The following is a 56,957-nucleotide window of genomic DNA, read 5'->3' on the forward strand; positions in this document are numbered from 1 at the left end:
CCTTTGGGCGACTCGATCTCCCGTTTCGCGGCGGGAAGCGGCTCCACCGCAACCAAACCCAAACGGAGCCTGAAATGAGATCACCGCTATCCACGCCATACCCTGAATCCACGCCAGTTACGCCAGACAGTTCTCCACCCATTCCCGCACCAACCAGCAACCACCTTCCAGACCGGCTTTTAACCGTCGGCGTCTGCCCGGAGGGTAAGCTCAGAACCCCCTGGATCCGGCTGCGTGGCAAGTGGTTGTTAGCGGCCGGCTTCACGCCCCAGACCCGGATCCGGGTGCAGGTGAGAAGAGGCTGCTTGTTCATTACCCGAGAGTAAAAAGTAGGGCGGATGAGCGCAGCGTTATCCGCCGCTGGATGTGCCATATGTGTGTGATGCATCCATCACGGCGGAAGACGCTGCGCTTTTCCGCCCTACTTTCCGAATGGCCTGTTCTGATGCATGGCTGTTGAACAATTGAACAGCGGGGAGGGCTACATTACATGCGGCCCAAGCTAGCGTGCTGCCTGGCGACGCAATATAGGGTTTTCCGCATTGCAGGCATTGCTTTTATGAAATATGCTCACGCCCCCATGTACGGGCTGGCGCGCAACATCGCGCGACGCCTTAAATCGATTAGAGCAAGTCACAGGAGCAGTGCAATGAAAGGACGACAGTTTTTCGTCAGCGGGTTACGGAGATTATTTTTGAGCAGATTCTTGTCATGGACCTTGATGAGTTTCGCGGCAATTTTTACGCATCAAACTGCCTCGGCAGGAATGGTGCAGATTGTTCCGCAAAAAATGTATGCAGTAAATAATGTTGGTATGTTTTTTAGTCTGGAGCAGGCTGCAAATGCGGGTGTTGCGGCATATTGCGTGAATGCGTTCACCCAAAACTGTCGAGATCTTGTTAATGCAGAGGGCTTCAGGGCGGATATAGGTTGGTTTTGGTCCTCCACATATACTTGGACTCGGGACGGTATTGACCATATTGGTGACATTCATTCCATTCCAGGGAGCACGGCAGGATCCATTGAGTGGGAATGCCCCGACGGTTCCAGGACAGGCTATCCAATCCCATTTTGCTCAAGTAATCCGGCGCTCCCCATCCCATCTAAAAATACGGGAGGACACGCTTCTGACAACTGTCCTTGCAAGGATAAGATTCCGATGGCGGGCAATCCCATCAACGTCGGCACCGGCAATAAATTTCAGCAAGAGACGGATTACAGCGGCGCTGGTCCATTTCCACTTATCTTTAAACGCTCGTACAACAGCGTCAATTACACAATTGCTGTATTGCTGGCACAGAACATAGGGATGCGCTGGCGCCATTCTTATGATCGCGCTGTTTATGTCACGTCAAACGGTACAAACTCAACCGCGACGATTACCCGGCCTGAAGGGAATGCCAATTTTTTTGCGCTCGTGAATGGCGTGTGGACCCCCGATTCTGACATTTCGGACAAACTTGTTTCGTTGACGGACACCGCTGGAAAAACGACTGGCTGGCAATACACAACAGCGGATGGCGACAATGTCGAGACCTACAACGCCGCCGGGCTATTGATCGCTATCGCCAATCGCAATGGCATGACACAGACGCTGAGCTACAGTGGGAATCTGTTGACACGTGTGACGGATAACGGCGGACGTCAACTCAATTTCACCTATGACGCCAAAGGGCGGATTCATACGGTGACGGATCCCGCAGGCGGCGCCATTACCTATACCTACGACACTTACTACGATCAGTTCCTCAGTACCGTCACGTACCAGGATGGCAAGGTAAGGCGCTATGTCTATAACGAAACCGGATATCACGGAAGTTTGACTGGCATTGTCGATGAAAATGGCGCGCGGTTTGCCACCTTCGGCTATGACGGCAATGGCAAAGCGGTCTCGACCGAGCATGCGGGTGGGGTGGAGAAATATAGCGTCATCACAGATACAGGTAACAAATTGGGCACGGTGACAGATCCGCTCGGCGCCATCCATACCTACAACTTCCAAGTCATCTTGGGTGTGCTGAAAAGCACAGGTCAAACACGATCTGCCGGTTCAGGCAGTACTGCTGCGACTACCGTGTTGACTTACGACGCCAATGGCAATGTCGCGAGTTACACGGACTTCAATGGCGCCGTCACGACCTTCAGCTACGACCTGATCCGCAACCTGGAAACCAGCCGGGTCGAAGCGTCCGGCACCCCGCAAGCGCGCACCATCAGCACCCAATGGCACCCGAGCTTCAGCCTGCCGCTCAAGCTCGCCGAGCCGAAGCGCGTGACCAGCTACAGCTACGATGCGTCCGGCAATCTGCTGAGCAAGACCGAGCAAGCGACCAGCGATGCGACCGGTGCCCAAGGTTTGGCGCCGACCGTGACCGGCAGCGCCCGCAGCTGGAGCTATAGCTACAACAATGTCGGCCAGCTATTGACCGCCATCGGCCCGCGCACCGATGTCGCCGACAAGACAACCTATGCGTATGACAGCAACGGCAACCTGAGCACGATCAGCAACGCCGTCGGCCAAGTGACGAGCTTGTCGAACTACGACGCCAATGGCCGGGTAGGGCTGATTGCGGATGCGAATGGCGTCACCACCACATTGACGTACAGTCCGCGCGGCTGGCTGACCGGCAAGACCGTCACCGCCAACGGCATGACCGAGAGCACCAGCTATAGCTACGACGGCGTCGGCCAGCTGACCCAGGTCACGCTGCCGAATGCTTCTACGGTCAGCTACAGCTACGACCCGGCGCACCGCTTGATCAAGATCGCCGACAGCGTCGGCAACAGCATCGTCTACACGCTCGACAACATGGGCAACCGCCTCAGCGAACAAGTGAAAGATCCGAGCGGCGCACTGGCGCGGCAGACCAGTCGCGTCATCGACGCGTTGAATCGCTTGCAACAAATTACCGGAGCAGTGCAATGAGAAGGCGTTTCACTTTGAATCAACAGCGGATCAAGACCATCGTCGGTGCCGTGTTGTTCACGCTGGCTGGCACGACAGTCGCACAGCAAAACACGACTTTCAGTTATGAATACGACGCGATGGGTAATCGGACCAAGATTACCGATCCGCTCGGTCACGTGACGACGCAAAGCTATGACAGCCTGGGCCGGCTGATGCAGCAAACGCAACCGGCGCCGACCGCTGGCGGCAGCAGCCCAACCATCAGCTACAGCTACGACGGACTGGCTCAACTGAGCACGGTCACTGACCCAAGAAATTTGGTCACCAGCTACAGCATCGACGGCCTCGGTAACCAGACCGCGCTGACCAGCCCCGATACCGGCAGCACGACCAAGACGTACGACGTCGCCGGCAATCTGAAAGCCAGCACCGACGCCCGCGGCAAGACAACCAACTACAGCTACGACGCGCTGAATCGGCTGACCCGGATCGACTACGCCAGCGGTGCCGCGACCCAGTTCGAATACGACGGCGGCGCGACCGGTGCGCCGAATGCGATCGGTCACCTGACGCGGATGATCGATGGCTCGGGGCAAACCACGTATGCGTATGACGGCTTCGGGCATTTACTCACCAAAGTGCAAACCATAGTCAGCGGCACCACGGCCACCAGCCGTACTACCAGCTATACCTACGGCAGCAGCGGCAACACGGTCGGTATGCTCGCCAGCATGACCTACCCGAGTGGCAACCGGATCAACTTCAGCTATGACGCCGCCGGTCGCGTCAACAGCCTGAGTTTGAACCCGACCAATGCCAGCGGCGGAACTAACAGCGGCAGCAACATTGCGCTATTGACCGGCATCGGCTACCAAGCGTTCGGCGCGGTCAATGCCTGGACTTGGGGCAACAGCAATGCATTGAGCAGCAGCACCTACGCCCGTGGCATCGACCTCGATGGCCGCATCACCAGCTATCCGCTCGGTGACCTGCTGAACAACGGCACCAACCGCAGCGTCAGTTACGACGCTGCCGGCCGGATTGTCAGCAGTAGCCACATCGGCAGCGGCACCGGCAACAATGCCCCGGCCAATTACAACCAAGGCTACGGCTATGACAACCTGGACCGCCTGACCAGCGTCACCGGCAGCAGCGGCGCCAACAACCAAAGCTTCCAGTACGACGCCAATGGCAACCGCACCCAGGCCACATTCGGCGGCAGCACTTATGCCAATACCATCGCCGCGACCCGCAACCGGCTGAACGCGACCAGCGGACCGGCACCGGCGAAGAGCAACAGCTACGATGCCGCCGGCAACCTGCTCAGCGACGGCAGCATCAGCTACACCTACAGCGACCGCGGCCGCATGGTCAGCGCGACCAACGCTGGCAATACCGTCACGTACAGCCATAACGGCCTCGAACAGCGGGTGCAAAAGCAAGGTCCGGCAGCGATCGTTGCGACCGGCAGCAACAGCTATGTGTATGACGAAGCCGATCACCTGATCGGCGAATACGACGCCAATGGGCAAGTGATCGAAGAGACAGTGTATCTGGGCGACTTGCCGGTCGCGGTGCTGAAACAGGCCGGCATCGGTGCGAATCAAACCACAGCGACCAATGTCTATTACGTCTACGCCGATCATGTCGACACGCCACGAGTCATCACGCAAGCGACCGATAACCAAATGGTGTGGCGCTGGGACAATGCCGATCCGTTCGGCATGCTGCCGCCGGATGAAAATCCAAGCGGACTGGGTGTCTTCACGTACAACCAGCGTTTCCCCGGGCAGTTGTATGACAAGGAGACCAATAATTTTTACAATATCAACCGGGATTATGATCCGCAGTTGGGGCGCTATCTAGAAAGCGATCCGATCGGTTTGGGTGGCGGGATTAACACTTATACGTATGGGTTGAATCAACCGACGCGGTATACAGACCCCGAAGGACTCAACGTTGCAGCAGCTGCAAGACCTGCCATCAAATGCCTGTTAAATCCTGTCTGTCGTGCTGCCGCAGCGGCGGCAGCGACTGCCGCTACGGCTGCTGTTGCAAAGATTTGCAGCGACGGCATTGATAAGTTTCTCCGCTGGTGGTATTCACAAGATAATGCGGAAGGCGCAAACAGCGGCAATGGAAAGTCAGGTGCGAAACCACCTAAGGACACGCAGCCGATCTCAAATCCGCCGCAGGCACCGGTAATTCCCCCTGATTGGGAAAGTAAACCGGGACGGAATGGTGGCGAGGTGTACTACCCACCTGGCACCAATCCAGCTGATGGTGAACACATTAGGGTGATGCCGCCGGGCTCCTCACCTGTACCAGGGTATGAGGATGGGTATTGGCGTTGGGTTAATGGAAATAAGCAACCAATGGACCCATCGACAGGGAAGCCCGGTAGAGGTCAGGGTGATACACACGTGCCGCTTCCTCCGGACTCGCTGCCTCCGCCGCGTCGCTAACGAAAAACCCCGTCGCAGCGTCTCTGTGGCGGCTTAGGAGTTCTTATGTACATACTGCCAGACGATTTTGATGTTCAATTGCTTTCAGGTTGCTATCTGGAAATGATTTGTTTTGGACCGAGCGTCACGAAGCTCGATTTCTCCCGCCCGCAAACTACTCCGGGTTTGGCTCCTTATAAGGTTTCATTCTGTGTCGAGGCCGGGCTGTCATACCAACTTGGAGGGACTTCTGGTAGGCGTGAATTTTCCGATCCTGCGACATGTGCATCACTGATCAGCTTCTTGTTGAAAGACGTGATGTCAGTTACGCGTGTCGGGAGCGCATCGCTCGAACTCTCATTCGGTGATGTGGGCAACATCATGATTGAAGCAGATTGCGATGCTGAGTTTGAGTCCTATTCGATCTATCTGAATTCCGGTGACGTGATATTCGTTTAACGCGGTAAGTTTAGCGGTAGGTTGGCGCTGAGCTTGCGAAGCCCAACATGAGCTGACAGCATCCCCCGTATTTCGCATAGAAAAGCCACCCTCTCCAATATCCCCGGATTGGGTGGCTTTCCTTTCAGGCGTGGGTTTGTGTCATTGCCTATTTTTCCGCACTTCTCCACCGAGCTTTCCCCTGTAAGCCGTGAAAATGAGGGATGGGCTGCTTGAGGCGCGCGCGCATGGAATGTCGGGCTTCATTTCATTCTGCCCAATCTACCGAACTACCTTTGGAACGGCTTGCCGGCAGATGTTTCAGTGTGTATCAGACGCGTGCAAAACCCGGGCATGCTGCAGCTTTTTGAAACATAAAACCGTCCGCCGGCCGATTTCTATCGCCTATATTTAAAGTGCAATATGCGCGTTATTGATGGAGGTGTTGAATGAAAGTCAAGGCCGCTTTATTCGCCAGTTTGCTGGCATTAGGTGCTGGATTGATGACGTCGCCGACCCCGGTTCTGGCGCGCACCTATGTTGATGTCCAAATCGGCCCACCGCCGCCGCCGCGCTATGAGCGCCTGCCGCCGCGACGCTACGGTTATGTCTGGTCGCCGGGTTACTGGGCCTGGGATGGCTATCAATATGTCTGGGTGCGCGGGGGCTGGGTCAGGGTGCGGCCAGGTTACCGCTATTACGCGCCGCACTGGGAGCGCGGTGAGCGCGATCGGTGGGAGTTCCGGGAGCGTCGCTGGGAACGGTAAAGGCGTTGTAGGTTGGGCTCCAAAGCCCAACGTTTGGTAGCGACGAAAGAAATGTTGGGCTTGCCAGCCCAACCGACTGGTCGCTCTTAATCAAGTCAATTGCCGCCGCGACGTCGCGTCTTCAGCAGGAAGCGCGCCGGATCGAGCGCCGCCGCCAGCTCGTTCTCGATCGGCAGCGGCTCGCCGTTCAACTGCGAGGCTAGCAGTTCCGCCGCCAGCGGCGCCCAGATCAAGCCGCGCGAGGCATACGCCAGCAAGCCGTACAGGCCCGGCAAACGCGGCATGTCTTTCAGTTGCGGTTCCCGCTTGCTGCAATGCGCCGTTTGATCCGGCAACGCGCCGACCAGCGGCAGGCGGTCGGCGGCGACGCAGCGAAAGCCGACCCGGCCGGCCAGCGGCAGCGTAGTCATATCGGTTTTTGCATCCGGCCAATCGGGCAGCATATGTGCCAGCCGTGTCAAATTTTCGTCTTGACTGGTTTGTCGCAGAGCTTGCTCGCCATCCTCGTCGTAGGACGCGCCGACGCTGCAAATCCCGTTGTATGCGGGCGTCAGGTAAGCCTCGCCGCAAATCACCGGCGCCGGCTCGTCTGCAATTTTGGGTGCAACGTTGGCGTCCAGATAAGTGACCTGGCCGCGGATCGCGGTCAACGGCAATCCGTCGGCCTCGGCCAATGTCAGCGCGCCGCAGCCGTTTGCCAGGATCACCACCGGCGCGCTGGCGATCTCCGCGCCGTTGGCGTCGCGCACGGTCCAGCCGTCGCCGATTCTTTCCAGCGCCGTCGCGTGTTGGCCGAAATGGCTTTGCAAGCGGTCGCCGCAGGCGCGCAGCATGGCTTGGCACAGGCTGTGCGGATGGAGCCAACCGCCGGCGGGAAAGTGCCAGCTGCCGGCGCTGACGGCTGTGCCGGCGACAGTGCTGGCGGCAGCCTGGTCCAGCCATTGCGCATAGGCGGCCGGGGTGTGCGCTTGCTGCGCCAGTTGTTGTTGGGCGATCGCGTGTTCCGCATCGCGCGCCACTTGCAGCACGCCGCAGGTGGCGCCGCTGATGGCGTTGCCGATGCCGCCCAGTTCGCGCCATAGCTGCAGAGCAAACAGGTAGGCGCTGCGGCTCAGGCGCGAGGTCGGATTGTCGTCTTTGGACAGCACCGGCATGAAGATGCCGGCCGCATTGCCGGATGCTTCCTGCGCCACTTGCGCATGGCGTTCGATCAGGCTCACTTGCCAGCCGCGCATCGTCAGACGCTGGCAAGCCGCCGTGCCGGCCAGTCCGGCGCCGATCACAATTGCGCTGCGCTGGTCGGTTTTTGCGGCGGCAGTGACGGATTGCCAGCGCGGAGAAAAGCGCGCATGCGGCGTCTTGCCGCTGTCATTTTCAAACACGAATCCGGCCTGCTGTAGCGCCTTTTGCGCCGTATCGACCAGCGCGGCGCTGCTGAGGATCGCTTGCGTCGCCGCCAATCTTCCCAGCCGCGTCAGCAGTGGCGGCGGCCATTGTTGCAACGCCGACCCATGCAGATAAAAAGAGTCCACGCTGGCCTCCAACTGCCGCAGGCAGGCTGCGCTGTCGCCTATCATCAGCGTCAGTACGATTCGGCCTTGTTCCAGAAAGATGCGATGGAAGCCCGGCACCGCTGGCGGCCATGCGGCGCCAAGCTCGACGGCCAGCGCGTGCCACTGCGCGCTGGTGTCGTACAAGGGCAGCGGCGACAGCGCCAGGTAATGCAATTGCTGCGGCCGTTGAGGGTCGTCGCGCCATGCCTGCCAGGTGGCGAAAAAATGCAGGCCGGCGTCAAACGCGGTGTCGAGCACAACAAAGCGCGACCGTTGCTGCCATGCGTGACGGCTGGCGGCAACGGCTGCGTCGGGAGGCAGTGGCGGGGCTGACATTGGCGTACTTATTGATTTACTTAATAAATCCGTTCCACGCTGTAACCGCGTTGCCGCAGCAGCGCCGGTACGCTGTTGCTGCCCACCAGATGCAGGATGCCGATGCCGGCAAACGCGGTCGGCGTCGATTTCAGCAGCTTGCCGATGCCGTCCGCCAGCCCCGGATTGCGGCCGTCGAGCAGGGCGCGTTGCACGAATTTGCTGGAAAACGTCGCGTCATTGGTCAGCTCTTGCAGCATCGCCGCCAGCCCATCAAGATCGCCACCGCGCCACAATGCAACCAGCTGTAATGCCTTTTTCGCATTGGCCGGGTCGCTCATTCCGGTGACGGTATCTTGCAAGAAAAGGACTTGATCTGAGATGGATAGATTGCCCATCAGCGACAGCTGCTGTTCAGCGCTCTCCAGTTCCACCAGCGGCTTGTGCTGGCTGTGTGCAAAGTCGGCCAGTACCGTGTCGACGCCGTATTGCGGTTGATAGCCGCTGCCGGTGTATTCGCTCAAAGCCAGCATCGTCGCCAGCAACCACGGTTTCATGACCGCCAAATTGGCTGTCGGCATGCCGTTTTTCTCCAGCAGCGCGCTGACGCTCTGTTGCAGTGCCGGCGGCAGGTCTTGCGTATTGGTGTTGCCGTCGGCGTACATGCCATATTTTTGCAATGACGGCATCATTGCCTGTGCGTTGCCCGGATCAAGTTCCAGCGCGATGCGGGACGATTGTTTTAGCGCCTGCCTGACCTTGGGATCGAGCGGATAAAAATCGGCGCGACCGATGTGGATGGTGCCGAACAAATAGACCGTATGTCCGGCACGCTGGATCTTGAACAGCGCGCCGCCCTGGCGACTGACCTGAGTTTGCGCTTCGACGTCGGTCGCAACATCCTTGGCCGGCACTGCGGTCGGCAGCAGCAACAGCGCACCGAGAGTCAGCGGCAGGAGCAGGTGGTGCGGCCGCAAATGCGCCACGCGGCTGGGGCTCAGGCGATTAAGCAGGGCGCTCAATGTCACTATAATCTGGCTAAACACTTGTTCTCCTGGATAAAATTCGTGGCCAATATTACACCGCTCTGGTTGTTCGATCTGGACAATACCTTGCACAACGCATCGCATGCTATTTTCCCGGCGATTCACGACAACATGAACGCGTTCATGGCGCGCACCCTGGGCGCGGGCGGCGCCGATGCCGATGCGGCCACCGTCGATGCGACCCGGGCCGAGTACTGGCGGCGTTACGGCGCGACTTTGCTGGGGCTGGTCAAGCATCATCAGGTGCGGCCGGAGGATTTTTTGCGCGAGGCGCATCGCTTCGACGATTTGCTGGGCATGATCCGGGCCGAGCGCGGCTTGATCAATTTGCTCAAGCGTCTGCCTGGACGCAAGATCTTGCTGACCAATGCGCCCTATCGTTATTCGCGCGACGTGATGCGCCATCTGCGCTTGCAGCGTCATTTCGGCAAGCATATTTCGATTGAGGCTATGCATGTGCATCGCCAATTGCGGCCGAAACCGTCGCGTCATTTATTGCGCCAGCTGATTGCGCGCGAGCGCACACCGGCCCGGCGCTGCATCCTGGTGGAAGACACCATCGCCACGCTGAAGGCGGCCAAGCGGGTCGGCATGCGCACGGTGTGGGTCACGCAATACCTGGACCGCAATCCAAATCTGATAAAGCGCACCGGATACGTCGATGTCAAAGTAAAATCCGTGCGGCAGCTGGCAAGGAATTTGCACCGGCTGCGTTAGGTCACCTCTAAAACCTACTGCGCGAGCCAATCTCGGGGCTGCAGGGTTGACATATTCGTCGCCGTACCTCCGTACGGCTGCGTGTCATCCCTCCCGACCTTGGATCGCTCGCTACGGTTTTAGAGGCGACCTGAAAAGCATATAGATTTCTTTTTTTAAGCCGATTAGCATCCGGCGATCACCAAGCGATAAATAATGGCAACTAGTAAACCCGGCGAACGCAAACTCCAGATTCTCCAGACATTGGCGACAATGCTGGAACAACCCAAAGGCGAAAAAATCACCACCGCCGCGCTAGCCGCCAGGATCGAAGTGTCGGAGGCCGCGCTGTACCGGCATTTCGCCAGCAAGGCGCAAATGTTCGAGGGCTTGATCGATTTCATCGAGTCGACCGTGTTCGGCCTGGTTAATCAAATTACAGAGCAGCAGGAAAAAGGCTTGCATCAGGCGCAGGCGATTGCGCTGATGTTGTTGAATTTTGCGGAACGCAATCCGGGCATGACGCGGGTCATCATCGGCGACGCGCTGGTGAATGAAGACGAGCGGCTGCAATTGCGCATGAACCAGTTTGTCGACCGCATCGAACTGGCGCTGAAACAGGCGCTGCGGATCGCCGCATCGCAGGGCGAGACCAACGCCGCGGAAACGGCGCTGCGCGCCAACATCCTGACCAGCTTCGTGCTGGGCCGCTGGCAGCGTTTCGCCAAGAGCCGCTTTCAGCAAAAGCCGAGCGACGATGCTCCGCAGCAGATTGCATTGATGCTGGTGTAGTCGGCTTCTCCGGTGCTTGCACGCTTGTGCGAGTGTGGTTGAAAAGCTACACTTGCACGCTATCAACGCCGACTCCGGCGCCGCTGCAAGTCAAACCATCATGGAGCGCATCACATGAAGCAAGCATGGCTGGGAACCACCCTTTCCGCAGTATTGGCACTGACGCTAGGCACCGGCGCCGGCACCGCAAGCGCGCAGATCAAAGTGGGCGTGAGCGTGTCGGCCACCGGCCCGGCAGCATCGCTCGGCATCCCGGAAAAGAATACCTTCGCCTTGCTGCCCAAGGAAATCGCGGGCCAGAAGGTGCAATACATCGTGCTCGACGATGCGACCGACACCACTATCGCGGTCAAGAATGCGCGCAAGTTGGTCAGTGAAGAAAAAGTGGATTTGCTGATCGGCTCGACCGCCGTCCCCGGCTCGCTGGCGATGAGCGACGTGGCGGCCGAATCCGGCACGCCGATGATTTCGATGGCGGCTTCGGCCTCGCTGGTGGAGCCGGTCGATGCCAAGCGCCGCTGGATTTTCAAGACGCCGCAAAACGATTCGCACATGGCGACCGCGATCATCGCCCACATGGCCGATGCGGGTGTCAAGAGCGTTGCCTTTATCGGCTTTTCCGACGCCTACGGCGAGGGCTGGTATCGCGAATTTTCCAAGCTGGCCGAGCTGCGCAAGATCAAGATCGTCGCCAATGAGCGTTTCACCCGCAACGACACTTCGGTCACCGGCCAGGTCTTGAAGATGGTCAGCGCCAATCCCGATGCGGTGCTGATCGCCGGCGCCGGCACGCCCGCCGCGCTGCCGCAAAAAACGCTGAAGGAACGCGGCTACAAAGGCCGCATCTATCAAACCCACGGCGTTGCCAACAACGACTTCCTGCGGGTCTGCGGCAAGGATTGCGAAGGCACTTTGCTGCCGGCCGGACCGCTGCTGGTGGCGGAACAGCTGCCCGACAACAATCCGGTCAAGAAATCGGCGATGGCTTATCGTACCGCTTACGAAAAAGCCTACGGCGCCGGCAGCATTTCAACCTTTGGCGGTCATGCCTGGGATGCCGGCTTGCTGCTGGCCGCGGCAACCCCGCAAGCGCTCAAAAAAGCCCAGCCCGGCAGCAAGGAATTCCGCGCTGCCCTGCGCGACGCCATCGAGTCCATCAAGAACCTGCCGGTATCGCACGGCATCGTCAATATGAGCCCGACCGACCACGTCGGCTTCGACCAGCGCGCGCGCGTGATGGTGCAAGTGGTCAACGGCAAATGGAAATTGCTGGGCGCAGCGCAATAAAAGTTAAAGAACGTAGGTCGGAAAAGCGCAGCGCCTTCCGACGTCCCTGCGAACCGCTAGGCAAAGCCAAGGGCTTGACCGGCTGATGCGATTCCCGCCGTCGGAAGGGTGTAGCAGGGGTTTCAGATGGCATGCCATCTGCCTGCGGAACGGTATCCGCTTGCTAGCGGATACGCGCCCTGCAAGGGCTGCGCTTTTCCGACCTACGATACAAATCAATACGCGACTCATAGTCAGGCCTCCCACATGGATCTATCTATCGCCGCCATCCTGGCTCAGGATGGCATCACCAGCGGCGCCGTGTACGCGTTGCTGGCGCTCGCGCTGGTGCTGGTGTTTTCAGTCACGCGCGTCATCTTCATTCCGCAAGGCGAGTTTGTGGCGTTCGGCGCACTGACGCTGGCGGCGCTGCAATCCGACAAATTCCCGCTGTCGGCAACTCTGCTGCTGGTGCTCGGCCTATTGTGTTTTGTCCAGGAAGCCTGGGCCATTGTTCGCAGCCGTCAGACGGTCATGCGCGGCATGCTGATGGCGCTGGTGAAGTTTGTCGTGCTGCCGCTGGCGATTGTCGCCGCAACCCGGCTCTACGGTCATGCGTCGTTGCCGATGGCCTTGCAGGTTTTATTGACTTTGCTGATCGTGGTGCCGATGGGGCCGATGATTTACCGGCTGGCGTTTCAGCCGCTGGCGGAGGCCAGTACGCTGGTGCTGCTGATCGTTGCGGTCGGCGTGCATTACGCGTTGACCGGCATCGGGCTGCTGATGTTCGGCGCCGAAGGATCGCGTACCGCGCCATTTTCCGATGCCCGTTTTGAGATCGGCGGCTTGACGGTATCGGGCCAGAGCGTGGTCATCGTGGCGGTCGCGGCGCTGTTGATCCTGGCGCTGTATGTGTATTTTGAACGCGCACTGTCCGGCAAGGCGCTGCGGGCGACCGCGGTGAATCGGCTCGGTGCGCGCCTGGTCGGGATCGGCACCGGCCAAGCCGGGCGGCTCGCGTTCACGCTGGCGGCCGCATTGGGCGCCTTGTGCGGGGTGCTGATCGCGCCGTTGACCACGGTGTATTACGACAGCGGCTTCCTGATCGGGCTGAAGGGGTTTGTCGGCGCCATCCTGGGCGGCCTCGGCAGTTATCCGCTGGCCGCTGCCGGGGCCTTGCTGGTCGGCCTGCTGGAATCGTATTCGTCGTTTTGGGCCAGCGCTTTCAAGGAAGTGATTGTGTTCACGTTGATCATTCCGGTGCTGCTGTGGCGCTCGCTGCGCAGCAAGTCGGTCGACGAGGGAGATCAATGATGCGCAAGTTTTCTGCTGCTGTGGTGCCGTTCGCGGCTTTGGCGGTCGTCATCGCGCTGCTGCCGGTCTTGCCGACGCCGGAGTTCTGGATCACGCTGGCCAATTACATCGGCTTGTACGCGATCGTTGCGCTGGGGCTGGTGCTGCTGACCGGCGTCGGCGGCCTGACCTCGTTCGGCCAGGCCGCATTCGTCGGTCTCGGCGCTTATTCGACCGCTTATCTGAGTACGCAGTGCGGCTTATCGCCGTGGTTCGGTTTGCTGGCAGGGCTAGTCGTGACCATGTTGGCGGCGCTCGCCATCGGCGCCATCACGATGCGTCTGTCCGGCCATTACCTGCCGCTGGGGACGATTGCCTGGGCGCTGTCGCTGTATTTCCTGTTCGGTAACCTGGAGTTCCTCGGCAAATACGACGGCTTGAACGGGATTCCCGCGATCGACCTGTTCGGCGTCACGCTCGATAGCGGCCGCAAGATGTATTACCTGATCTGGCTGGTGCTGCTGCTGGCCTTGCTCGGCGTGCAAAACCTGTTGAATTCGCGGCCCGGCCGCGCGATTCGCGCACTCAACGGCGGCGGTTTGATGGCGGAGGCGATGGGCGTTGATACGGCCAGGATCAAGGTATTGATTTTTGTGCTGGCGGCTTTGCTGGCGAGTGTGTCCGGCTGGTTGTACGCGCACTTGCAACGCTCGGTCAATCCGACCCCGTTCGGCCTCAATGCCGGGATCGAATACCTGTTCATGGCGGTGGTGGGCGGTGCCGGGTATGTGTGGGGTGCGCTGCTCGGATCGACCTTGCTGACCTTGCTGAAGGACCAGCTGCAATCGCTGTTGCCGAAACTGCTGGGCGCCAACGGCAATTTTGAAACCATCGTGTTCGGCATCCTGATGGTGCTGCTGTTGCAGCGCGCCCGCGATGGTCTGTGGCCCTATCTGCGCAAATGGCGGCCGCAGCGGCCGCTTGCCGTCGCGCCGGCTTCCGCTCCGGCCTTGCCGGTCCGTACCAAGCATGCGGCGGGTGAGGTGGTGCTGGAGATAGCCCGGGCCCGCAAAGAATTCGGCGGCCTAGTCGCGGTCAACGATATCGGCTTTACTGTGCGCGCGGCGGAAATCGTCGGCTTGATCGGTCCCAACGGGGCCGGCAAATCGACCATGTTCAACCTGGTTACCGGAGTGCTGCCGCTGACTTCCGGCGCGATCAAATTCCGTTCGCACGGTGAGTTGCAGCGGATCGACGGCTTGCCGTCGCGCCAGATCGTGCGCCGCGGCATCGCCCGCACCTTCCAGCATGTGCACCTGATGCCGGCCATGACGGTATTGGAAAACGTCGCGCTTGGCGCCCATTTGCGCGGCACGCATGGCGACGTGATCGGAGTCGCCGCCAGCATCGTCCGCCTCAACCAGACCGAAGAGCAGGCCCTGTTGTTCGAAGCCAAAACGCAGCTGGAGCGGGTCGGCCTGGGTCAGCTGCTGTACGCGGAAGCCGGCAGCCTGGCGCTCGGCCAGCAGCGGATTCTGGAAATTGCGCGGGCGCTGTGTTGCGATCCGACTTTGTTGCTGCTGGACGAACCGGCTGCGGGTTTGCGTTATCAAGAGAAGCAGGCGCTGGCCGACTTGCTGCGCAAGCTGAAAGCCGAGGGCATGAGCATCCTGTTGGTGGAGCATGACATGGACTTTGTGATGAATTTGACCGATCGGCTGGTGGTGATGGAATTCGGCACCAAGATTGCCGAAGGTTTGCCGGCCGAGGTGCAGCAGCATCCGGCGGTGCTGGAAGCCTATCTGGGAGGGATCGATGAATAACATAGCCGATCCGATCCTGGAAGTTAGCGAGCTGCACGTCGCCTACGGCAAGGTCGAGGCGTTGCACGGCGCCGGTTTGCAAGTCGGTGCCGGCCAGATCGTGACCGTGATCGGTCCTAACGGCGCCGGCAAATCGACCATGTTGAATGCGATCGCCGGCGCCTTGCCGAACAACGGCAGCCTGCGCGGCACGGTGCGCTTGCGCGGCCAGGACATCGGCAGCGTCGCGATCGAAGCGCGGGTGGCGCGCGGCATGTGCCTGGTGCCTGAGACGCGTGAATTGTTTGCCAGTATGAGCGTGGAAGACAATCTGCTGCTCGGCAGCTATCGCCGCTATCAGGCGCGCGAGCGCGGCTACGCCGACCAGATGCCGCTGGTGTACGACTTGTTTCCGCGCTTGCGGGAGCGGCGCCGGCAGCCGGCCGGCACCCTGTCCGGCGGCGAGCGGCAAATGCTGGCGCTGGGCCGGGCCTTGATGGCCAAGCCGCAACTGCTGCTGCTGGACGAGCCCAGCCTCGGCCTGGCGCCGTTGATCGTCAGGGAAATTTTTCACATCATCGTGCGCCTGAAACAAACCGGCGTCGCCATCCTGCTGGTCGAACAAAACGCGCGCGCCGCGTTGCAGGCTGCCGATTACGCGTATGTGCTGGAAACCGGCGACGTGGTGCTGGAGGGGCCGGCGGCGCAACTGGCGAACGATCCGAAGGTGATTGATACCTATCTGGGGTTGGTCAAAAAAGCGGGTTAAAAGTGACCGGCCAAGCCAGCCTGATTGTGCACGCCGGAAACATTTATGATAAATTCCTGGCTCGGCCGCATGGTGCGGCCGAGATGTTCTCAGGGCGGGGTGCGATTCCCCACCGGCGGTAATTGCGTGCAATGCGCATAGCCCGCGAGCGCTTGGAGCCGCGTTATTTGGCGACAAGGTCAGCAGACCCGGTGTGATTCCGGGGCCGACGGTATAGTCCGGATAAAGAGAGAACAGGTTCCTGGAAGTGCTTAGAGATCTTGCTGCGCGGTCGTCGCATGACGTCGTGCGGCGTGCGATTTTTCGATTGACCACGGTCGATCTGAATTCTGCACGTGCCAAGGATTTTGAGCCGCTTCCCGGTTCCTTTCGATCCAACGCGCCCTGTTTTTTTCATTAAACAGGAGTCATTCAAATGCAACATTCAGCAGTCGATATTCAATCCAAACTGTTAGGCCAACGCATCGCTTTCATCCAGGCCGGTTGGCATCGCGACATCGTCGATCAATGCCGGATCGCCTTTATAGCCGAAATCGCCAAATCCGGTTACAGCGAAAACGACATCGATTTCTTTGAAGTCGCCGGCGCCTTTGAAATTCCGTTGCACGCAAAGCTGCTCGCCAATAGCGGCAAATATGCCGCCGTCGTGGCTGCCGGGCTGGTCGTCAACGGCGGCATTTATCGGCATGAGTTCGTGGCTCAGGCGGTGATTTCGGGCTTGATGCAAGTGCAGTTGGAAACCGGTGTGCCGGTGCTGTCGGCGGTATTGACCCCGCACCATTTCCACGCCGGTGAAGAGCACCAGAAATTCTTTCACGAACACTTCCTGGTGAAAGGTGCGGAAGCGGCCAGGGCTTGCGCCGATACCATCCGGAAGTTGCGTGCTCTGAGCTTGCCGCAAGTTGCCGGCGTTGCGCGCGCGTTACATAGCGCGTAGTTGATAGCCGCGGATCGCCTGTCGATTTTTGTCGGCGGGCGATCCGTGTTTAATGTCCGTTGCAGACCGGACAGGTTGCATCGCGTGCGGCCTTGATCCGGGTCCACTCCATCGTGCGCGCATCCAGTATCAGCAGTTGTCCGGCCAGTGAAATGCCGATGCCGGCGATCAGCTTCAGCGCTTCGGCGGCCTGCATGCTGCCGATGATGCCGACTAGCGGCGCGAACACGCCCATGGTGGAGCACTGGATTTCTTCGAACTCCTGATCCGGCGCGAACAGGCAGGCGTAGCACGGCGAGTTTCCCTTGGATGGATCGAATACGCTGATTTGGCCGTCGAACTGGATTGCGGCGCCCGATACCAGCGGCACCCGGTGCTTGACGCAGGCGCGATTGATGGCGTGGCGGGTGGCGAAATTGTCGCTGCAATCGAGCACCACGTCGGCCTCGCGTATCAGCGCCTCCAAGCGCTCTGCGTCGGCCCGTTCGGCGACGGTAATTACTTTGATATCGGGATTGATCTGGCTTAGTGCGGTTTTGCCGGACTCTACTTTGGCCAGTCCGACCCGTTCGCTGGTGTGCATGATCTGCCGCTGCAAATTGGTCAGGTCGACCGTATCGTTATCCACCAGCGTGATCGTGCCGACGCCGGCCGAAGCCAGATACAAGGCGGCTGGCGAGCCGAGGCCGCCGGCGCCGATGATCAGCGCGTGCGCCGCCAGGATTTTTTCCTGACCGTCGATGTCGATTTCGTCGAGCAGGATGTGACGTGAATAGCGGAGTAGTTGTTGATCGTTCATGACGTCGTGGAGCAGAAGGAGGATATGGATAAAAAAAGGCCGCATTGCTGCGGCCTTAGTTTAATGTAAAAAACGCTTATTTCTTTTCGGTTTTTTCGCCGTCCAGCTTGTCGTCTTTTTCAGCTTCCAATCTTGGTTTGGCCTTGGATACCAGCACCGGCAAGCCTTTGAGATGGTTCAATGCCTGCGTCAGCTGGAAATCTTCCTTGCTGCCGAATTCCAGTGGTTTGCGCTTTCTTTCGATGGCGGCCAAGCGCTGTGCTTCTTCCAGCTCGTCGACCTGGGGCGCGGCTGCTGGTGCCGATTCCTTGTCCTTGTCGTTGCTCAGATGCTTGGTCAGGTCGGCTTCGCGCAGGCGCAGGCCGTTCAGTCCGTCGCCGTCGGCATATTCATCCACCATCACGTCCGGCACGATGCCGCGGGCCTGGATCGAGCGGCCGTTTGGCGTGTAGTAGCGGGCGGTGGTCAGCTTGACCGCGGTTTGGCGATCGGGCGGCAGTGCGATCACCGATTGCACCGAACCCTTGCCGAAGGTCTGGGCGCCCATGATGGTGGCGCGCTTGTAATCCTGCAGCGCGCCGGCCACGATTTCCGAGGCCGAGGCCGAACCGGCATTGACCAGCACTACCATCGGTACTTTCTTGATGGCCTCAGGCAGTTTTGCCAGCGAATCGCTGATCGGGCTGTTGGCGTAGTACTCGCGCTTGGCATAGAAGGTCGCCTTGGAACTCGGCAACTGGCCGTTGGTCGAGACCACCGGCGCATCCTTTGGTAGGAAGGCGGCGGAAACGCCGATCGCGCCCGGCAATACGCCGCCCGGATCGTTCCGCAAGTCCAGCACCAGGCCTTTCAGATGCGGCTCCTGGGCGTAGATGGCGGCGATTTTCTTGGCCATGTCGTCGACCGTCGGCTCCTGGAACTGGGTCACGCGGATCCATGCGTAGCCGGGTTCGACCACTTTGGATTTGACGCTTTGCACCCGGATTTCCTGGCGCGTGATGCTGATGACCAGCGGCTTGTCTTCATCCTTGCGGGAGATGGTCAGCGTGATCTTGGTGTCCGGTTCGCCGCGCATGCGCTTGACCGCTTGATCCAGGGTCAGGCCCTTGACCGGGGTCGAGTCGAGGCGGGTGATCAGGTCGCCGGCCTTGATGCCTGCGCGGTAGGCGGGCGAATCCTCGATCGGCGAAATGACTTTGACGTAGCCGTCTTCCATGCCGACTTCGATGCCGAGGCCGACGAATTTGCCTTGGGTGCTCTCGCGCAACTCTTTGTAGGCCTTCTTGTCCAGGTAGGCCGAGTGCGGGTCGAGCGATGCCACCATGCCGGAAATGGCTTCAGTCAACAGCTTCTTGTCATCGGGCGGCTCGACGTAATCCGACTTGATGAGCCCGAATACGTCCGTCAGCTGGCGCAGTTCTTCCAGTGGTAACGGCGCTCCGGCGCTTTTCTGCGCAATGGCGTCGAACCCGATTGACGCGCCGATGCCGGCCATGATGCCCAAACTGATTAAGCTAATGTTCTTGAGTTTACTGCTCATGATTCACCTAGTAGTTACCCATCCGAGTGGGTCAAACGCACGGCCTTGATGCCGAATTTCGAAGTATAAACCCGATTGTTCATTGCCGCCGCTGTTCCCTGCATTGGCAATCACATCGCCGCTCTTTACCAGATCGCCCGGGCGCTTCAATAGCGCCTGATTATTGCCGTAAATCGTCATGTACTGGTTGCCGTGGTCGACGATGATCAGGTTGCCGAAACCGCGCAGCCAGTCGGCAAACACCACCCGGCCGGTGGCGACCGCCTTGACTTCGGTCCCTTCCGCCGCGCGGATAAACAGCCCCTTCCAGCTCGGGCCGTCGCCGCGTTTGGCGCCGAAGCGCGCCACCAGGTCGCCTCGCAGCGGTAGCTTGAGCTGGCCGCGCAGCGCTTCAAACGGACCGCCGTAGGCGGCATCCCGGGTGTCGGCTGGCGGCGTTAATTCATTGCGTGCCGGCATGGTCGTCGGCGTCGATGGCGCGGGATCGTCATCTATCGCATCGGGATTGGCGGGCGGCGTCCTGGCATTTTGCGGCGGCTCCGGCGGCGCTGGCTTTTTGGCTAATGCCGCGCGTTGTCGTTCACGTTGCTGTTCTCGCTCACGCTGGCGCTCGCGCGCGGCTTGCGCTTGGGCCTGCGCCTTCGCCTGCTGCTCCTGGCGTTGTTTTTCACGGGCAGCGGCTTCCGCCGCTTTTTGCTCTTCGATCAGTTGCGCGAGCTTGTCGACCAAGCCCGACAAGCGTTGATCGTCGCGTTGCATGTTGCCAACTTCCTTGCGCTGGCTAGCCAGCTTGCTGGAAAGCTGGGTCAGCAGCGTGGCGCGCTTGCCTTTTTCTTTCTCTAACAAGGCTTTCTGGTCGCGTTGTTCCTGGGTAATTTCATCCAGGTCATCCTTGGCATTCCGGGTTTCGGTCTGATTGGCTTCCACCGCCGCCAGGTTCGCGCGCAGCGATTCGAGCAGCCGGGCCTGGGCCTGCGACACATAGCCCATGTATTGCAGGTCGCGATTGATGCGGTTCGGGTTGTCGCCCGACAGCAGCAATTTGATGCGGTCTTCGTTGCCGGCCACGTATTGCTGGCGGAGCAGGCCGGACAGTTGCGCTTGCTGGGCGGCGACGGTTTTGCTGAGTTCGTCGTGCTTCTTTGCCAATGCCGCCAGCTTGGCTTCAGTCTGCTGTTGTTCATTGCCGAGGTCGCGCAGCGAGCGGTTGGCTTTGGAAATCGCCTGTTCGGAATCGGCCAGGGCGTCGGCGGCATCGTCTTTGGCGGTCTCGGTCTGGCCGATGTCGTGCTTGAGCGCGTCCAGCTTCTGGCGCAAGTTGGCGCGTTCAGCTTCGGCGGCCTGCTTTTGTTTGCTGCGCTCGGTGACTTTGGCGGCGGCCTGGGCCGGCAACGGCAATGCCGCCGCCAGCGCCAGCGACAATAGCCATGCCAGCGCTGCGTTAGTGCAGCGTTCGGCACGGCCTTGGGTCAAAATGGTCAGCTTGTTGCCTGGGAAAATATTTATTTCGCTTTCCCCTGGCTGGCGACCGCGTTCATGGCGGCTTCGATCGCGGCCTGGTCGCCCAGGTAATAGCTCTTGATCGGTTTCAGCTCGGCGTCCAGTTCGTAGACCAGCGGCTGGCCGTTGGGGATGTTGAGGCCGACGATATCCTGGTCGCTGATGCCGTCCAGCATTTTGATCAGCGCGCGCAGGCTGTTGCCGTGGGCCGAGATGATGATGCGCTTGCCGCTGCGGATGGCCGGTGCGATTTCATCATTCCAGCACGGCAATACCCGCGCTACGGTGTCTTTCAGGCATTCGGTGAGCGGGATTTGTTCGCGCTGGAGGCCGGCGTAGCGCGGGTCGTCGTAGGAAGTGCGGGGATCGTTCGGCTCCAGCGGCATCGGCGGCGTGTCGTAGCTGCGACGCCACACCATGACTTGTTCATCGCCGTATTTGGCGGCGGTTTCGGCCTTGTTCAAACCTTGCAATGCGCCGTAGTGGCGTTCGTTCAAGCGCCAGTGATGCTCGACCGGCAGCCACATCAGATCCATCTCGTCGAGTGTGCCCCACAGGGTGCGGATGGCGCGCTTGAGGACCGAGGTGTAGGCCAGGTCGAAAGTGAATCCGGCTTCTTTCAGCAGTTTGCCGGCTTGCCGTGCTTCCGCCACGCCTTTTTCAGTCAGATCGACGTCGACCCAGCCGGTGAAGCGGTTTGCCAGATTCCAGGTGGATTCGCCGTGGCGCATCAATACGATTTTATACATGGTGAGTTTGCTAAGGTAAGTAAGAAACTGGTCAGCGCTCAATCCGGCCCTGAGACGTCTTTTAAAAAGAGGATGCGTCCCAATCTCGGGTCGTATGACGCCGGGGATTTGTCCTGCGTTAAGGTTTTTTAAAAGGGGAGCCTAATGCGAATTGAATGGCGCTTCAGCTTCTATTTTATAATGTCGCGATTGACTACGACCATTGGATCACTGTGAAATTCTTGATTGATAATATTTTTCTGTTCGGATTGGCAATTTTGTCGGGCGGCGCGCTGTTGCTGCCCATGTTGCAAAAGCGTGGCAACAAAGTGACGACTTTACAGGCAACCCAGCTGATCAACCAAGGCAAGACGCTGGTGCTGGATGTGCGTGAAGGCAATGCCTTTGCCGCCGGCCATTTGATCGATGCCAAAAACATCCCGCTCAAGGACCTGCCGCAGCGCATCGCTGAACTGGACAAGTTCAAGGCAAAAAATGTGATTGTGGTGTGCCAGACCGGCATCCAATCCTCGAAGGCAGTGACGCAACTGGCCAAGGCCGGTTTCGCACAGGCGTACAGCCTCGACGGCGGGATCGCCGCCTGGCAGACCCAGGGTCTGCCGATCGTTAAATAAATAAGCTGGCCGGAATAATCGGCTGGTGAATCTGGCTTAAGTAATGCAAGGAAAAATAATGACTGCCCACGTTGTAATGTATAGCACCGCAGTGTGCCCATATTGTGTCCGCGCCGAGCAATTGTTAAAGACCAAAGGCGTCGAGACGATCGAAAAGATCCGGATCGACCTCGATCCGCAACAGCGCGACACGATGATGCAAAAGACCGGACGTCGCACCGTACCGCAAATTTATATCGGCGAAACCCATGTTGGCGGCTTCGATGATTTACACGCATTGGAGCGCGACGGCAAGCTGGAACCGCTGTTGCAAGGCGCCTGATTCAGTCGATTACTGAAGATTTGTTGCTGGTTTTATCAACGGATGGCGATCATCGCCATCTCATTTTAAATTTACCGAAAGAGTTTCATGGCTGAAGAAAATAAACAAGCTGAACAACAACCCGTGTTCCAGATTCAACGCGTTTACCTGAAAGATTTGTCGCTGGAGCAACCGAATTCGCCGGCTATTTTCCTCGAGCAGGATGCTCCGCAAATCGAAGTTGCTGTCGATGTCGGCGCTGAAGCGTTGGCTGAAGGCATCTTTGAATCGACCGTCACCGTGACCGTCACGGCCAAGGTCAAGGACAAGGTAGCGTTCCTGGTCGAAGGCAAGCAAGCCGGTATTTTCGAACTGCGCAACATCCCGGCCGAGCAACTCGACCCGCTGCTCGGCATCGGCTGCCCGAACATCGTCTATCCTTACCTGCGCGCCAATCTGGCGGACGCCATCACCCGTGCCGGTTTCCCGCCGATCCACCTGGCTGAAATCAACTTTGAAGTGTTTTACCAGCAGCGTCTGCAAGCACTGGCCGAGCAACAGCAAAAGGGCAGTGGCGACAGCATCGCGGTGGACGGTTCCACTGCGATCAACTAGAAAGCAAAAACAATTGCGGGACAGAGTTTAAGAGCCACCGCAGCGTGGCGAATTACTCTGTCCCCAACTAACTAAGTTAAGCGCTTAAAGCAAGCAAGAACTTTTGCAACACAGAAGCAGGGCTAACGGAAGGTAGCAACGACTTCTCCCTGCTTAAGACAAGTTTTACCGCGGATTACGATCACCTGCGGCCTACCGACAATTGGAGCCAATTAATGAAATTCGTACATGTAGCCGGTCCAATGACGCTGTTGTTGGGCAGCTTGCTTGGCCCTGTCAGTGCGGCGCATGCCCTCGACTTCAAAGCGGTCGGCGCAGCACCGGCGGTCTTGTATGACGCGCCTTCCGAAAAAGGCCGGCGGGTAGCGGTAGCGCCGCGCGGCATGCCGGTTGAAGTGGTGCTGACCTACGGCGAGTGGACCAAAGTGCGTGATGCCAGCGGCGATTTGTCGTGGCTGCAGTCCAAGGCCTTGGTGGCCAAACGGAATGTACAGGTGAGCGTCAGCAACGCCAAAATACGGGTCAATCCAGATGCCGGCGCTGCCGTCGCATTCAGCGCCGACAAGGGCGTACTGCTGGAATTGCTGGAGCCGGCATCATCCGGCTGGATCAAAGTGCGTCACCGCGACGGTCAAAGCGGTTATGTCAAAGGCGCCGAGGTGTGGGGCGATTGAGCTTGGCGGACTCGCCAAAACTTTGCTCTCGCCTTGTCATCCTCGTCTTGTAACAGTGCGTTTTCAGGCGAGCGTTTCCGAATCTTCCCTACTATCCTCCTGTTAGCTTCCCGTGCCCCCTGAATCCGCCCCCCAATTCACATCCGAATCCAGGCCCATGCGCATTACGATACTCGGCGCCGGCGCCTGGGGCACCGCGCTGGCTATCGCACTGGCGCCGCGGCATCGGGTGTTCCTGTGGGGGCGCAATCCCGACGCAATGGCGGCAGCCGCGGCGCAACGCGAAAACGCGGCTTACTTGCCCGGTTTCGCATTGCCGGACGGTTTGACCGTCAGCGCCGATTTTTCGCAGGCGATAAGCCATGTGACTGCTGCCGGGGCGGCGGATGACGGCTTGTTGATTGTGGCTTCGTCAGTTGCCGGTCTGCGCTCGCTGGCGCAGCAGCTGCAAGCCTGCCCGGTGCCCAATATCGTCTGGTTGTGCAAGGGGTTTGAACAGGAAACCAGCCTGTTGCCGCATCAAATCGTGCGTCAAGTGCTGGGCGATGCGATCCCCGCAGGCGCGCTGTCCGGCCCGTCTTTTGCGCAGGAGGTCGCACGTGGGTTGCCATGCGCGCTGGCTGTCGCTTCCGACCATCCGGGCCTGAGTGAACGGGTAGTGGCGGCGGTCCACGGCGGCAATATCCGGGTTTACTCCACCGACGATCTGGTCGGGGTGGAAGTCGGCGGCGCTGTCAAGAATATCCTGGCGATTGCCACTGGCGTCGCCGATGGTTTGGGGCTGGGGCTGAATGCGCGCGCCGCCTTGATCACGCGCGGCTTGGCGGAAATTACCCGGCTTGGGATTGCGCTCGGCGGCCGCAGCGAGACTTTCATGGGCCTGTCCGGCGTTGGCGACTTGATTTTGACCTGCACCGGCGATCTGTCGCGCAATCGCAAAGTCGGTCTGGGACTGGCGCAAGGCAAAAAGTTGGACACCATCGTGGCCGAACTCGGTCATGTCGCCGAAGGCGTGCGTTGCGCCGCCGCGGTGCGCACCCTGGCCAGGCAGCGCGGAGTCGATATGCCGATTACCAATGCGGTAGCTGGCGTGCTGTTCGACGGCGATTCGCTGCACGCCGTGGTTGAACTTTTGCTATCGCGTAATCCGCGCGAAGAAGCCGCCTGAAACCCACTTTTGCTCAAATCTTGCGCAAATTCCCACTTATAGAAGTTTATATAGCGATGCAATGTCGTTAAATGTGTTAACAAGTAGTATTATTTCCGCGTGTCAATTTATTGGCAAAAGCCAAGCAGCCTAAATTCAGCGTTTTCTCAGTTATGAGCGATCGTATGCGGCATATAATCGTTTTTTACACATAACAGTGGCTTTTTCGACAAGGAAATACATGCATACTTTAATGTTCCCATCCGCACGCCGTCGTTTTTCGACTGCCGTGCAACGCGGCTTTACGCTGATTGAAATCATGGTGGTAGTGGTGATTATGGGGATCCTGGCAGCACTGGTTGTGCCCAAGCTGATGGGGCGTACCGACGATGCGCGGATCATGGCCGCGCGCCAGGACATCGCCACCATCATGCAGTCGTTGAAGCTCTACAAGCTCGACAATCAACGCTACCCGACCACCGAGCAAGGGCTGCTGGCGCTCATTACCAAGCCGACCACCGGCCCCGCAGCCAACGGCTGGAAAAGCGGCGGTTACATCGACAAACTGCCGAAAGACCCGTGGGGCAATCCATATCAATTTCTCTCGCCTGGCATCAAAGGCGAAATCGATGTGTTTTCATATGGCGCGGACGGGCAGCCCGGCGGTGAAGGCAACGATGCCGATATAGGCTCGTGGGATCTGTAATGTCCGCGATGGCGGCGCAGCGCAATCTGCGGCAGGCGAATGCGCGCGCGCACGGCTTCACGCTGCTGGAATTGCTGGTGGTGGTGGTGATTGCCGGCATCACGCTGGGCGTGGTGTCCTTGAGCGCTTTCCGCAGCGACCATCAGGTGCTGCAAAACGACGCCCAACGGATTGCGCTGTTGCTGCAATTGACGCGCGACGAAGCGATCCTGCGCAATCGGCCGACCGCTTTCGAAGCCGATGCCAATAATTATCGTTTCCTGGTGCGCGAAGAAAACGGCTGGCAACCGCTGGCGCAGGACGACATGCTGCGCGAGCGTGAATTCAAACGCACGCCGATGCACTTGTCGATCAGCCCGGCGCCTATCGATGGCGGACAGTTGAATGTGCTGCGCATCACTTTTGGCCGCGAACCGGTCGACAAGCCTTTCGCGCTGACCCTGGCTGCAGGCGATACCAGCGTGGTGATCCGGGCTGACGGCATCGGTCACTTTTCGGTGGAATAGATGCTTATCCCGTCCACTTCCTTGCCTCGGTCCGGGGCCAACCTCAATGTCAACGTCAGCGCTGCCGGTTTCACCTTGCTGGAAGTGCTGGTGGCATTGGTGATTGTCGGTACCGCGCTCGGCGCCAGCCTGCGCGCTATCGGCAGCCTGACGCAAAACAGCAATGGCTTGCGGGCGGCGATGATGGCTACCTGGTCGGCTGAAAACCGCTTGACTCAAATTCGCTTGGCGCACGAATGGCCCGCGGTCGGCGTTCGCTCGTCCAATTGTGTGCAAGGCGAGTTGCAGCTGGTGTGCGAAGAGCGCGTGTTAGGCACGCCGAATCCGCATTTCCGCCGGGTCGAAGTCTCGGTGTTCGACGCCAGCAATCCGCAGCGGCGCATCGTCAATCTGGCTCAGGTGGTGCCGAATGCGCCCTAGAGCAATCCTGGTTTCCAGCGCCCGTCAACCCAAGCCGGCCGCCGCCCGCGGCTTTACCCTGGTCGAGCTGATCATTGCTATCACTATCCTGGCGCTGGTCGCGGTGCTCGGCTGGCGCGGTCTGGACAGCATTGTGCGGGCCCGCGTCGCGCTGACTTCCGAACTGGAACAAACGCGCGGCATGCAACTGACGTTTGCGCAGTTGCAAAGCGATTGCGCGCAAATTGCGCCGGACACGCTGATCCCCAAACACGTATCCCTGCTGGCAACCCAGGACCGGTTGCTGATGGTGCGCCAGGTATTTGCCGAACAACAGCCTACCCGGGTGCAAGTGGTCAGCTACCGCTTGCGCGATGGCGTCTTGACCCGCCGCGAATCGGCGGCGACGCGCGATTTGCGGACGCTCGATGGGATGTGGCAGGCGGCTCTGAACGACGCCGATAATGACCCTGCGAATACGCCGGCGGTCGTGCTGCAATCGGATATTGCCAGGATGCGGATGCGCTTGTGGGCAAAAGATCAGCCGGGTTGGCGTCCGACCGGCGTCGATGCCGCAGGCGCGGCCGATGCCGATGGCGGTGCCGGCGATACCTCAACCGTATGGACCGGTCTGGAACTGTCCCTGCAGCCGCGCGGACGCGACGGCAGCATGGTGAAAGCATTTTTGCTGGGGGCGGCATGAGAACGCCGGCCCCGATCCGATCCAGGCAGCGTGGCGTCGCGGTGGTCACCGCACTGCTGCTGACCACCCTGGCGGTGACGATCGTGGCCAGTTTGTTCTGGCAACAGCAGGTGCAAGTGCGCTCGATCGAGAATCAGCGGCTGCAATTGCAAAAGGAATGGATCTTGCGTGGCGCTCTGGATTGGGCCAGCTTGATCCTGCGCACCCACAATCAACAATCGAATATCGATCATTTGAGGGAGGCGTGGGCAGCGCCGCTGGCGGAAACCCGGCTCGATCAATATATGGAGGAGGGACAGGCCTCCAACGATGCCGGCGACGCCATTCTGTCTGGTAATATTGTCGACGCGCAATCACGCTACAACTTGAGCAACCTGAGTACCCAGGGTGTGCAAAATCCGCTTGAAGTGGCCGCTTTCAAGCGCCTGCTGATCAACTTGCGTTTGCCGCCGACCTTGGCTAAAACCGTGGCCGATGCCGTGGCTGCCGCGCAACCGTCGAAGACTGGCCCGGGTAACGGCCAATTGACGATGTTGCAGGCCGAGGATTTGCTGGCGCTGCCAGGCGTGACGCCGGCCATGGTGCGCCAATTGAAGGACTTTGTGGTGGTGCTGCCGGTTGCGACCCCTGTCAATGTGAATACTGCGCCGGCGGAAGTGCTGGCGGCGCGTTTCGAGTCGCTGACCATGGCCGAGGCGGCGACGCTGGTCGGCAGTCGCTGGACGGCGCCTTTTCAGGATTCGGCGAACTTGGCGGCGCGCATGACGCAGCTGTTTAACAAGTCATTCCCGGAGGCAAGCGATCAGAACAAGGTGTCGCTTTCCACCAAATATTTTTTAGTTAACGGCAAGATCCGCATGGGCCGCGCAGCACTCGATTCCGTGTCCTTGATCAATCGTGATGAGCGTCGTACCACAGTCATTTGGATTAGAGAGCAATAGAAAAATGGGCGAGACGTTTTGACTACATTATTTATCCGACTGCCTTCCCGGGCCACGCTTGATAGCGCGGCCGCAGTGACGATGCCGGCATGCCTGTTCGCGCTGGTGGGCGAGCAAGGCAAGATCGAACGCCAGGGCTGCGAACCGCTGTCGAGCCTGGCCGCACTGATTGCCGGAGCCGGACGGGTGGTGCTGATCCTGGCCGCCGCCGATGTGAGCTTGCTGCGGCTGCCGGTGCCGCCATTGTCGGCCGCCAAACTGAAAGCGGCCTTGCCCAACCTGGTGGAAGAGCAACTGCTCTCCGATCCGCTCGATTGCGTGATCGTCGCCGGTCGGCGCGTAAGCGGCTCTGCTGCCAAAAACGAGGCCACCGATAATTTACGCCTGATCGCAGTGGTGCAGCGCGATTGGCTGGAGCTGCTGGTCAAGACGCTATTGACGCTGGGAGCGCGCAATTTGCAGGCCTTGCCGGCGCAGTTGTGCCTGCCCTGGCGCGACGACGTGGCCGTGGCCGCGGTCAGCGATCACGAGGGCGATATCAATGTCGCCGTTCGCCTGTCCGGCTATCTGGGGATAGGCTGGTCGGTATATGGCGCTTCGGCCGAGGCCACCGCACAGGAAATCGTCGACGGCCTCGCTGCCATCGTGCCGCAGCAAGCGATCACGCTGTACGTGCCTGCGGCCAGCCAGACCTACTATCAGGAACTGGACCCCGCGCAGCTGAGCGCCGCACAGCTGACAATAATGGCCGACGACTGGTCGCAGTGGGTGAGCGGGGCGCAGGAAGCGAGCCGTACCCTTGGTATCGATTTGATGAGCGGACTGACCGCCAGCGCGGCCGGCACCGAGTTCAGCTGGCGCCGCTGGCGCTGGCCGCTAGCGCTGGCTGCGGCCTTGTTGTGCGTGAACGTCTTTAGCCTGAATTACGACTGGTGGCGCTTGCGTCATGAGAGCAATGCCCTGCGCGCGGACATGCAAAAAACCTATCGCGCCGCGTATCCGAAGGAGACCGTCGTGGTCGATCCGATCGCCCAGATGAAGCAAAAAATCGCGCTTGCCGAACGCGAGAACGGCCAGGTCGCGGCAGACGATTTTATTGCGCTGGCCGCCCATTTTGGCGAGGCGCTGGCGACGCTGCCGCAGGTACAGACGTCTGAGAAAGGGATCATCGCGGGGTTGGAATACCGCGACCACCATTTGCTGGTGCGTCTGAAAAATGCAGCCGATGCGAATACCTTCAGCGCCCAGATCAAACCCGCCTTGGAAGCCAGTGGCTTAACCCTGACCCAGCCCACCGCCGGCGTATGGCAAATCGGGAGTCGCAAGTGATGCCAGCATTTAACGGACTACTTCAAGCCAGGGACAAAGCCCTGGCGCCATTGACGGCCATGTGGGCCCAGCGCAACCAGCGTGAACGCACGCTGTTGGGCGCGGGCGCGGGATTTGTTCTGCTGGCTCTGATCTACCTGCTATTGATCGATCCGGCGCTGAGCGGCCGTTTGCGTTTGCAAAAAAGCTTGCCGGGTTTGCGTCAGCAAGCGGTTGAGTTGCAAGCCTTGCAAGCCAAGGCCGCGACTTTGACCGAGCCGCAGGAGCGGCCGGTACCGGTGTTCAGCAAAGAGACGATAGAAACCGCGTTAAAGGGCAAGGGCCTGAATCCGAAAAGCGTGCTGTTGAGCGGCGATATCGCCAAGGTTGAACTGGCCGGCGTCGCGTTCGCCGGCTTGCTCGACTGGCTGGACGATGCGCAGAAGAGCGCGCACTGGCAACTGGTGGATGCCAATATCAGCGCGCAGGATCAAGCCGGTGTGGTGAATGCAAGTTTGACCTTGTCGCAGCAAAAGCATGAGTAGCACCTGGTTTTCCGATCGCGCGCTGAATGTCCGTCATGCCCTCATCCAAACCCAGGCGGCAAGCGTTTGATGCGGACGTTAGCAATCTGGGCCGCGTGGAGTGGTGCAGCGGTCCTGAGCGCGCTGATCACGGTATTGGCTTTTCTTCCTGCGGCATGGTTGGTGCCGCTGCTGGAAAGCAAAACCGCCGGCCGCATCACGCTGGGCGACGCCCAAGGTTCGATATGGCAAGGTTCTGCCTTTATCGGCGCGGCACCGAGCGGCAAGGATGCCGTGATGGCGCTGCTGCCGGGACGCTTTGCCTGGCGCATATCGCCGCTGGTGTTGGTTGGACGGGTGGCGGCGACCCTGGAAAATCCAAGCGTGCTGTCGCAGCCGGTCAGTATTAGCGGCAGCTGGAGCGCCTGGAGCATCACTCCCGCGAGTCTGCGCTTGCCGGCGGAACGGTTGGCTGGTTTGGGCGCGCCGTTGAATACGCTGAAACCCTCGGGGCAGATGCTGCTGACCTGGCAACAGTTGCAATTGGCGCGTCAAGCCGATGGCGTCGATCTGCGCGGCGGCATGACCTTGGATATGACGGCCATGGCATCGCGCTTGTCGCCGGTCAATCCGCTGGGCAGTTATCGGATGCGCCTGGATTGGCAGGGACGGCGGGCGACACTGACGCTGGAGACATTAAGCGGAGCCATGCTGCTGAACGGCAGCGGCAATTTGCAGAATGGGCATTTACAGTTTTCGGGGACCGCGCAAGCGGCAGAAGGACAGGAAGAAAAGTTGGCAACCTTACTGAGCTTGCTGGGCCAACGTCGTCAGATTAACGGCAAAAATGTGATCGGATTAGAGTTTAAATCATGAAAAATAAATTGCACCTCGCACCATTCCCAGCATTGGACGCACGCACTTGGCGGACCACCGGCGCCGTCGCACTCTGTTTGCTGGCTGCCGGCGCACCGGTGATGCCGGCCGCTGCGTCGATAGTGACCCTGGCGACAGCACAAGCAGGTTCAGGTTCGGCCCCGGAGCTGGCCAACGGTCAGGCGATAATGAATTTTGTCGGCGCCGATATCGAATCGGTGATCAAGGCGGTCGGCCAGTACACCAACACCACGTTCATCATTGATCCGCGCGTCAAGGGCACGATCACCCTGGTGTCGGAAAAGGCGTTGAGCAAAACCCAGGCCTTCGATTTGCTGGCCTCGACCTTGCGCCTGCAAGGTTATGCGGTGGTGCGCAGCGAGGGCTTCGTCAAGGTTGTGCCTGAAGCCGACGCCAAATTGCAGTTGGGGCCGACCAAGGCATCCAGCGCACGGGGCGATCAAATTGCGACGCAAATCTTTTCGCTGAATTATGAGTCGGCAACCAACATCCTGCCGGTGCTGCGGCCGCTGATTTCGCCTAACAATACGATCAATGCCAACCCCGGCAACAATACGCTGGTCATCACCGATTACGCCGAAAACCTGCAACGCCTCGGAAAAATGATCGCGGCGCTCGACGTGCCGGCCATCAGCGATCTGGACGTGATACCGATCCGGCATGCGGTGGCTAGCGATATCGCCGTGATGGCTAGCAAATTGCTGGACCCCAGTGGCGCCCCGCAGGGTGCCGGCGATAGCGCGCGCATCGTTATCCTGGCCGACTCCAGAACCAATTCCGTGATTGTCCGCGCGCCTTCCGCCGGCCGCGCCAATCTCGCCAAGTCGCTGATTGCCAAGCTCGATCAGCCGACCGCCCAGGTTGGCAACGTGCATGTGGTTTACCTGAAAAATGCGGATGCCGGCAAACTGGCGAAGACCTTGCGTTCGATCGTGTCGTTCGATACCTCATCGCCGACCCCTAGCTCCTCGCCTAGCAGCTCTGCTTCCGGCAGCAGCTCGGGCGGCATGCTGCAAAGCTCGGCCGCCAGCACGTCCGGTACAAGTACGCCATCATCATTGGCGTCGTCGTCGAGCTCGACCTATTCAGGCGGCTCGTCGTCGTCCTCGGGCGGCGGCGCGGCCGGCTTCATCCAGGCCGACGAAACCACCAATACGTTGATCATCACCGCCAGCGAGCCGGTCTACCGCAACATACGCGGGGTCATCGACCAGCTCGATACCCGGCGCGCGCAGGTCTATGTCGAAGCGCTGATCGTCGAGGTGACGGACAAGGCGGCGAGCGAGATCGGGGTGCAGTGGCTGGCCTTGAGCGGCGACAAAAACAGCAACTACCGGGTAGGTGGCGGCACCGGTTTTGCCGGCACGGATTCCGGCATCAAAGGCGGTAATCTGTTCGGTGCGGCGGCTGGTTTGGCCGCTACCACGCCAAGCGTGCCCACGTTTAACAACGGTCTTCAAATCGGCGTATTTCGCCAGATCGCAGGCAAAATCGGCCTGGGCGCGTTGGCCAGTGCGTTGAACAGCACCAGCGGCGGCAACGTGCTGTCGATGCCTAATCTGCTGACATTGGACAATGAGGAAGCCAAAATCGTCGTCGGTCAGAACGTGCCGTTTGTCACTGGTTCGTATGCGAACACAGGCGGCACGGGGCAGCCTAACCCGTTTACCACCATCGACCGCAAGGATGTCGGCATTGCGTTGAAGGTAAAGCCGCATGTTTCGGAGGGCGGTACCGTGCGTCTGGAGATTTCGCAGGAAGTATCGAGTATCGACAACAGTGTCGCCACCAGCAGTAACGGGCCGACCACCAACAAGCGTTCGCTGGATACCAATGTGGTGGTGGACGACGGCGAGCTGATCGTATTGGGCGGACTGATCGGCGATACCAAGAACAACGGCATCCAGAAAGTGCCGCTGCTGGGCGATATCCCGATTATTGGCAATTTCTTCAAATATCAGGCCGGTTCCCGCACCAAGACCAATCTGATGATATTCCTGCGTCCGACCGTGATTCGCAGCAAGGAGCAGAGTGGGATCGTCGTCGCCGACCGCTACGATTACATGCGCAAGGCGCAAATCAGCGTCGAGCCGGACAAGAGCATCCTGACCGACTTCGGCTCGGCGGTGACGCGCAGTCTGGAAGATGGCGGTCCGTTCATGGATCTGCGCTCGAAACAGCCAGGTGCGCCAGGCGTGTCAGTGCCGGAACAAGTGCCGCCGGCGTCCGTGCCTGCGCCAGGGTTCCAAAACGATAAACCGCAATGAGTGAGCTCAGAATGACAGACGCACGCTTGCTGCCGTATGCATTTGCCCGCGATTTTTCATTGCTGGCGCAACATGCCGAAGGTGCGGATGGTACGGCCGGCACGATCGAATTGTGGGTTTCCGAAGTCACGCAGCCGAGCGCGATTGCGGAAGTCAGCCGCCGCTTCGGCCGCGTCAAATTGCGCGCGATGGCGCGCGATGAGCTGGATGCCGCGATTGCCCAGGCCTACGCCGGCGCCGGCGGCGATGCGGCGCAAGTGGTGGATGAATTCGAATCCGACCTGGATCTCGCCAAGCTGATGCAAGACATGCCGGCGATCGAGGACTTGCTGGAATCGTCCGACGACGCGCCGGTGATCCGGATGATCAATGTGCTGCTGACGCAGGCATTGCGCGAGGGTGCTTCGGATATTCATATCGAACCGTTCGAGCAGATTTCGGTGGTGCGCTTCCGGATCGACGGCAGCTTGCGCGACGTGGTGCGTCCGAAGAAAGCCGTTCATGCCTCATTGATTTCCCGCATCAAGATCATGGCGCAACTGGACATCGCCGAAAAACGCTTGCCGCAGGACGGCCGGATTACCTTGCGGGTCGGCGGCAAACCGGTCGACGTCCGGGTTTCGACCTTGCCGACCGGGCATGGCGAACGCGCCGTGCTGCGGCTGCTGGACAAGGAAGCCGGCCGCCTCGACCTGCAGCATCTGGGGATGAGTGACGCGGTGCTGCCGCAGTTCGACTGTCTGATCGCGCAGCCGCACGGCATCGTGCTGGTCACCGGGCCGACCGGTTCCGGCAAGACCACCACCTTGTACGCCGCGCTGTCGCGGCTCAATACCAGCACCACCAATATCCTGACGGTCGAAGATCCGATCGAGTACGAACTATCCGGGGTCGGCCAGACCCAGGTCAACGCGCGCATCGACATGACTTTCGCCAAGGCGCTGCGGGCGATTTTGCGGCAGGATCCGGACGTCATCATGATCGGTGAAATCCGCGACCTGGAAACAGCCCAGATCGCGGTCCAGGCTTCGTTGACCGGTCACCTGGTCTTGGCCACCTTGCACACCAACGACTCGGCGGCGGCGGTCACGCGTTTGCTGGATATGGGGATCGAGCCGTTCTTGTTGTCGTCATCCTTGCTGGGGGTGGCGGCGCAACGGCTGGTCCGAAAATTATGTACCCACTGCCGACGTCACGACGGCGAAACCTGGCATGCGGTCGGTTGCGAACAATGCGGTCACACCGGCTATCACGGGCGGGTCGGTGTGTATGAGTTGTTGCTGGCCACCGATGAAATCCAGTCGCTGATCCACAACCGCGCCTCGGAAGCCGAGATCCAGCAGGTGGCGCAACGCAACGGCATGCAAACCATGCGCCAGGACGGCGAGCGCTGGCTGGCGGATGGCGTCACCACGCAGGCCGAGTTGCTGCGCGTGACCAAAGAATAAGCGAGGAGCAGCGTGCCAGCATATCGTTACGAAGCGGTGAACGCCGCAGGCAGCACCACCAAAGGCGTGGTCAACGCCGACAGCGCCAAAATGGCGCGCGCCGATCTGCGCGCCCAGGGTTTGCTGCCGATTACGGTAGAGGCGATTACGCACCAGATGGATGCCGCCGGCAATCCGAAGCGGCGCGGTTTCGGCGAGCATCTGTCGACGGTCGAGATCGCGTTGTTTACACGCCAGCTGGCCAGCTTGCTGGAAGCCAGCCTGCCGTTGGAGCAAGCATTGACGGCCTTGCTGGAGCAGGCCGAACGCACCTACCAGCGCGACTTGATCGCCTCGATCCGGTCGGACGTGATGGGCGGTGCATCGCTGTCGACCGCGCTGGCCGGCCATCCGCGCGATTTTGCCGAAATCTATCGGGCGCTGGTGGCTTCCGGCGAACAAATCGGCCAACTGTCGCGGGTCTTGTCGCGGCTGGCGGATTACATCGAGCGCCGCAATACCCTGGTGCAGAAGGTCAAGCTGGCGTTCACTTATCCGGCCATCGTCACGGTGGTGGCGTTCGTCATCGTGATCTTTTTGCTGACCTATGTGGTGCCGCAGATTGTTTCTGTATTTGCTAACACCAAGCAGAAATTGCCGATGCTGACGGTGATGATGCTGGCGATCTCGGACTTCGTGCGCCACTACGGCTGGATGGTGCTGCTGGCGGTGATCGCCTTGTTCTATGCCTGGCGCACCGCCTTGAAGAATCCTGCCACCAAAATGCGCTGGCACACCTGGTTGTTGAATGCGCCCTTGTACGGCAAATTCGAACGCAGCCTGAATACCGCCCGTTTCGCCAGCACGCTGGCAATCACTACCGGCTCCGGCGTGCCGATTCTGAAGGCTTTGCAAACCAGCCGCGACACGCTGTCCAATGTCGCCATGCGCTTGCAGGTTGATACTGCCGCCGCCAGCGTCCGCGAGGGTATCGGCTTGGCGCGGGCCTTGGCGGCGCACAAGCATTTTCCGCCGATGCTGATCCATATGATCCGTGCCGGTGAAGTGACCGGCGAATTGCCGGCCATGCTGGAACGTGCCGCCAGCGCCCAGGAGCAGGACCTGGAGCGGCGCGCGATGACCATTGCCGGCTTGCTGGAACCGGCATTGATCCTGGCGATGGGGGTGGTGGTATTGCTGATTGTGCTGGCGGTGCTGATGCCGATTATTGAAATCAACCAGTTGGTGCGTTAGTCGGAGATTCAATAGAGGACAAAGTAATTCGGCATGCTGCGGCGACCATTAAACTTTGTCCGCAATAGTTTTTCATTGCAATTTAAACGTCGTATCTGATTAGTTGGGGACAGAGTAATTCGCCACGCTACGGTGGCTCTTAAACTCTGTCCCGCAAATATAAAAATGCATATAAAGAGGATCGCATGATCAGTAAAAAACTCGGCAAACACACCAAGCGTTTGCCTGGTCTCGCCAGTTTGATTTTATTCATGCTGTTATGCGCTTGCAGCGCCTACTGGTTTCTCCAGTTGGTCAAGCCGCCAGTGCGTGCGGTTGCGCCGCCGCCGCAGGAAGAGGCGCCGCAACTCGATTTATCCGCTGCTGGCGGCTTGTTCGGCGGCCGCGGGGCGGCAGCGGTTGCCAGCAATTATCAGTTGTTGGGCGTGGTGGCGGCGAAAGATGCGGCGGACAGCGTTGCCATCTTGAGCGCGGATGGCAAGCCGGCGCAGTCGGTCAGGGCCGGCGCCGAAGTGCAGCCGGGCACCAGCATCAAGGAAGTGCATAAGACCTATGTCTTGTTGTCGGAAGGCGGCATCCTCAAGCGCGTCGTGCTGCCTGAGGATGCGCGTCCCAAGTCCGGGGCATCATCGCCGGTAGCGCCTCCGGGTCAGTTTCCCGGTCCGCAGGCGCGGCCGCCGGCCAATCCCCCTGACCCTGGTGCTTTGCCGCCGCCCGGGGGCGGCGCGCAGGATCAATAGTCAAGACTACAGGGCGCCTCGAAAAACCTACAGCACGTAACGCGACAAATCCTCGTTGACCACCAGCGCTCCCAGTCGCTGGTCGACGTAGGCGGCGTCGATCCGGAAGGTCTTGTCGGTGGCATTGGCCGCCTCGAACGAAATTTCTTCCAGCAGCTTTTCCATCACCGTATAAAGACGGCGGGCGCCGATGTTTTCGGTTTTCTCGTTGACGGCAAAGGCGATCTCGGCCAGGCGTTGAATCCCTTCTTTGGCAAATTCCAGTTTGACGCCCTCGGTTTCCAGCAGCGCTTCGTATTGCTTGGTCAGGCAAGCGTCGGTGCCGGTCATGATTCTTTCGAAATCGCTGATCGACAGTGAGTCGAGCTCGACCCGGATCGGCAGCCGGCCTTGCAGTTCCGGGATCAGGTCGGACGGTTTGGCCAGGTGGAATGCGCCGGAGGCAATGAACAGGATGTGGTCGGTCTTGATCATGCCGTATTTGGTATTGACAGTGGTGCCTTCAACCAATGGCAGCAGGTCGCGCTGCACGCCGGCGCGCGAGACATCCGCACCGCCGTTCTGCGAGGAGCGGTTGGCGATCTTGTCGATTTCGTCGAGAAACACGATGCCGTTCTGCTCGACGTTATGGATCGCTTTTTGTTTCAGCTCATCTTCGTTGACCAGCTTGGCCGCTTCTTCTTCGATCAGGATTTTCATCGCTTCCTTGATCTTGATCTTGCGGGTTTTCTTGCGGTTGCTGCCGATTCCGGAAAACATGGATTTGATCTGCTCGGTCATTTCTTCCATGCCGGGCGGCGCCATGATTTCCATTTGGCTTGCCGCTTCCGCCAGTTCGATTTCGATCTCGCGATCGTCCAGGCTGCCTTCGCGCAAGCGCTTGCGGAAGGTCTGGCGGGTGTTGCTGCCCTTGTCGGCGCTGTCATTGTCGGGGCTGGTTTCCGGATGGAAGCCGAAATCGCGCGCCGGCGGCACCAGGATGTCGATCACGCGGTCTTCGGCCGCATCTTCGGCGCGCGTGCGCACCTTGCGCATTTCCGCTTCGCGGGTTTGTTTGACGCCGATATCGATCAAGTCGCGGATGATGGTGTCGACATCGCGGCCGACATAACCGACCTCGGTGAACTTGGTCGCTTCGATCTTGATAAAGGGAGCGTCGGCCAGCTTGGCCAGGCGTCGTGCAATCTCGGTTTTGCCGACGCCGGTAGGGCCGATCATCAGAATGTTCTTGGGTGTGATTTCATGGCGCAGCGGCTCGGCCACCTGTTGCCGGCGCCAGCGATTGCGCAGCGCAATCGCCACTGCACGTTTGGCCCGATCCTGGCCGACTACGTGCTTATCCAGTTCAGAGACAATTTCTTGGGGAGTCATGTTCATGATTTTTCCGCGTTTGATGTGTGAGTCCGGTTGGCTCGGGAAATGATGCGAGCGATGACGGCAATGCCCGTTTTAATCGAGCGTTTCGATGATGTGCGACTGGTTGGTGTAGATGCACAGCTCGCCGGCAATCACCAGCGACTTTTTGACGATGTCGGCCGGCGCCAGATCGGTATTTTCCTGCAGCGCCTTGGCGGCCGATTGGGCGAAGGTACCGCCCGAGCCGATCGCGCCGATGCCGTCGGTCGGTTCCAGCACATCGCCGTTGCCAGTGATTACCAGCGTGGTTTCGCGGTCGGCGGTCAGGAGCATGGCTTCCAGGCGTCGCAGCATGCGATCGGTACGCCAGTCCTTCGCCAGCTCGACCGAAGCGCGCATCAGATTGCCTTGATGCTTTTCCAGTTTTGCTTCAAACAGATCGAGCAAGGTGAAGGCGTCGGCGGTGCCGCCGGCAAAGCCGACCAGTACCTTGCCCTGATACAGCTTGCGTACTTTGCGCGCAGTGCCTTTCATCACGACATTGCCGAGCGTTACTTGGCCATCGCCGCCCAATGCGACGCTGTTGCCGCGCCGTACCGAGAGGATGGTGGTGCCATGAAATTGTTCCATTTTGTTTGCCTCAGAAAAAGTGGACCGATCATGCAGATGCCGGGCAGGGCTGCATGTGATTCACTATCGAGCAACGAACTCGATATTGTTCCGAAAAAATGGGGACGGCGAGCTTGATTGCAAGCGTTGAATTGCACGGAATATGCGTCGCATATTCCGTAGCGGGGGTGATTAAGGATGCGTTTTTGCGAAAAGACTAATTTGCGGAATTCAATTTTTGCGCGGGATGACGCGGACCACGTCCTGTATCCCCATCACCCTGAACAAGGCGGTAACAAGGTGGTTGACGTCGTGGAACTCGATCGCGTTGCCATTGCCGGCAATCTGCGTGAGGCCGTTAAGGAGCTCTCCTGCGGCGCTGAAATCGACCCGGACCAGGCGCGAACAATCAATGATCGCCGGGCTGTAGGTGTTCGCATGGAACTGGATTCTGGTCAGCAGATCCTCGGTGCGGCCCTCGATCAGCGCCGGCATAGGCAGGCTATTGCTGTCGGGGATACTGGTGGCTTGGGCGATATCCTCGGCCGCCGTCGTGATTTTTGTTTTTGGTGCGATGAACGGCGGCGGGGAAACTTCAAAAGTGATCGAGTAATCAATGCTCGCGTCTTCGTAGGCGTGTTCGAGATTCAGCAGATGCAGGATTTCGAGCAACAACAGCCAAGGTGCGGCAGTTTCATCGCGGCGCCCGACTTGCAGGATTTCGCGGATTCTATCGGCCAGTTCGGTCGCGCCAACCAGAATCAGGTCGAGTCCGGGTTTTTGCAGCTTTTTCAACATTCGCAGCAACAGGCCGCAGCCGATCGGATCGACCGAGGTGACGCGCGTAAATTCAAGGCGCAGCACGGAATTGCTGGCGCTTAATTTTTGTGCGCGTTCCAGTTGTTTGCTGATGTTGGCGTCCAGCTTGCCGGAAAAAGCAATTGCTGGCGTCGTGGTCACCGGTTCCTGGCTCTTCGACGTTGGATTGAGGGTCAAGGTCTCGGCCCAGGTAGGCGGAGAGGTTTCGAACTTGTTGGCGAAATCGACCGACAGATTGTCGAATTCTTGCTGCTTCCCGGTGATTTGGTACAAATCCAGCAGCATCCACCATACGACGTGCGTCGACGAACCGAGATTGTCTTCCGCAATTGCATTTTGTAGAAACTGCTCGGCGATGCCGGCCTGATCGCTGGCAAACAGTACCGCAGCTTCTTCAATCACTTCCGGCGTGTCGGACACAGATACTTCGATACTGCCGCTTTTGGACTCGTTGTCCAGAAAATCAGTCGCTCTGCTCATCACAGGCAAGGCAAGCGGTATGGTGTTCTGGCCTTGCATCGTATTCGGGGGGGCGGGATTCAGGTCGCTGGCGCTTTTGGATGAAGCTGGGATATGAACAAACTCGGACGACATTTCTGACTCGATCGCATCAATCTTCAGCGCGGTCGCAGTCCGCGACACAGCATCGCCGCGCAGCGTGGTTGAATTAGTCAGTCGCTCAGGGCTTTCGCCATATTGAATGGGAATCTGATTGTCTGCTGTGGCTGGTGAAGTATCTTCCTTCTGCGGATGACCGCTTGGACGATTATTTTTGCCGAAGAGCGAGAAAATCCCCACGTGTTGATCCTGAAAGTAAGTTGCTACGAATCTATACGAATCGCTGTGAATTGTTTTAAATCGGGTTTTTGGCTGCGCCCAGTCATTGTAAGGTCTGCTTGTACGACCGGATACTGGAATCGCCAAATTTAAGAATTCGCTGTCGTTATATTTTTGGCAGCGCTCCTTGTCTTGACCGTGAATCTTTGATGCTGTTTTTAGGCGCCGATCGCTCAAAAACGCACGATCAATAGATAGCGCTAAAGGTACCACAAAGCAGCCCGGGAAGCATGCCCCAATGCACTAAGTTGTGACGTAAATGTGATCAGTGTTTCCACATGGCTAAGATATTTGTGCGGATGCCAAGTGGTCGTGGCAGGAATGGCAAGCGGCTGATGGGCGGCAGCGAGACTGCATCGTAACGATAAGCAGGTGCATAAAATCCGTGCCGCACCAAGACTTGGTTGATGTTTGGAGAAAATGCGCGATGTCTTTGACGCGGCGAATCTGAAAAATACACGGTTGCCATCTATGACAAGATCGCCACTGATCCATATGCGGGCACATCCGTGCACATTGCCGCAAGCGCCTTGCTGCCAAGCCGGACTTGGTCCGGCTTGAGGATCAATCTCCGTAAAGCTTTTGCTTCAATTCGCGCCGTTGTTGCGCTTCCAGCGACAGGGTCGCGGTTGGACGTGCCAACAAACGCGGGATGCCAATCGGTTCGCCGGTTTCTTCGCACCAACCGTATTCGCCGGCATCAATGGTCGCAATCGACTGTTGCACTTTCTTCAGCAATTTGCGCTCGCGGTCGCGAGTACGCAATTCCAGGGCGTGTTCTTCCTCGATCGTGGCACGGTCTGCCGGATCTGGCACCAGCACGGTTTCACGTAAATGCTCGGTGGTTTCTCCGGCATTCTTGAGCAGCTCTTTTTCCAGCTGCTGCAAACGCGCTTTAAAGAAAGCCAGTTGTGCCTCATTCATGTAGTCTTTTTCGCTCATCTTGAGGATTTGCGCTTCAGTCAGCAGAATGGTTTCAGAGGTTGGTTTGGTTGTTTTAGTAGCCACTTCGCTTGCTTTCGATACGACGTTTTTTTCAAATTTATCCGTTAATCCGGCGCTTGCTGGCTTGTTGCTTGTTCTGTCGCCATTGCTTGCACCGGACTTGGCCGTTGGGGAATTCAGTTTCTTTGTAACAGGATTGCTGGTTTTAACTGTTGCATCGCGGGTTACCTTGTCTGCGGCAAGACCGGGTTTTGTTGCAGATGGGGCAATCGTCGTTTTCTTGGCTAGGGATTTTACAACAGGTTTGGAACTGGGTTTGCCAACTTTGGATATTGCCTGCGATGTCGGGGTGGCAGTCTGGTCCTTGCTCCTCAAAGCCTTTGCACTGAGTTTTTGTGTTGCTTCAGTTCCTTTTGCGGGCTTGGCTGCTGTAGCTTTTTGTCGGGAGGGGGTGGCAGTCTTGTCGCGGGCACGCGTTTTTAGGTCGGCAGTTAATTTGCCTGCCGACACTGACACCTTCCTGGTGACGGTCTTTTTAACGGTCAGGTTCATGGTCCTCTCCCTTAAATCAGCATCTCACCTACTTAATGTGTACTACCACCTAGTAATTCCCTAGCGCAAAACTGCCATAGTTTATACCAAACATTGCTCCAGTCCGCGAATAAAAATCTCTTTGGGCAGATTCTTGCCGATGAATACCATTTTGCTGCTGCGCAGCTCATCCGCGCTCCATTTACTGCCGACATCGCTTCCCATTATTTGATGCACGCCTTGAAATACTACCTTGCGGTCGGCACCATCCATCAACAATACGCCTTTGTAGCGCAACATGCGCGGGCCGTATACCTGCACTATGCCGCCGAGAAATTCATCCAATCTGCCAGTGTCAAACGGCCGTTCGCTTTTGAACACAAACGCGGCGATCTCATCGTCGTGATGCGCATGATGGTGGTTGTGCGCTGGGTGCGCGTGTTTGGCGTGCTCATGGGATGCGTGATTGCAGTGGTCGTCGCAAGCACCGTCAGCGTGACTGTGTGCGTGCTGTTCTTCATCGGCAGCAAGAAAATCCGGGTCGATTTCCAGTTTGGCATTCAGGTTGAAGCCGCGGATATCGAGTATCTCGGCAATCGGCGTGTGCGAGGGATCGAGCGTGATGATAGCCGCCCGCGGGTTGATGCGTTTCAGGCGGGCATTGAGTGCTGCGATTTCCTCTGCACTGACCAGGTCGGTTTTGGACAGGAGTAACTTATCGGCGAATCCGACCTGCCGTTGGGCCTCTTCCTGCTGGTCGAGTTGTTGCATCGCATGCTTGGCATCAACTACGGTGATGATCGCGTCCAGCATGTAGTGCATTGCGACCTCATCGTCGACAAAAAATGTCTGCGCCACGGGGCCTGGATTGGCCATGCCGGTAGTTTCAATAATGACGCGATCAAACTGTAGTTCGCCGGCATCGCGGCGGCGCGCCAGCGTACTCAATGCCGCGATCAAATCGCCGCGCACGGTACAGCAGATGCAGCCATTATTCATTTCAACAATTTGCTCCGTGCTGTCTTGCACGAGGATTTCATTGTCGATATTTTCCTGGCCGAATTCGTTTTCAATGACAGCGATTTTATGGCCATGCTGTTGCTGCAGGATACGATTCAGCAACGTAGTCTTACCGGCGCCGAGAAAGCCGGTCAGGATGGTGGTCGGAATAAGTGCCATGGTTATATTCGGGGATGAAAAAATTGGGGTAGAGGGGAGTAACTAACGCGGCTAATGAACGCAATCGGCGCACCAGCCTTTGATCGTCAATTCGATGTCGTGACCCTGGAAGCCTTGGCCCAGGGTGTCCTGTAAAGCTTGTTGCAGTTGTTGGCGCAGCGCTACAGCAGAGGCGCCGCCGCTGGCTTTGGTTGGTGTCAGTACGTTATCCAGGAAGCCTGCATCGCCGCTGCCATCCAGGCAAAATACTTTGGCACAACGGGTGCATTTGAAATGGCCGTGCTGGTGTTGGGGATGATGCGCGCGGGTGGCTGACTCCGTGTGTTCGGCGCCTGCACTATAGCGAAATACGCGATCGTCGCCGGCGATCTTATGAGCCAGGCCGGCATCGGTCAGGCAATCCAGCGCCCGATACAGGGTTACCCGATCCATCTCGACAAACAGATCCTGCATGTCTTGATGCGAGAAAGCGCAACGTGCGTCGAGCAAAGCGGCTAACACCTTGACGCGCGCAGGGGTGGTGCGCACCGACATCTCGCGTAGTTGTGTTTCTGCCAATGTCGTTGGGTGTCGGCTAGTCGTTGCCTCAGCCGCAGTCGGAAGGGGGGCGCTACCAGATTTGGATTTTGAGCCTGGGTTCATGCTTGCAGTGCTGATCGGTAAGAATTAGATTATGCATCAAATTGCAATTCAGTTGCATATTCGATGGCGGCCGGACTCATCGGATATACGCATAAACAGGCATGCTTGTTGCGGATTTAACGCGCTGCTGATGCTTCCGCAGCGTTGGCAGGGATAAGGAATGCCGTCCCAATCACTTCGAAATACGAACAATCTGAAAAGGCATTATTTGCCGGGAATTTTCTTTGCGCGCGGATGGGCTGCATCGTACACCTGCGCCAAGCGCTGAAAATCAAGCGATGTGTAGACCTGGGTTGCGGCAATCGACGCATGGCCTAGCATCTCTTGCACCGCGCGCAAATCGCCTGAGCCTTGCAGTAGATGTGATGCAAATGAGTGGCGCAATACATGAGGATGCACATCGCTAGGGATGCCGAGCGCGCGTGCATGGTTTTTCAAACGCAATTGAATGACGCGCGGCGACATGCGGGTGCCGCGCTCGGTCAGGAATAGCGCGCATGCATCATCGCCAGTGCTGCTTTTGAGCAGGGTTGCGCGGAGCGCCAGCCAAGCCTCTATTGCTTGCATCGCGGGCTGTCCGACCGGTACGGTACGTCTCTTATTACCCTTGCCCGTCACCATCACTTCGCCAGCCTCAAAGTCGATCCAGCCAGCCGATTCAAAGCCAGCCTGTCGCGTGTAACGTTCATCCAATCCCGCCAGTTCCGAAACGCGCAGCCCGCTGGAATATAACAACTCGAACATTGCCTGATTGCATAGGGCGATAGTGGATCCGCTATCGGCGCCTGGGCTGGCGTTGGAGACCAGGCGTATCGCATCGTCGGCAGCTAACGCCTTGGGCAGCGGCTTGGCGCGCTTCGGCGCTTTTACGCCTGCCACCGGATTGCTGGGCAGGGTGGTTTGTTCCGACAGCCACTCGAAGAAGCTGCGCCAGGCCGACAGCTTGCGTGCAATCGAGCGGGCATTCAAGCCGCGCGCATGTAACTGGGCGGCAAATTTCCGGATATGGAAGTGAGTGACGGCGGCGAAGCGCCAATTGTCGCCCAGCGTTTGTGTCAGCGTTGCCAGTTCGGCTAGGTCGCGTCCATAGTTGCTGATCGTATGCGGCGACAATTGGCGCTGGCTGGTCAAGCTGTCCAGATAGCCTTTGAGATAAGCCTGGTTGCTGTCGCCGCTCATGGTGGCTGGGTGGTAATCGATCAGATTAAAATTCGAGCAGGCAGGTTAGTGCGGCACTTGCCGTCTCGCCAATCTGGCTCAGGAAATCGGTCGCCATGTCGGCGCTAAATCGCAGCGGATCGGGCGAGCCTAAAACCAACAGGCCGAATGTCTCTGACGCCGGTGTAGATGTAACGCGCAACGGCAACATCGCAAGCGATCGAATATCACCAGCCTGTTCAAGCCAGGATGCCGCCTCGAAGTCATTATTGGTACCGCAAAACGGCACGCTCAAGCCATTGGCGAAAATCTTGGCATCGTCCGAAGCCGGTGCCGAGAACCATGTATGCGAATAGGTTTCAGCGACGCCCCAGATGCGCAAAGTGGCATGGGGTACAGCGAAAATTGTACGTAGTCCATCCACCAGCGTATGCGGCAAATCAACGTCATTTCGCGCCAGCAGTAAACTGCGAGTCCAGGTCTGTAGTTTGTGGGTGGTCGCATCGTTTTCTTGAGCATTCCGCATCAGATCGGCCAGTCGCAGGTCTAGCAGCTTGACCTTCTCCCGCAGCACTTCCATTTGTCGTTCTTGTAGCGAAACGGCGCGACCAAGCAAAGGGCTGGTCAATTTGATTTGCGCCAGAAGCTCGGCGTGTTCTTCGAAAAAATGCGGCGCGTCGATCAGGTATTGCGCGACGCTGTCGGGATCCAGATGAGTGCTCATGGGGTGCAAGAAATGTCTGTGATGAGAAAGGATAATGGGCGAGAGTATCACCGCTATCGTGGCGAATGACAACCTTGAGCGGAGTCAAAATTCTGCGCTAAATAAAAAATGGCGCACATGGTTTCCCATGTGCGCCATTTTCATCCCTAATCAAGTAATCGAGCCCGTTATGCAACCACGGGATCGACTAGCTTAAATTAGAACTTGTGACGGATACCAACGCTAACCGAAGTTTGGTTGCTGCCGCCGTTGCTGTCTTGAGCAGCGGTGTCCCAGATACCAGTAGGAGCACCGTTCTTGCCCTTGCCGTACGACACGAAGCTATACAGGTCGGTACGCTTGGACATGAAGTAGTCTGCGCCCAAGTTAACTTGGGTCATCTTTGGCTTGGTCGAAGTGCCTTCGATTGTGTAACGAACATGTTCAACTGCAGCCAGCAAATGCAACGGAGCTGTCACAGCGTAGTCGGTACCGATTTCAAACACGTCTTGCTTGAACAGGCTAGGCACCTTTACGCGCGACCAGTTACCGTACAGGCGTGCTGGACCAGCTTGGAAGCTACCACCCATGCTGAATGTTTTGCTGATGGTCGAACCATCAGTAAAGCCTGCAGCAGCGAGTTGAGCTGGTGTAAACAAGCCAGCGATGGAGCCGGTCAGAGTGTCGCTAGGTGTTGCGCCCAATTTTGCTTGGAAGTAACCAGCGTACAGACCCAGTCCGCCGTTCTTGTACATACCGCCCAGGCCGAACGATTGGCCGCCGGAAGTCTTGCCAGCTTGTTCGCCGAAACCGTAGATCGCGCTACCAGTAAAGCCAGCTACGTCTGGGGAGTTATAGCGAACCGAATTTTGAACGCGATTGCCTTCCAGGCGATCAAAATTGTGTACGGAGTTGCCAACGATCGAACCGAAGTCCTTAACCGCAGTCATGTCGCCCGCGTCGTCCAGGAAGTCAGTTTGACGACCCAGCAATACAGTACCGAAGCCGCCCGACAGGCCAACTACCGACTTACGATTGAACAGGGTGCCAGACACGCCTTCTGCGCCTGTGTCGTTCTTGAAGCCGTTTTCCAGTTGGAACACTGCCTTCAGGCCATTGCCCAGATCTTCAGTGCCCTTGAAACCCAGGCGTGAACCTTGGATAACGCCCGAGTTCATGCTGAACTTGCTGCCTGTGCCAGTTGCTGTTGGCAGGTGGTTCGAGTAAGTGATGCCAGTATCAACGATACCGTAGATGGTTACGGAGCTTTGAGCTTGTGCTGCACCTGCGATTGCGCCGAGTACGGCCAGTGCGATTAGTGATTTCTTCATTTGACGTCCTTTATTTAGAAAACTGTCTTAAGGATCCGTACATCTTGCCGGATGGATGAACATTAAGGGGTCTCGCTGTCTATGCTGGCAGTTTGGTTTGCTGTAGGGCTATAAATTGGTCGAAATTGTGGGAGATTGTTAATTGTGTTGTATTTTTGTGACAGGTTGCGAGCGTGCCGGTGGCGCTCTGGTTCCGTTGGCCTTGTTCGCGTTTTGCCTGCATCGGAACTTGCGGCGCATGACGAGGGAGAAATTTGATTTGTGCCGCTTCTTCTAGATGTGAGTCGACTTAAACAACGCTGATCGCGCTAGATTGTTCCTGCCTTTTACGTACGGATTGTTCTAAATAGCGCGCAGATCGGCAACTTTTGACCGCACATGGCTGGCGATGAGATTGCGCCGGCAATCTAGCCATTGCTTGCTCCAATGCGGCAAATTTAATGAAAATTGGATCCGAACGTTATCTTTTACTTATAAATGGGTGTTGTATTAAAGAAGCGATTTTTGTAAAAGTCATCGCAAAATAAAATTTTTCCTGTTTATCGGGGATAATTTGCGTTTTGGAAATCGGTGCTTATGGCTAAACGTGAAGACCTGGCGATTATTCGTGCCGCTCGTGCAGGGCAGGCCGGGGCGCAACTTGCGTTAGGCAAACGCTATCTGTTTGGCGGCAATGGGCTGCCGCAGAGTCTGCCAACTGCATTGCATTGGCTGGTGCGTGCTGCGCAACAGCAAGAGCCCGACGCCTGGATGCTGATAGGCAGTCATATTCCGCTTGAGGTTGCGCGTGCTGCGAATATGCCGCTCGACTTATGTCTTTGGTATGAGCGCGCTTTCGATGCCGGCGTGCTGCAGGCCGGTCTGGTGTTGGCGCAGCTGGTGCTGACGCCAGGTGATAGCGGCAGCGATCAGAATGCGCTGACAGGTCTTCGCAGCAAGGCCATGAAAGCGCTTGAGGCAACTGCGCAGGCGGGTATTGCAGAGGCGCAATGGCTGTTGGCGCAACATGTCGATAATGCAGCGAGCGTGGCGCCAAGTCCGGCACCGCTGGCAAGTGATCAGATCGCGATCAAGCCTGCCGCCAAGGTCGAGGATGCCACGCTGGAGTGGACCGAGCGCGCCGCCGATGCCGGCGTCATGCAAGCGCAGCAATCACTGGCCCAGATGGCGTGGGATAAGGCTGATTGGCCGGTTTTTCTTGAGCGGGCGTTACCGTTGGCGCGTTCGGTGCTGCAGCAATACGGCGGCTTGTTGGCGCAATTGAACGGCCCGTCGGACGCCTTGGCGCGACAGCTGGGCGAAGAAAGCTTGTCGTTGCTGAGGCGGGCTGCACAGACTTTGCTGAGCAGCGCGGATTTTGATGCATATGAAGTGCAGCAATTTCTTGAGTTGGCCGCGTATGGCGATGACAAGACCGCGCAATTGGCGCTCGGCTTGTGGTACGCCCGTATGGATAGCCATGGCCAGCGGATGTCGGTCGGTACTGGCTCCGCCAATTATAAAAAAGCCATTCGCTGGCTGACGCTGGCGGGAGAGGCGGGGCTGGCGGATGCCTGGTATGCGCTATCGCGGATTTATTTGAAATCGGAGTTTTCCCAACGCAACCTGCTCGATATGCAGCGTCATCTGGAGCATGCGGCCGAGATGGGGCACTGTGAGGCGCAACTGGAGTGCGGTCTCAGCGCCTGGCGCAATCGCCGCGAACAACTCACTAACGATGTGCGCGCGGTCTACTGGCTGCAAAAAGCCGCGGCGCAGGGCAGTGCCGAAGCCGCAAGTTTGTTGGCGAAAATTGCCGACAGCGCACAGCCGATGGCATGGGCGCAGACGGCCAAGCAGCAATTGACGCGCGAACTGGTCAAAGCCCATCCGTTTCTGGCTGCGCGGGTCGAGCTGGCACTATTGTTTGGACTAAGCCGGCCTGAAGCTTTGCTGCTGGATCTGAACCGGGCCGACAGCGGTCATTGCCTGGTAGTGGATATTCGTGCCCAGTACGCACGCAGCAAGCGTCGGCTGATTTTGATTCAGACCGGCGAAGAGCGTCAGGCGCTGAGCAGGATTGCGCGCCTGTTCGAGGATGTCGATTGCGGGCCCAATGGGCCGGAGGGCAATTATCGGCAGCGGCTGTATCGTTTCAAGACCGCCGTGCCGTCAGTGGATGCGATTGAGCAGGATGCCGATTAAGGTGCTTCAGCTTGCGGCGATCTCGATCTCGCCCTCAAACACCGATACTGCCGGTCCGGTCAGCATCACCGGCTGGCCCGAGCCAGCCCACGCAATCGACAGTTCGCCGCCGTGAGTCCGGACCTTGACCGGCGACTCCAGCAAGCCGCGCCGAATGCCCGCCACTACCGCCGCACAGGCGCCCGTGCCGCAAGCTAAAGTTTCGCCGGCGCCGCGTTCGAAGACGCGCAATTTAATTTGATGGCGATCAACAATTTGCATGAAGCCGGCATTCACTCGTTTCGGGAAGCGCGGGTGATTTTCAATTAGCGGACCGTCGATCAATACCGGTGCGGCCTCGCTGTCATCCACCACTTGCACAGCATGTGGATTGCCCATCGAGATCACAGAGATCCAGGCCGATTTGCCGTTGATTTCCAGTGGCCACAGCGCATCGTCGCCCATCACTGCGCTGCTCAGGCCGGCGGCATCAAACGGCACCGCGGCCGGAGCCAGAATCGGCGCGCCCATATCGACGGTAATGCGGCCATCGGCTTCCAGCATCGGTTCGATGATGCCGGACATGGTTTCGACCTTGATGGCACGCTTGCTGGTCAAGCCTTTGTCGGTGACGAACTTGACGAAGGCGCGCGCGCCATTGCCGCACTGCTCGACCTCGCCGCCATCGGCGTTGTAAATGCGATAGCGGAAATCAACGCCGTCCGCTTGTGGTTTTTCCACCACCAGCATTTGATCGGCGCCAATCCCGAACCTGCGGTCGGCCAGTTGTTGCCACTGCGCAGGCGTGAAGTCGATGTGTTGATGAATCGCATCAATGACGATGAAGTCATTGCCGGCACCGTGCATTTTTGTGAATTTGAGTTTCATGGCGTGATTATAGCGGCGCTATTGATAAACATCCGCTTGTCCGGACGGGCGCGTCTTGAAGCGTTTGTGCGCCCAGAAATACTCGGCGGGCGCTTCCAGCACGCGCTCTTCGATAAACGCATTCATGCGGCGCGTGGCCTCGACGATGTCGTCGCCAGGATAATTTTCCCAGGCCGGGTAAAAGCTCACTTTCCAGCCTTTGTAGCCGGGCAGGAAGGTGGCGATCATCGGTACCACCTTGGCCTTGGTCGCGGCGGCAATGCGCGCGGTGGCGGTAAGCGTCGCGGCGGAAATGCCAAAAAAGGGGACAAATTCGGCATCTTTGGTGCCGAAGTCCATGTCCGGCAACATGATAAAAGGGAAGCCCTCGCGCATCGCCCGGATGATTGGTTTGACCCCTTGCTCTCGCGAGAACAGCTTGACCGGGCGGAAGCGCGAGCGGCCCTTCAACAATGCGGCATCTACTAGCGCATCTTGTTGGCGCGTATAAATTGTGCAAATCGACAAGGATGAATTCAGCACCAGCGCAATGCCGGGGATTTCAAGGCAAACAAAGTGCGGGCACAGCAAAATCGTCGGACCCGCGTGCAACGTGTCGAGCGGCAGGGCGGCATCGATTTTGATCAAGCGCTTGAGCCGGGCTTCGGACGCCCACCACAGCACGCTGCGCTCCAGCACGCTGCGCGAGTAAGCCTGAAAATGGCGGCGCGCCAGCGCTACTCGCTGTTGCTGCGGCATGTCCGGAAAACACAGGCGCAGATTGGTCAGCGTGATATGCCGACGCGGCTTCATGATGATGAACAGCAGCGATCCCAAGGCTTCGCCGACCGGTCCCAAGATCCACAACGGTAAGAAATGCGCCAGCCACAACAAGCCAATCAGCGCTCTCATGCATCCACCTGCGAGGCGGCTGCGGTAGCGGATGGCGGAGCGCTGACTCCAGGCGGCGTCTTGTAACGGTTGTAACTCCAGATATATTGTGCCGGGCAACGGGCGATCAGCTTTTCCATCGCCAGGTTGATCGCTTGCGCCTGCTGCTCCGGAGTGTCGCCTAGCGCTTCTTCGAAAGGCACAAAACGAATCACATAGCCGCGTCCGAATGGCAGCCGTTCGGCATAAGACAAAATGATAGGCGCGCCGCTCATTTGGTGCAGCTTGGCCGACAATGTCATGGTGTAAGCTGGGCGCCCAAAGAAATTGGCCCACACGCCTTCGCCATTCTGCGGTACCTGATCCGGCAACAAGCCAATCGCCTGGCCTTTTTTGAGTGCCTTCAGCAAGGTGCGCACGCCTGCCAGATTGGCCGGCGCCAGCAACAAGTTATGGCGTCCGCGCGCGCCCTCAATCAACGGTTTTAAAGCATCTTTGCGCGGCGGTCGATAAAGCGCGGTGAGAGCGGTTTTGGTCGCAATCGCCTGCGCGATGATTTCAAAGCAGCCAAGATGCGGGGTCAGGAAAATCACCCCGGTTTTGGTATCCAGCGCGGCTTGCGCCAATTCCCAGTTTTCGATGGTGGCGGTACGCAGCACTCGTTGCGGCGGCGCGCACCAGACAAACGGCAACTCAAACATGCTTTTGCCGGATTCGCGGATGGCCTTTGACAAGTGCGCCTGATAACCCGCGCGGGTGAGGTTATCCTTCAATTTTTTGCGATACGAAGAAGAGGCCAGATACACTAGCCAGCCGACCGCTGCTCCTATTGCATGCAGGAAAAATAAAGGTAATTTGGAAAGTAAACGAAAGAGCGAGACAAGCATTAGAGAAGCCCAGAAGGAGCACAATGGGGGGATTCTGCCGATTTTTTACAAGAGGCGTAAAATAGCACATTAGTCCAGAAACAAAGTGGCGTTGAGGCACTATTTTTGGCAGCAGATCACGTATTTATCAGCAACACCCTCAGATATAGTTTTAAGCATTATCCGCCGAGTTAATAGACAACTTGCGAGGCGGAATACAAATTTCGCTAAAGCGTCGCAGGCTCAACAGGTTTGACTGCGACATGGTCACAACTGTTTTTATAGGAGCCTGTCATGGCACACGAGTATCTCTTCACCTCAGAATCCGTCTCCGAAGGTCATCCCGACAAAGTCGCCGATCAAATCTCGGACGCGATTCTCGACGCCATTTTCACGCAAGACCCAACCGCCCGTGTCGCCGCAGAAACCCTGTGCAATACCGGTTTGGTGGTGTTGGCCGGTGAAGTGACAACGACTGCGAACGTCGATTACATCAACGTCGCGCGCGAAACGATCAAGCGCATCGGTTACGACAATGCCGATTATGGCATCGACTACAAAAGCTGCGCGGTGCTGGTCGCTTACGACAAGCAATCGCCGGATATCGCCCAAGGCGTCGATGAAGGCAAGGGCCTCGATCTCGATCAAGGCGCGGGCGACCAGGGATTGATGTTCGGTTTCGCCTGCGATGAAACGCCGGAACTGATGCCGGCCGCGATCTATTACGCCCACCGCATCGTCGAACGTCAATCGCAACTGCGTAAAGACGGCCGTTTGCCTTGGCTGCGCCCGGACGCCAAATCACAAGTCACGCTGAAATACGTCGATGGCCGTCCGGTAGCGATCGACACTATCGTGCTATCGACCCAGCACGGGCCGGAAATGCAGCACAAGGCAATTGAAGAAGCCGCGATCGAAGAAATCATCAAGCCGGTGGTGCCAAAAGAATGGCTGCAAAATACCCGCTACCTGATCAACCCGACTGGCCGCTTCGTCATCGGCGGCCCGCAAGGCGATTGCGGCTTGACCGGCCGTAAAATCATCGTCGATACCTACGGCGGTGCGGCCCCCCATGGCGGCGGCGCATTCTCCGGCAAGGACCCATCCAAGGTAGACCGTTCCGCCGCTTACGCCGGCCGTTATGTGGCGAAGAATATCGTTGCCGCCGGACTCGCCAAGCGTTGCCAGATCCAGGTGTCGTATGCGATCGGTATCGCCAAACCGACCTCGGTCATGGTGACCACGTTCGGCACTGGCAAGATCAGCGATGAAAAGCTGGCGCAGCTGGTGCTGGAGCATTTCGATCTGCGTCCGAAGGGGATTGTGCAGATGCTTGATTTGCTGCGTCCGATTTATCAAAAAACCGCAGCGTACGGACACTTCGGCCGTGAAGAGCCGGAATTTTCATGGGAACGTACCGACAAGGCCGCAGCGCTGAAAGCCGCCGCACTGTAATCGCTTGGCGCGCAGAGGGACCCGGCGTCCCTCTCAATGTCGATCTGAGGTGTGTCACCTGCCGGCCAACGCGATCGTGCTTTGCGTTCGCGCTTTGCATTCGATTAACCGCTTGTTACACTGATCCGCTTTAATGACTCTATAACTAGCAAGCGTAAGACCGATTGCGCTGGCGCTTGCTACGTCCCCACATGGCATTGCTCAAAACCTCGTTATCTCAGACTACCGATAATCCGTTGCGCCCGGTGATCACCAAGTTGCCGCGGTTTCGCCTCGCTGCCTGGCTGGTGTCGATTGCCGTGCTGTTTTTGGTGATGACCTTGCATTTGTTGACGGCTTTCTTGGCCGGGTTGCTGGTGTATGAGTTGGTGCGTACGCTGACGCCATTGATCCAGCGTCGTCTGACCAGTCAGCGCGCCCATCTGATTTCCGTGGTCTTTCTATCGGTCATAGTTATCGGCCTGTTGACGCTGGCAATATTTGGTTTGGTGGCATTTTTTCACGGCGGCCCTGACCGCATGAACGTGCTGCAATCAAAATTGATGTTGGTAGTCGATCAGGCGCGCACTCAGCTGCCGGCCTGGTTGAGGGAATACCTGCCAGACGATATCGACGAGATTCGGCAAATAGCCGGCGACTGGTTGCAAGCCCATAGCGGGACATTGCAATTGGCCGGCAAGGAAGTTGTGCAGGTATTTATTCATGTGCTGATCGGGATGGTGCTGGGCGCCATGGTGGCGTTGCATGCTGCGCATCCAATGCCGTTGCTGCAGCCGTTGGCCGGGGAATTGCTGGGGCGCGCGCACTTGCTGGCAGATGCTTTTAGACGCGTGGTGTTCGCGCAGATCAAGATTTCGTTGCTGAATACCGCGATGACGGCGATCTTCCTATTAGTGGTGCTGCCGTTCGCAGGCGTGCATTTACCGTTGACCAAGACCTTGATCATCGTCACGTTCCTGGCTGGCTTGTTGCCGGTGATCGGCAATTTGATCTCGAATTCGCTGATCGTGCTGATCGCCTTGTCGGTTTCGCTTTATGTGGCATTGGCGGCACTGGTGTTTTTGGTGGTGATTCACAAGCTGGAGTATTTCCTGAATGCGCGGATTGTCGGTTCGCAAATTAATGCTCGCAGCTGGGAGTTATTGCTGGTGATGCTGTTGGCCGAAGCCGCATTTGGATTGCCGGGACTGGTGGCGGCGCCGATTTATTATGCGTACACCAAGAGCGAACTGCATGAAATGGGCTGGGTGTGATGTCGTTCCTGTGCCGCCGGAATGCATCGTCATCCGGCGCGGTATCGGAAAAAATACGACGGCTTATTACATGCACCGAATCCCTGGAATATGTGAGCGCAGGTAGCTGAAAGCCGCATATTTTGATTTAGAATAGCGGCTCGTACCAAGGAGCGTTGCGACAGACTCCGTCTGCCAGGCTTGGTACAGTCAACTTTGCAACTGCGCTCACGTTACTTTTTTTCTGACGAAAGGAGGGCGTGATGAACGCCGCAGTAATGAACTCAAATTCCACCTCTTCAACCCAAGATTACGTTGTTGCCGATATCAGCTTGTCTGGTTGGGGCGACAAAGAAATCAAAATCGCCGAAACCGAAATGCCGGGCCTGATGGCAATTCGCGAAGAATTCGCCGCCGCGCAGCCGCTCAAAGGCGCACGCATTACCGGCTCGATCCACATGACGATCCAGACCGCGGTCCTGATCCAGACGCTGGAAGCGCTTGGCGCCCAAGTGCGTTGGGCCTCATGCAATATCTACTCGACACAAGATCACGCTGCGGCTGCGATTGCGGCTGCCGGCACGCCGGTGTTCGCCTTCAAGGGCGAATCTTTGGATGATTATTGGGAGTTCACGCACCGCATTTTTGAATGGCCGGGCGAGCAACAAGCCAACATGATTCTGGATGACGGCGGCGATGCGACCTTGTTGTTGCATTTGGGAACGCGCGCAGAAAAAGACGCTTCGGTGCTGAACAATCCGTCTTCGGAAGAAGAAATCTGCCTGTTCAACTCGATCAAGAAAAAGCTTGCGACCCAATCGAATTGGTACTCGACCCGCTTGGCGCAAATCAAAGGCGTCACCGAGGAAACCACCACCGGCGTGCACCGCCTCTATCAGATGCACAAGGAAGGAAAACTGGCTTTCCCTGCGATCAACGTCAATGATTCGGTCACCAAATCCAAGTTCGACAATCTGTACGGCTGCCGCGAATCGCTGGTCGATGGCATCAAGCGCGCTACCGACGTGATGATCGCCGGCAAAGTCGCCGTGATTGCCGGTTACGGTGACGTCGGCAAGGGTTCGGCGCAAGCGATGCGGGCCTTGTCGGCGCAAGTCTGGGTGACCGAAGTCGATCCGATTTGCGCATTGCAAGCGGCGATGGAAGGTTATCGCGTGGTGACGATGGACTATGCGGCAGAGCATGGCGACATCTTTGTCACCTGCACCGGCAACTATCATGTGATCACACACGCCCACATGCAAAAGATGAAGGATCAGGCGATCGTTTGCAACATCGGCCATTTTGATAATGAAATCGAAGTCGCCGCCCTGAAGCAATACACCTGGGAAAACATCAAGCCGCAAGTCGACCACGTGATTTTCCCGAATGGCAAACGGATCATCCTGCTGGCCGAAGGCCGCTTGGTAAATCTTGGTTGCGGTACCGGCCATCCATCGTATGTGATGAGCTCGTCATTCGCTAACCAGACCATCGCCCAGATCGAATTGTATGCAAATACCGCCGCCTATCCGGTCGGCGTTTACACCTTGCCCAAGCATCTGGATGAAAAGGTCGCGCGCCTGCAGCTGAAAAAACTGAATGCGCAACTGTCCGAGTTGACGGAAGAGCAGGCAGCCTATATTGGCGTCAAGAAAACCGGTCCTTACAAGCCTGAGCACTATCGTTATTAAGACAGCGTTAGAGTAGTGAATTCACCGCCGGCGTTCGGCAGTATCGAATGCCGGCGGTGAGGATTTTCCAAGCAGACATTTTATTCTCACGTGGGATACCCGATGCCTTTACTGATTACCTGGCTGATTAATACGTTGGCACTGCTGGCTCTCCCGTACCTGATGCGCTCAGTGAGTTTCGACAGTTTTGGCGCGGCGCTGATCGCTGCGTTGTTGCTCGGCATCGTCAATACGCTGATACGCCCGATACTGTTGTTGCTGACCTTGCCGGCGACCTTGCTGACATTGGGCTTATTCATCTTCATCATCAATGGTCTGATGTTCTGGCTGGTGTCGCATTTGGTGGACGGCTTTCATGTCGCCAGTTTCTGGTCGGCGGTTGGCGGCGCAATTTTGTACAGCATCGTGTCGTGGGCATTGTCCACTTTGCTACTGAAGAAGAGTTAAATGGCACAACAAGATTTCAGCATTGAATTTTTCCCGCCGAAGACCCCCGAGGGCGCGGAGAAACTGCGCGTCACATGCGCCAAGCTGGCCGAGCTGCACCCGAAATATTTTTCAGTGACTTTCGGTGCCGGCGGCTCGACCCAAAAGGGCACGCTCGACACGGTTCTCGATATCCGCAAAGCAGGTCATGACGCCGCACCCCATCTGTCTTGCCTGGGCAGTTCGCGCGAAGCGCTGCGGGCGATTCTGGCGCAGTACAAGGCCAACGGGATCAAGCGCCTGGTGGCGCTGCGCGGCGATTTGCCAAGCGGTTACGGAGCGATGGATTTTTCATCGAGCGAATTCCGATATGCCAATGAGTTGGTGGAATTCATTCGTGCCGAAACCGGCGACTGGTTTCATATCGAGGTCGCGGCATACCCCGAAATGCATCCGCAGGCGAAATCGCCGCAGGACGACGTGCAACGTTTCGCCAGCAAGGTCAAAGCCGGCGCCAATGGCGCCATCACGCAATATTTTTATAATGCCGACGCCTACTTCCGCTTCGTCGACGAAGCGCAAAAGCTGGGAGTGACGGTGCCGGTGGTCGCCGGTA

Annotated in this window: 53 protein-coding genes and 2 riboswitches (1 of these 55 running past the window's edge); of the genes, 35 read left to right on the plus strand and 18 right to left on the minus strand. The window is 58.2% G+C overall.

The window, feature by feature from the left end:
• Positions 1-74: 74 nt before the first annotated feature.
• The 5 genes from ACFPM8_RS00005 (at position 75) to ACFPM8_RS00030 (ending at position 6,557) form a co-directional block, all read left to right on the plus strand.
• Positions 75-326 carry a SymE family type I addiction module toxin gene (locus ACFPM8_RS00005; RefSeq protein WP_378993801.1) on the plus strand — a complete coding sequence of 84 codons (252 nt, stop codon included), beginning with the start codon at positions 75-77 and terminating at the stop codon, positions 324-326.
• 833 nt (positions 327-1,159) lie between these two features.
• Positions 1,160-2,926, plus strand: a complete 1,767-nt coding sequence (locus ACFPM8_RS00015; protein ID WP_465263038.1) for a DUF6531 domain-containing protein — start codon at positions 1,160-1,162, stop codon at positions 2,924-2,926.
• Positions 2,923-5,373 carry an RHS repeat-associated core domain-containing protein gene (locus ACFPM8_RS00020; RefSeq protein ID WP_378993668.1) on the plus strand — a complete coding sequence of 817 codons (2,451 nt, stop codon included), beginning with the start codon at positions 2,923-2,925 and terminating at the stop codon, positions 5,371-5,373. Before ACFPM8_RS00015 ends, ACFPM8_RS00020 begins: the two co-directional genes overlap by 4 nt.
• 45 nt (positions 5,374-5,418) lie before the next feature.
• Complete coding sequence (locus ACFPM8_RS00025) at positions 5,419-5,811, plus strand: hypothetical protein (RefSeq protein WP_378993670.1); 393 nt, start codon at positions 5,419-5,421, stop codon at positions 5,809-5,811.
• Between the two features lie 428 nt (positions 5,812-6,239).
• On the plus strand, positions 6,240-6,557 hold the full coding sequence (locus ACFPM8_RS00030) for a hypothetical protein (protein WP_378993672.1): 318 nt from the start codon (positions 6,240-6,242) through the stop codon (positions 6,555-6,557).
• A 95-nt stretch (positions 6,558-6,652) separates the two neighbouring features.
• Here the strand turns inward: ACFPM8_RS00030 and mnmC are convergent, their stop codons facing one another.
• Positions 6,653-8,446 carry a bifunctional tRNA (5-methylaminomethyl-2-thiouridine)(34)-methyltransferase MnmC2/FAD-dependent 5-carboxymethylaminomethyl-2-thiouridine(34) oxidoreductase MnmC1 gene (mnmC, locus tag ACFPM8_RS00035; protein ID WP_378993674.1) on the minus strand — a complete coding sequence of 598 codons (1,794 nt, stop codon included), beginning with the start codon at positions 8,444-8,446 and terminating at the stop codon, positions 6,653-6,655.
• A gap of 20 nt (positions 8,447-8,466) precedes the next feature.
• The gene (locus ACFPM8_RS00040; protein ID WP_378993676.1) at positions 8,467-9,471 is read right to left on the minus strand and encodes a TraB/GumN family protein; all 1,005 of its coding nucleotides are present in this window, start codon (positions 9,469-9,471) and stop codon (positions 8,467-8,469) included.
• A 21-nt stretch (positions 9,472-9,492) separates the two neighbouring features.
• Here ACFPM8_RS00040 and ACFPM8_RS00045 point away from each other — a divergent pair, with 21 nt between their 5' ends.
• From ACFPM8_RS00045 to ACFPM8_RS00075, 7 genes are all read left to right on the plus strand, one after another.
• Entirely contained in the window at positions 9,493-10,188 is a 696-nt protein-coding gene (locus tag ACFPM8_RS00045) for an HAD-IA family hydrolase (RefSeq protein ID WP_378993678.1), read from the plus strand.
• Positions 10,189-10,383: 195 nt separating this feature from the next.
• Entirely contained in the window at positions 10,384-10,959 is a 576-nt protein-coding gene (gene slmA, locus ACFPM8_RS00050; RefSeq protein WP_378993680.1) for a nucleoid occlusion factor SlmA, read from the plus strand.
• 114 nt (positions 10,960-11,073) lie between these two features.
• Positions 11,074-12,246: an ABC transporter substrate-binding protein gene (locus tag ACFPM8_RS00055; RefSeq protein WP_378993682.1), complete on the plus strand. Its 1,173-nt coding sequence runs from the start codon at positions 11,074-11,076 to the stop codon at positions 12,244-12,246.
• A gap of 246 nt (positions 12,247-12,492) precedes the next feature.
• Complete coding sequence (locus tag ACFPM8_RS00060; protein ID WP_378993684.1) at positions 12,493-13,539, plus strand: branched-chain amino acid ABC transporter permease; 1,047 nt, start codon at positions 12,493-12,495, stop codon at positions 13,537-13,539.
• A complete protein-coding gene (locus ACFPM8_RS00065; protein ID WP_378993686.1) occupies positions 13,536-15,341 on the plus strand; it encodes a branched-chain amino acid ABC transporter ATP-binding protein/permease in 1,806 nt (601 codons plus the stop codon). The genes ACFPM8_RS00060 and ACFPM8_RS00065 overlap by 4 nt, the downstream gene beginning before the upstream one ends.
• Positions 15,334-16,089, plus strand: coding sequence for an ABC transporter ATP-binding protein (locus ACFPM8_RS00070; RefSeq protein ID WP_378993688.1), 756 nt, complete (start codon positions 15,334-15,336; stop codon positions 16,087-16,089). Before ACFPM8_RS00065 ends, ACFPM8_RS00070 begins: the two co-directional genes overlap by 8 nt.
• A gap of 81 nt (positions 16,090-16,170) precedes the next feature.
• A riboswitch (FMN riboswitch) is annotated at positions 16,171-16,328 on the plus strand.
• Between the two features lie 176 nt (positions 16,329-16,504).
• The gene (locus ACFPM8_RS00075; protein ID WP_378993690.1) at positions 16,505-17,026 is read left to right on the plus strand and encodes a 6,7-dimethyl-8-ribityllumazine synthase; all 522 of its coding nucleotides are present in this window, start codon (positions 16,505-16,507) and stop codon (positions 17,024-17,026) included.
• 49 nt (positions 17,027-17,075) lie between these two features.
• Here the strand turns inward: ACFPM8_RS00075 and ACFPM8_RS00080 are convergent, their stop codons facing one another.
• From ACFPM8_RS00080 to gpmA, 4 genes are all read right to left on the minus strand, one after another.
• Positions 17,076-17,825 carry a HesA/MoeB/ThiF family protein gene (locus ACFPM8_RS00080; protein ID WP_378993691.1) on the minus strand — a complete coding sequence of 250 codons (750 nt, stop codon included), beginning with the start codon at positions 17,823-17,825 and terminating at the stop codon, positions 17,076-17,078.
• Positions 17,826-17,901: 76 nt separating this feature from the next.
• Positions 17,902-19,365 carry a S41 family peptidase gene (locus ACFPM8_RS00085; protein ID WP_378993693.1) on the minus strand — a complete coding sequence of 488 codons (1,464 nt, stop codon included), beginning with the start codon at positions 19,363-19,365 and terminating at the stop codon, positions 17,902-17,904.
• 3 nt (positions 19,366-19,368) lie between these two features.
• On the minus strand, positions 19,369-20,799 hold the full coding sequence (locus ACFPM8_RS00090) for a murein hydrolase activator EnvC family protein (protein ID WP_378993805.1): 1,431 nt from the start codon (positions 20,797-20,799) through the stop codon (positions 19,369-19,371).
• 68 nt (positions 20,800-20,867) lie between these two features.
• Entirely contained in the window at positions 20,868-21,614 is a 747-nt protein-coding gene (gene gpmA / locus ACFPM8_RS00095) for a 2,3-diphosphoglycerate-dependent phosphoglycerate mutase (RefSeq protein ID WP_378993694.1), read from the minus strand.
• A 212-nt stretch (positions 21,615-21,826) separates the two neighbouring features.
• On the opposite strand from gpmA, the gene ACFPM8_RS00100 reads away from it, so the two are divergent.
• The 17 genes from ACFPM8_RS00100 (at position 21,827) to ACFPM8_RS00180 (ending at position 36,637) form a co-directional block, all read left to right on the plus strand.
• Positions 21,827-22,228 (plus strand): rhodanese-like domain-containing protein, encoded by a 402-nt coding sequence (locus ACFPM8_RS00100; RefSeq protein WP_378993696.1) that lies wholly within the window; start codon positions 21,827-21,829, stop codon positions 22,226-22,228.
• A gap of 58 nt (positions 22,229-22,286) precedes the next feature.
• Positions 22,287-22,550 (plus strand): glutaredoxin 3, encoded by a 264-nt coding sequence (gene grxC / locus ACFPM8_RS00105; protein WP_378993698.1) that lies wholly within the window; start codon positions 22,287-22,289, stop codon positions 22,548-22,550.
• Positions 22,551-22,637: 87 nt separating this feature from the next.
• Positions 22,638-23,144, plus strand: coding sequence for a protein-export chaperone SecB (gene secB / locus ACFPM8_RS00110; protein ID WP_378993700.1), 507 nt, complete (start codon positions 22,638-22,640; stop codon positions 23,142-23,144).
• A 215-nt stretch (positions 23,145-23,359) separates the two neighbouring features.
• On the plus strand, positions 23,360-23,818 hold the full coding sequence (locus ACFPM8_RS00115; protein ID WP_378993702.1) for an SH3 domain-containing protein: 459 nt from the start codon (positions 23,360-23,362) through the stop codon (positions 23,816-23,818).
• Positions 23,819-23,975: 157 nt separating this feature from the next.
• Positions 23,976-24,986: an NAD(P)H-dependent glycerol-3-phosphate dehydrogenase gene (locus ACFPM8_RS00120; RefSeq protein ID WP_378993704.1), complete on the plus strand. Its 1,011-nt coding sequence runs from the start codon at positions 23,976-23,978 to the stop codon at positions 24,984-24,986.
• Positions 24,987-25,206: 220 nt separating this feature from the next.
• Entirely contained in the window at positions 25,207-25,671 is a 465-nt protein-coding gene (gene gspG / locus ACFPM8_RS00125; RefSeq protein WP_378993706.1) for a type II secretion system major pseudopilin GspG, read from the plus strand.
• Between the two features lie 8 nt (positions 25,672-25,679).
• Entirely contained in the window at positions 25,680-26,177 is a 498-nt protein-coding gene (locus tag ACFPM8_RS00130) for a GspH/FimT family pseudopilin (protein ID WP_378993807.1), read from the plus strand.
• Positions 26,178-26,597, plus strand: coding sequence for a type II secretion system minor pseudopilin GspI (gene gspI / locus ACFPM8_RS00135; protein WP_378993708.1), 420 nt, complete (start codon positions 26,178-26,180; stop codon positions 26,595-26,597).
• Positions 26,587-27,279 carry a PulJ/GspJ family protein gene (locus tag ACFPM8_RS00140; protein ID WP_378993710.1) on the plus strand — a complete coding sequence of 231 codons (693 nt, stop codon included), beginning with the start codon at positions 26,587-26,589 and terminating at the stop codon, positions 27,277-27,279. Before gspI ends, ACFPM8_RS00140 begins: the two co-directional genes overlap by 11 nt.
• Entirely contained in the window at positions 27,276-28,220 is a 945-nt protein-coding gene (gene gspK / locus ACFPM8_RS00145; protein ID WP_378993712.1) for a type II secretion system minor pseudopilin GspK, read from the plus strand. Before ACFPM8_RS00140 ends, gspK begins: the two co-directional genes overlap by 4 nt.
• Positions 28,221-28,238: 18 nt before the next feature.
• Positions 28,239-29,549: a type II secretion system protein GspL gene (gene gspL / locus ACFPM8_RS00150; protein WP_378993714.1), complete on the plus strand. Its 1,311-nt coding sequence runs from the start codon at positions 28,239-28,241 to the stop codon at positions 29,547-29,549.
• Positions 29,549-30,073 carry a type II secretion system protein GspM gene (gspM, locus tag ACFPM8_RS00155; protein WP_378993716.1) on the plus strand — a complete coding sequence of 175 codons (525 nt, stop codon included), beginning with the start codon at positions 29,549-29,551 and terminating at the stop codon, positions 30,071-30,073. Before gspL ends, gspM begins: the two co-directional genes overlap by 1 nt.
• Before the next feature lie 69 nt (positions 30,074-30,142).
• The gene (locus tag ACFPM8_RS00160; protein ID WP_378993718.1) at positions 30,143-30,928 is read left to right on the plus strand and encodes a type II secretion system protein N; all 786 of its coding nucleotides are present in this window, start codon (positions 30,143-30,145) and stop codon (positions 30,926-30,928) included.
• On the plus strand, positions 30,925-33,216 hold the full coding sequence (gspD, locus tag ACFPM8_RS00165) for a type II secretion system secretin GspD (RefSeq protein ID WP_378993720.1): 2,292 nt from the start codon (positions 30,925-30,927) through the stop codon (positions 33,214-33,216). Before ACFPM8_RS00160 ends, gspD begins: the two co-directional genes overlap by 4 nt.
• Positions 33,217-33,227: 11 nt before the next feature.
• On the plus strand, positions 33,228-34,664 hold the full coding sequence (gspE, locus tag ACFPM8_RS00170) for a type II secretion system ATPase GspE (protein ID WP_378993722.1): 1,437 nt from the start codon (positions 33,228-33,230) through the stop codon (positions 34,662-34,664).
• A 12-nt stretch (positions 34,665-34,676) separates the two neighbouring features.
• Entirely contained in the window at positions 34,677-35,897 is a 1,221-nt protein-coding gene (gene gspF, locus ACFPM8_RS00175; protein ID WP_378993724.1) for a type II secretion system inner membrane protein GspF, read from the plus strand.
• Between the two features lie 185 nt (positions 35,898-36,082).
• Positions 36,083-36,637, plus strand: coding sequence for a type II secretion system protein N (locus ACFPM8_RS00180; RefSeq protein WP_378993726.1), 555 nt, complete (start codon positions 36,083-36,085; stop codon positions 36,635-36,637).
• Between the two features lie 27 nt (positions 36,638-36,664).
• Here ACFPM8_RS00180 and hslU read toward each other — a convergent pair whose 3' ends face one another.
• The 9 genes from hslU to ACFPM8_RS00225 form a co-directional block, all read right to left on the minus strand.
• Positions 36,665-38,014 carry an ATP-dependent protease ATPase subunit HslU gene (gene hslU, locus ACFPM8_RS00185; protein WP_378993727.1) on the minus strand — a complete coding sequence of 450 codons (1,350 nt, stop codon included), beginning with the start codon at positions 38,012-38,014 and terminating at the stop codon, positions 36,665-36,667.
• Positions 38,015-38,086: 72 nt separating this feature from the next.
• Positions 38,087-38,623: an ATP-dependent protease subunit HslV gene (gene hslV / locus ACFPM8_RS00190; protein ID WP_378993728.1), complete on the minus strand. Its 537-nt coding sequence runs from the start codon at positions 38,621-38,623 to the stop codon at positions 38,087-38,089.
• Between the two features lie 210 nt (positions 38,624-38,833).
• A complete protein-coding gene (locus tag ACFPM8_RS00195) occupies positions 38,834-40,219 on the minus strand; it encodes an STAS domain-containing protein (RefSeq protein ID WP_378993729.1) in 1,386 nt (461 codons plus the stop codon).
• Between the two features lie 603 nt (positions 40,220-40,822).
• Positions 40,823-41,713 (minus strand): RNA polymerase-binding protein DksA, encoded by an 891-nt coding sequence (gene dksA / locus ACFPM8_RS00200; protein WP_378993809.1) that lies wholly within the window; start codon positions 41,711-41,713, stop codon positions 40,823-40,825.
• A 123-nt stretch (positions 41,714-41,836) separates the two neighbouring features.
• On the minus strand, positions 41,837-42,913 hold the full coding sequence (locus ACFPM8_RS00205; protein WP_378993731.1) for a CobW family GTP-binding protein: 1,077 nt from the start codon (positions 42,911-42,913) through the stop codon (positions 41,837-41,839).
• 51 nt (positions 42,914-42,964) lie between these two features.
• Positions 42,965-43,555 (minus strand): Fur family transcriptional regulator, encoded by a 591-nt coding sequence (locus ACFPM8_RS00210; RefSeq protein ID WP_378993733.1) that lies wholly within the window; start codon positions 43,553-43,555, stop codon positions 42,965-42,967.
• Between the two features lie 204 nt (positions 43,556-43,759).
• Complete coding sequence (xerC, locus tag ACFPM8_RS00215; RefSeq protein ID WP_378993735.1) at positions 43,760-44,734, minus strand: tyrosine recombinase XerC; 975 nt, start codon at positions 44,732-44,734, stop codon at positions 43,760-43,762.
• Positions 44,735-44,759: 25 nt separating this feature from the next.
• A complete protein-coding gene (locus tag ACFPM8_RS00220) occupies positions 44,760-45,437 on the minus strand; it encodes a DUF484 family protein (RefSeq protein ID WP_378993811.1) in 678 nt (225 codons plus the stop codon).
• Positions 45,438-45,634: 197 nt separating this feature from the next.
• Positions 45,635-46,747 (minus strand): porin, encoded by a 1,113-nt coding sequence (locus tag ACFPM8_RS00225; protein ID WP_378993737.1) that lies wholly within the window; start codon positions 46,745-46,747, stop codon positions 45,635-45,637.
• Between the two features lie 576 nt (positions 46,748-47,323).
• Here ACFPM8_RS00225 and ACFPM8_RS00230 point away from each other — a divergent pair.
• A complete protein-coding gene (locus tag ACFPM8_RS00230) occupies positions 47,324-48,931 on the plus strand; it encodes an SEL1-like repeat protein (protein WP_378993739.1) in 1,608 nt (535 codons plus the stop codon).
• Between the two features lie 6 nt (positions 48,932-48,937).
• On the opposite strand, the gene dapF is transcribed toward ACFPM8_RS00230, so the two are convergent.
• Genes dapF through ACFPM8_RS00245 form a run of 3 tightly spaced genes read right to left on the minus strand, consistent with a single transcriptional unit; the run spans position 48,938 to position 51,555 of the window.
• Entirely contained in the window at positions 48,938-49,798 is an 861-nt protein-coding gene (dapF, locus tag ACFPM8_RS00235) for a diaminopimelate epimerase (RefSeq protein WP_378993741.1), read from the minus strand.
• An 18-nt stretch (positions 49,799-49,816) separates the two neighbouring features.
• Entirely contained in the window at positions 49,817-50,689 is an 873-nt protein-coding gene (locus ACFPM8_RS00240; RefSeq protein WP_378993743.1) for an LpxL/LpxP family acyltransferase, read from the minus strand.
• Positions 50,686-51,555, minus strand: coding sequence for a lysophospholipid acyltransferase family protein (locus ACFPM8_RS00245; protein ID WP_378993745.1), 870 nt, complete (start codon positions 51,553-51,555; stop codon positions 50,686-50,688). The genes ACFPM8_RS00240 and ACFPM8_RS00245 overlap by 4 nt, the downstream gene beginning before the upstream one ends.
• A gap of 273 nt (positions 51,556-51,828) precedes the next feature.
• Between ACFPM8_RS00245 and metK the strand changes: the two genes are divergently transcribed.
• The 5 genes from metK to metF all read left to right on the plus strand — a co-directional run.
• Positions 51,829-52,989 (plus strand): methionine adenosyltransferase, encoded by a 1,161-nt coding sequence (gene metK / locus ACFPM8_RS00250; protein WP_378993747.1) that lies wholly within the window; start codon positions 51,829-51,831, stop codon positions 52,987-52,989.
• 191 nt (positions 52,990-53,180) lie between these two features.
• Entirely contained in the window at positions 53,181-54,242 is a 1,062-nt protein-coding gene (locus tag ACFPM8_RS00255; protein ID WP_378993749.1) for an AI-2E family transporter, read from the plus strand.
• A 141-nt stretch (positions 54,243-54,383) separates the two neighbouring features.
• A riboswitch (S-adenosyl-L-homocysteine riboswitch) is annotated at positions 54,384-54,458 on the plus strand.
• Positions 54,459-54,484: 26 nt separating this feature from the next.
• The gene (ahcY, locus tag ACFPM8_RS00260; protein WP_378993751.1) at positions 54,485-55,915 is read left to right on the plus strand and encodes an adenosylhomocysteinase; all 1,431 of its coding nucleotides are present in this window, start codon (positions 54,485-54,487) and stop codon (positions 55,913-55,915) included.
• Between the two features lie 102 nt (positions 55,916-56,017).
• Entirely contained in the window at positions 56,018-56,362 is a 345-nt protein-coding gene (locus ACFPM8_RS00265) for a phage holin family protein (protein WP_378993753.1), read from the plus strand.
• Positions 56,363-56,957, plus strand: the 5' portion of a protein-coding gene (gene metF / locus ACFPM8_RS00270) for a methylenetetrahydrofolate reductase [NAD(P)H] (protein WP_378993755.1). Its footprint extends 248 nt past the window's final position; the window shows 595 of its 843 coding nt (coding positions 1-595); its start codon is at positions 56,363-56,365; its stop codon lies beyond the right edge, outside the window. It begins immediately after the preceding gene.

The sequence above is a fragment of the Paraherbaspirillum soli genome (genome assembly GCF_042654985.1).
GTDB lineage: Bacteria > Pseudomonadota > Gammaproteobacteria > Burkholderiales > Burkholderiaceae_D > Paraherbaspirillum > Paraherbaspirillum soli.

Bases quoted from the DNA above. Each gene is read 5' to 3' on its own strand.
- ACFPM8_RS00005 (WP_378993801.1), top strand. From the start codon at position 75: ATGAGATCACCGCTATCCACGCCATACCCTGAATCCACGCCAGTTACG.
- ACFPM8_RS00015 (WP_465263038.1), top strand. From the start codon at position 1,160: ATGGCGGGCAATCCCATCAACGTCGGCACCGGCAATAAATTTCAGCAA.
- ACFPM8_RS00020 (WP_378993668.1), top strand. From the start codon at position 2,923: ATGAGAAGGCGTTTCACTTTGAATCAACAGCGGATCAAGACCATCGTC.
- ACFPM8_RS00025 (WP_378993670.1), top strand. From the start codon at position 5,419: ATGTACATACTGCCAGACGATTTTGATGTTCAATTGCTTTCAGGTTGC.
- ACFPM8_RS00030 (WP_378993672.1), top strand. From the start codon at position 6,240: ATGAAAGTCAAGGCCGCTTTATTCGCCAGTTTGCTGGCATTAGGTGCT.
- mnmC (WP_378993674.1), bottom strand. From the start codon at position 8,446: ATGTCAGCCCCGCCACTGCCTCCCGACGCAGCCGTTGCCGCCAGCCGT.
- slmA (WP_378993680.1), top strand. From the start codon at position 10,384: ATGGCAACTAGTAAACCCGGCGAACGCAAACTCCAGATTCTCCAGACA.
- ACFPM8_RS00055 (WP_378993682.1), top strand. From the start codon at position 11,074: ATGAAGCAAGCATGGCTGGGAACCACCCTTTCCGCAGTATTGGCACTG.
- ACFPM8_RS00060 (WP_378993684.1), top strand. From the start codon at position 12,493: ATGGATCTATCTATCGCCGCCATCCTGGCTCAGGATGGCATCACCAGC.
- ACFPM8_RS00065 (WP_378993686.1), top strand. From the start codon at position 13,536: ATGATGCGCAAGTTTTCTGCTGCTGTGGTGCCGTTCGCGGCTTTGGCG.
- ACFPM8_RS00070 (WP_378993688.1), top strand. From the start codon at position 15,334: ATGAATAACATAGCCGATCCGATCCTGGAAGTTAGCGAGCTGCACGTC.
- ACFPM8_RS00075 (WP_378993690.1), top strand. From the start codon at position 16,505: ATGCAACATTCAGCAGTCGATATTCAATCCAAACTGTTAGGCCAACGC.
- ACFPM8_RS00080 (WP_378993691.1), bottom strand. From the start codon at position 17,825: ATGAACGATCAACAACTACTCCGCTATTCACGTCACATCCTGCTCGAC.
- ACFPM8_RS00085 (WP_378993693.1), bottom strand. From the start codon at position 19,365: ATGAGCAGTAAACTCAAGAACATTAGCTTAATCAGTTTGGGCATCATG.
- gpmA (WP_378993694.1), bottom strand. From the start codon at position 21,614: ATGTATAAAATCGTATTGATGCGCCACGGCGAATCCACCTGGAATCTG.
- grxC (WP_378993698.1), top strand. From the start codon at position 22,287: ATGACTGCCCACGTTGTAATGTATAGCACCGCAGTGTGCCCATATTGT.
- secB (WP_378993700.1), top strand. From the start codon at position 22,638: ATGGCTGAAGAAAATAAACAAGCTGAACAACAACCCGTGTTCCAGATT.
- ACFPM8_RS00115 (WP_378993702.1), top strand. From the start codon at position 23,360: ATGAAATTCGTACATGTAGCCGGTCCAATGACGCTGTTGTTGGGCAGC.
- ACFPM8_RS00120 (WP_378993704.1), top strand. From the start codon at position 23,976: ATGCGCATTACGATACTCGGCGCCGGCGCCTGGGGCACCGCGCTGGCT.
- gspG (WP_378993706.1), top strand. From the start codon at position 25,207: ATGCATACTTTAATGTTCCCATCCGCACGCCGTCGTTTTTCGACTGCC.
- ACFPM8_RS00130 (WP_378993807.1), top strand. From the start codon at position 25,680: ATGGCGGCGCAGCGCAATCTGCGGCAGGCGAATGCGCGCGCGCACGGC.
- gspI (WP_378993708.1), top strand. From the start codon at position 26,178: ATGCTTATCCCGTCCACTTCCTTGCCTCGGTCCGGGGCCAACCTCAAT.
- ACFPM8_RS00140 (WP_378993710.1), top strand. From the start codon at position 26,587: ATGCGCCCTAGAGCAATCCTGGTTTCCAGCGCCCGTCAACCCAAGCCG.
- gspK (WP_378993712.1), top strand. From the start codon at position 27,276: ATGAGAACGCCGGCCCCGATCCGATCCAGGCAGCGTGGCGTCGCGGTG.
- gspM (WP_378993716.1), top strand. From the start codon at position 29,549: ATGCCAGCATTTAACGGACTACTTCAAGCCAGGGACAAAGCCCTGGCG.
- ACFPM8_RS00160 (WP_378993718.1), top strand. From the start codon at position 30,143: ATGCGGACGTTAGCAATCTGGGCCGCGTGGAGTGGTGCAGCGGTCCTG.
- gspD (WP_378993720.1), top strand. From the start codon at position 30,925: ATGAAAAATAAATTGCACCTCGCACCATTCCCAGCATTGGACGCACGC.
- gspE (WP_378993722.1), top strand. From the start codon at position 33,228: ATGACAGACGCACGCTTGCTGCCGTATGCATTTGCCCGCGATTTTTCA.
- ACFPM8_RS00180 (WP_378993726.1), top strand. From the start codon at position 36,083: ATGATCAGTAAAAAACTCGGCAAACACACCAAGCGTTTGCCTGGTCTC.
- hslU (WP_378993727.1), bottom strand. From the start codon at position 38,014: ATGAACATGACTCCCCAAGAAATTGTCTCTGAACTGGATAAGCACGTA.
- hslV (WP_378993728.1), bottom strand. From the start codon at position 38,623: ATGGAACAATTTCATGGCACCACCATCCTCTCGGTACGGCGCGGCAAC.
- ACFPM8_RS00205 (WP_378993731.1), bottom strand. From the start codon at position 42,913: ATGGCACTTATTCCGACCACCATCCTGACCGGCTTTCTCGGCGCCGGT.
- ACFPM8_RS00210 (WP_378993733.1), bottom strand. From the start codon at position 43,555: ATGAACCCAGGCTCAAAATCCAAATCTGGTAGCGCCCCCCTTCCGACT.
- xerC (WP_378993735.1), bottom strand. From the start codon at position 44,734: ATGAGCGGCGACAGCAACCAGGCTTATCTCAAAGGCTATCTGGACAGC.
- ACFPM8_RS00220 (WP_378993811.1), bottom strand. From the start codon at position 45,437: ATGAGCACTCATCTGGATCCCGACAGCGTCGCGCAATACCTGATCGAC.
- ACFPM8_RS00225 (WP_378993737.1), bottom strand. From the start codon at position 46,747: ATGAAGAAATCACTAATCGCACTGGCCGTACTCGGCGCAATCGCAGGT.
- ACFPM8_RS00230 (WP_378993739.1), top strand. From the start codon at position 47,324: ATGGCTAAACGTGAAGACCTGGCGATTATTCGTGCCGCTCGTGCAGGG.
- dapF (WP_378993741.1), bottom strand. From the start codon at position 49,798: ATGAAACTCAAATTCACAAAAATGCACGGTGCCGGCAATGACTTCATC.
- ACFPM8_RS00240 (WP_378993743.1), bottom strand. From the start codon at position 50,689: ATGAGAGCGCTGATTGGCTTGTTGTGGCTGGCGCATTTCTTACCGTTG.
- ACFPM8_RS00245 (WP_378993745.1), bottom strand. From the start codon at position 51,555: ATGCTTGTCTCGCTCTTTCGTTTACTTTCCAAATTACCTTTATTTTTC.
- metK (WP_378993747.1), top strand. From the start codon at position 51,829: ATGGCACACGAGTATCTCTTCACCTCAGAATCCGTCTCCGAAGGTCAT.
- ACFPM8_RS00255 (WP_378993749.1), top strand. From the start codon at position 53,181: ATGGCATTGCTCAAAACCTCGTTATCTCAGACTACCGATAATCCGTTG.
- ahcY (WP_378993751.1), top strand. From the start codon at position 54,485: ATGAACGCCGCAGTAATGAACTCAAATTCCACCTCTTCAACCCAAGAT.
- ACFPM8_RS00265 (WP_378993753.1), top strand. From the start codon at position 56,018: ATGCCTTTACTGATTACCTGGCTGATTAATACGTTGGCACTGCTGGCT.